A 57,671-nucleotide genomic window follows, 5' to 3' on the forward strand; every position below is an offset into this window, starting at 1 on the left:
GATAACCGATAACCGATAACCGATAACCGATAACCGATAACCGATAACCGATAACCGATAACCGATATTACCTCAAGTCCTTAATCGCAAACTTGTCCATATCATCGTAGTCAAGGTTCTCCCCTGCCATACCCCAGATAAATGTATAATTGGAAGTGCCTGCTCCCGAGTGCATTGACCAGGCAGGAGAGATCACCGCTTGTTCATTGTGCATCCACAAATGTCTGCTTTCTTGTGGTTGTCCCATAAAATGACATACGGCCTGCTCCTCAGGTAGGTCAAAGTAAAAATACACCTCCATACGGCGATCGTGTACATGTCCAGGCATAGTGTTCCACACGCTGCCATTTTTCAACTCTGTCATGCCCATTTGTAGTTGACAAGTGAGAATAGTACTGTTGACCAGTAGTTTATGTATGGTGCGATGATTGGAAGCTTCCCTGCTTCCCAGTTCAACGGTAGGACAGTTATCCTTGGTAACTTTCTGGACAGGGTACTTTTGATGGGCTGGAGTAGAGTTGATATAGAACTTGGCAGGATTCTTAGGATCAAGGCTCTTGAAGAGCACTTGCTCATTTCCCTTGCCAATATATAAGGCCTCTTTATGCCCCATTTCTATCACCTGATCGTTGACCTCTATTACGCCGTCTCCTCCTACGTTAATAATGCCCATTTCTCTTCGCTCCAAAAAATAAGAAGACTTTAATGGATCGATCGCTTGAAGGGATAAGCTATCCTGTACAGGCATAGCCCCTCCAGCAATGTATCGATCATGGTGGGTATATGTCAGGTGAATTTGATCTTCTTCAAAGATTCGCTCAATAAGAAATTCCTTTCTCAACCGTTCCGTGTCATACGATTTTACGTCTTCCGGATGATTTCCATATCGGGTGTCGTATTTCATAATGTTTTAAGGTATTAAAGCAATCGATTGCATTTGTTTTTAAGTATATTATTGGGCTCTTTTAGTCTTGAATCGTTGTAATAATAGAGATAAATCTATGAATAGTCAAAATGTTTTCTTTTAAATTTTTGATTTTAATGCAATCGATTGTATTTTTCTATCGTTGAAGCGATAAGCGATAAGCGATAAGCGATAAGCGATAAGCGATAAGCGATAAGCGATAAGCGATAAGCGATAAATCATAGACAACTCAAAAAAATAACCACGATGAACTTTATTATCCACGATGACTTTATGTTGCAGACAGCGACTGCCCGTCGTTTGTATCATGAGTATGCGAAAGACCTGCCAATTATTGACTATCACTGTCATTTGTCTCCTCAGGAGTTGGCGGAAGATGGGAACTTTACTAACCTGACAAAAGTATGGTTGGAGGGGGATCATTATAAATGGAGGGCGATGCGTGCCAACGGCATTAAGGAAAACTATATTACAGGAGGGGCTAGTGATACAGAGAAATTTAATCACTGGGCCAAGACGGTTCCTTATACCCTGAGAAACCCTCTTTTTCACTGGACACATTTGGAGCTGAAACGTTATTTTGATGTCGAAGAATACCTGACACCTGATTCAGCTGCTAAAATCTACGCAGCTTGTAATGAGCGACTATTGCTTCCAGAGTATTCAGCAAGAAAACTTCCTTTGAGGATGGGGGTAGAGATGATTGGTACGACGGACGATCCCTTGGATGACCTTGCAGCCCACGCCCAATTGAGAGAGGAAGGGTATGAGGTACAGGTCCTTCCTACTTTTCGTCCGGATAATTTGCTGAAAATCGAGCAAACCGATTTTTTTCAGTCGTATGTGAGGCGTTTGGAAGAGGTTAGTGATTATGCCATCACTACAATAGGAGATCTGTGGACGGCAATGGAGCGTAGGATAGATTATTTCCATAAGATGGGGTGTCGATTATCGGATCACGGCCTGCCTCACTTATATGGAGAAGAAGTGGAGGAGCACGAGGCTGATCGTATTTTTCAAAAGGTATACCAGCAAGGAAAGAATTGCGAGGATTCAGAAGCACACAAGTTCAAAGCCTTTTTATTGGAGTGCCTCGGCAAAGCTTACCATCAAAGGGGGTGGACACAGCAGTTTCACCTAGGACCTATCAGAGATAATAATACCCGTTTATTACAACAGGCAGGAGGAGACTGCGGAGTAGACTCCATAGGGGATTTCCCTCAAGCGTTAGCCATGACAAAGTTCTTTGATAAGCTGGATCGGGAAAATCGTCTAGCGAAAACAATCATCTACAATCTAAATCCTGCCGATAACGAAGTGTTTGCTACTATGATTGGCAACTTTCAGGATGGGGAGATCGCCGGAAAGATACAATGGGGGTCTGGTTGGTGGTTTCTGGATCAGAAAGGTGGGATGGAAAGGCAGTTAAATACCTTGTCGCAGATGGGATTATTATCCCGTTTTGTCGGTATGCTTACCGATTCCCGTAGTTTTCTGTCTTATCCAAGACACGAATATTTCAGGAGAACACTTTGTAACCTCTTGGGAAAAGACATAGATGAAGGATTGCTTCCTAATGACCTCAACTGGATTGGTGGAATGGTAAAGGATATTTGCTATTACAATGCGAAAAACTACTTTGATTTCTCAAGTGCATTGACGGCACAGACCCAGGGTGGTTTTGTTCATAATGTTTAATAGGGCTTCGCCCGTTCATGATGTTTAGATGTTTGTGTTGTACAATAAATATATACACACGATTTTATGCAGCTTTCTGCTTTGCACTGTTTCTTGTTCGACTCCTTTTTGGAAAACAAAGGAGACACGGTCGCCTACAGTGATCCTTAAACTAGATGATTTATGGTATGAGGATGGATTGGTGCATCCCGGATGGGTACAGGTTTTCCAGTTTCTAAAAGAGGAAGAAGTACAGGGGACTATAGGGCTGGTGTGCAATTCTTTGGAAGAAGGAAGGGATGCCTATTTCCAATGGATCAAGGATCGTAAGTCAGAAGGGCATGAGGTTTGGCATCACGGGTACTGCCATTGTAAGCCTGTGGTGAAAGAGAAAGCGGAAAGGGAGTTTAGAGGGACAGACTATACCTATCAATACGAGCATTTGTCCAGAGCTAGTGAATTAGCAAAAGAGAAACTGGGGATTACGTTGAGAACTTTTGGAGCTCCTTACAATTCTACGAATGAGCATACGGCCAAGGCATTGGATAGCCTGCCCGAAATTAAGGTATGGTTGTACAAAGAAACGACAGTACCGACCAGCAAACAGGTCCTTAAACGTATTCCGGAAGTAAATATAGAGTATCCAGTGCATGTTCCTGACTTTTTGAAATTTAAGGAGGGGTATGAAAAATACCGTTCTGAGAAACTACTGGTAATTCAGGGGCATCCTCGTAGTTGGGTGGAGAATCCTGAAAGGTTTGAGGAGTTTAAGCGAATTGTTTTATTTCTAAAATCGGAGAAGGTACGGTTTACCACACCCTATGATTATCATATGGGCATGGAATAATAGGCTTGCTGAACTACTTTCAATCTAAGAGCTTGTTTGGAATACGCCTTCAGATAGAAAATTCCTCTAACCACTGTTCAAATTGACTCAAATTTTCGACAAATAGAACCACTATTATTCTCAAATTTGAATCAATTTGAACAGGTTATAGAAATTTTCTCTATCTAAATCAGTATTTCAAACAAGCTCTAATAACTTTACCGATCGCTCCGTTTTTTGTGTGCAAACTTGATAAAATGACAAAACAAAAATCTACAACCATACATGATATAGCCGATGCGTTGGGAATCAATAGCTCTACGGTATCTAGGGCCTTGAATGATCATCCCAAAGTATCGGAGAAGACAAAGAAAAAGGTGAGGGAAATGGCCACTCAGCTCAATTATCGTCCCAATGTACTAGCGTCCAATTTAAGAACTAGTCGCTCGGGAACCATAGGCGTGATCGTTCCCTTTATCTCTCGCTATTTCTTTTCTACTGTAATTGCGGGTATTGAAGAGGAGGCCCACAAGGCAGGGTATAATGTTTTGATTAGCCAATCCAAGGATCGTCTGGAACTAGAGAAGAAAAACATCAAGACAATGATGGATAGTCGGGTAGAGGGAATCTTGATCTCACCTGCCTTGGAAGGAACCGATGGCCAACATATACAGGAGGCATTGGATCACGGCGTACCGGTATTTTTCTTTGATCGTTACCATGAGGGCATAGAAACTACCAAGGTACTGATGAATGATAGAAGTACTGCCAAGGCACTGGGGCAACATCTATTGCAGGAAGGAGGAACGCATTTTTTATTACTGACAGGGCAGATGGATAGTAGTATCTATAGAGATAGAGCGGCAGGAATCAAGGATGCCTTGGAGAGTACAGGAAGAGATTGGGCTACTCAAGTGACCTCTCAAAAGATCCCCCTTACTGTAGAGGGAGGAATTGAGGCGGTAGAAAATAGTCTAAAGAAAGGGGAAGTCTTTGATGTGGTTTATGCCATGAATGACCTAGCAGCGATAGGGGCAGTACAGGCTTTATTAAAAGCCGGAAAGAAAATACCCGAGGACTATATGGTCGTAGGATTTAGTAATGAACCTACCTCGGAACTGATTCACCCTTCCATTACGACTGTCAACCAATCTGCCTGGACTATGGGCAAAACGGTAACCCGTAAGTTGGTAGAACAGCTAAAAGATAAAGAGCTATCGGTTGCTAGTGAAACGACCATTTTGAAAAGTGAGTTGGTGATACGCACCTCTTCCTCCAAAAGGAATTTGGAAAGGTAATAGAAATATTCTCTATCAATAGAACAATCCTGATCTTACATGATATGCGTGTGGGGTCGGGATTTTTTGTTTTTTATAGGAGTTAATATTGAAGCGGTGGCATTATGTATGTTTAGAGACCCCATTACATGGAATCTCTAAACTGTATATTATTCCGTAGATAGCGACAGGACTAACCTAAATCCTTACATATAAAACAAAAGCGAAAATGAATATTCGTTGGCTTTTATATTATCGTGTCGATACGAAAAAAAAACAACTAAACACCATGAACGAGCGAAGCTCAATTCAACAGCATGAACAAAAAGTACTTGATTTGAACTATTCCACCTCTATATAGAACTATTCTTCCCCCCTGAATCATTATTCTCCCCTAGTAGAACGAAATAACCACCTTTAATAAGGGTAGGTTTTACACCTTTGAAATGTTCTCTCGCTTCAACTATAGTCTTGAATCCAATAGAAGCGATGGGAGTTACTGATGAAATCATTTTTATAACACATGAATCATGAGACAATTTTTAAAAGATAAACTGGTGAGTAACCCCACTGGGGCTCGGTGGGTAGAGGTATTACTCGTCTCGTTTATTACTGCAATGATTTTATTTGTCATTTACCTCATCTGATCGCTTAACCCAGTGAGGAATTCTTTACTTAAGAACAATAAAAACACACATGAAAAAACTATTGCTACTATTAACCTTCATGGCATGTACCATGTCATGGCTGTACGCTCAGCAAGTACAGGTACAGGGAACGGTTACTTCCTCTGATGATCAAATGGGACTACCTGGTGTTAATGTATCGGTAAAGGGTACAACCAAAGGAACTGTCACTGATATGGATGGGAAGTTCTCCCTATATGTGGATAAAGGAGTGACACTAGTCGTAAGTTACATTGGTTACAAAACCAAGGAAGTGACTGTTGAAAATCAAAGTAACCTGGCCTTGACGTTAGAGGTGAACCCAGCACAACTTTCAGAAGTAGTGGTTGTGGGGTATGGTACACAAAAACGAAAAGACCTGACAGGAGCAGTATCTTCTATCGATGGAGGAGCCCTACAAGATATGTCTGTGCCTAGAATAGAGCAGGCGTTGGCCGGAAGGGCTGCCGGGGTGCAGATTTCGACTACAGATGCTTCTCCTGGTGCTGGGATGAATATCCGTATCAGGGGTGATAACTCGATTAATGCTAACAATGCTCCATTAGTGGTGATTGACGGCTTCATTGGAGGAGATTTGAGTACGTTGAATAACGCAGATATCGAGTCATTCCAGATCTTAAAGGATGCTTCGGCGACGGCAATCTATGGTTCTAGAGGGGCAAACGGGGTAATTATCGTAACGACCAAGACAGGTAGGGAAGGAAAGACAGAAGTAGCCCTTACGGCAGAATATGGGGTGCAGCAACTGTCCAAAAAGTTAGACCTAATGGATGCGGGAGAATATTGGGCCGTGAGAACAGCCAATGAGCAAGACATTGATCGAGATAGTTGGGAAGTAAGCAATGTGGATACGACTGGAGTAGGTACAGACTGGCAGGATGCGATCACGCAGGAAGCTGTGGTACAGCGTTATAACTTGAGAGTAACAGGAGGTGGAAGCAGTACAAGATACGCCGCTTTCTTTGACTACTTCGGACAGGACGGATTGGTGAAGGGCTCGGGTTATGACAAAGGAACTTTTAGATTAAACCTGGATCATGATGTAAGCAATAAGTTGACGGTAGGAACAAGAATGGTATATTATAATGCTTCCACGAACAATACCTTGGTCAATGGAGGATATGGTTCATTGGGTGGGCCAATTACCTTGAATGCCTTGCGTTTTCCTCCTATCATCCCAGTGATGAGCGAAGAGGGAGACTATAATATCTTCTTCAATAATTCTTCTCAGGTAGATAACCCGGTAAAAGTGGCTGACCTTAGAATGAAGGAGCAGCAAAGGGATTACCTGAGGGTGAGTGGATACTTGGAGTATGCCTTGATTCCTGACCTGAAGTACCGACTAAACGTAGGCTATTTGACGCAGAATCACAACGGGCAAGAGTACATATCTAAAGAACTACAAGCAGCATTAAATGAGGGGATTGCACGTATCGATAACTGGACTTCCAGCCGTTGGTTGGTAGAGAATACATTGTCGTATACAAAGACGTTAGGAGAAAAGCACAACCTCAATGCGCTGGTTGGATTCACTACCCAGTTGGACGAACGTTTTCGTAGTGGCTTGGCTGTTTCCGGATTCTCTACGGAAGTGTTGTCAGTCAATAATGTAGGTGTTGCAGAGAATGTTCTGGGCAGTTACTCGGAATTGACCGAGTCGAAACAAATGTCTGTACTGGGTAGATTGAATTACAGCTACGATGGAAAGTACTTGTTGACGATGACAGGACGTTCTGATGGTTCTTCTGTATTCGCTAAGAATAACAAATGGGCTTTCTTCCCTTCGGCATCCATAGGATGGAATATTAATGAGGAGGAGTTCTTGAAGTCAGTAGATCAAGTGAGTACGTTGAAACTGCGTGCTGGTTACGGTGAAAGTGGTAATCAGGCCATCCAGCCTTATCAATCCCTGGCAAGCTACGGAACCGGAATTATCTATACCAAAGGATCAACACAACTGAACAACGGTGTGGCTCCAGAGCGTTTATCTAACTCCAATCTGCGTTGGGAAACTACGGTACAAACCAACATTGGCTTGGATATGGGCTTCTATAACGAGCGCTTAACCGCAACGATGGACCTTTATCGTAAGGAAACTAATGACTTATTGTATGAAGCAAGATTAGCCCCTAACTCAGGATTTACTTCCCAGTTGCAAAACATAGGAAGTATCGAAAACAAGGGATTAGAATTGAGTCTTTCAGCTAGGTTAATAGAAAAGAAAGATTTTAGCTGGGATGTATCTGGTAACGTATCTTTTGTAAGAAACAAGATTCTTGATCTGGGAGCTGATTCGTTGGTGGTCATGGATATCTCTGGTGGAGCGATGGGAGGTGGATTCCGCGAAAATGGCGCCTTGGTGGTAGGACAGCCATTGGGACAGATCTATGGCTATGAGTATATCGGGATCTATCAGGATCAAGGAGAAGTAGATGCATTGCCAAGAGCAGGTGCAGCCCCTGGACGTCCGAAGTATGCAGACATCAATGGAGATGGAGAAGTGAATGCTGATGACCGTACGGTAATAGGTAACGCATTACCTGATTTCTACTATGGCTTGTCTACTAATTTGACGTACAAGAATATAGGATTAAATGTTGTGTTGAGAGGAGTGCAAGGGGTGCAGGTAGCAAACCTTGGAAAAGTAAACCTGCTTAGACCGGGCGGGTTGAATAATGGCTTGAGAGAAGTGATGGACTACTGGACACCAGAAAATGGTAGCAATGATATGATTGCCGTAGGCCAAACTTGGGATGAGATGTCTTCTCGTTTTGTAGAGGATGCGTCTTTCCTGAGAGTACAGAATATCTCCTTAAGCTATAATGTGCCATCTCAGTGGTTGGAGAAAGCAGGAGTAAAGTCATTGAGACTTTATGCCAATGCGGTGAACTGGTTTACATTCACAGACTACTCAGGGTATGACCCAGAGGTAAACTCCAGACAGAATGACGACTCCAATTATCAGAATAATGTGCAGAGAGGTATTGACAATGGTGCTTATCCGGCTGCAAAACAACTGATGTTTGGTCTGAACCTATCCTTTTAATCCTATAAAAACGTAACATGATGAAAAAAACAATCAAATATATAGTAGGTGCTGCGGTACTGGCACTATCCATGGGAGTGACTTCTTGTTCGGATTTTCTGGAGGAAGAACCACAAAGCTTGTTGGCCCCGGAGAACTTTCCGGCTTCGGCAGATGATGCTGACCTTATTTTGGGAGGTATGATGCAATTGATGGATGATTATTATCAGAGAGACTTTTTCTTGTCAGTCGCAGTGACGAGTGATGAGGTAGATGCGAAATACACTAGTGGAGACCGTTATGATATGGATCACTTTACTTATACGGCTTCCAATCAATATTTCAGAGATGTTTGGAGAGATGGCTATAAGGTGATCAGCAGCGCCAATACGATGATTAAGGATATCCCAGAAACCACTGAATGGGGAAAGCAATACCTGGCGGCAGCGAGGTTCTATAGAGCGATGAACTACTTTCACCTAGTAAGAATGTTTGGTCCAATTCCATTAAGAACGAAGCCAGTGGAAGCCCTGGAGCAAGCAAGTCAAGTGGATAAGGAGACGGAAGAGGGGATATATACCCAAATTGTGGAGGATCTTACGTATGCAGAACAATATCTACCCGTAAGTTGGGCCGGAGCAATTGATGATGGTAGACCAACCATGGGAGCAGCCAAGGTGCTGCTGTCAAAAGTGTATATCACCATGGCAGGGTATCCATTGAAACAAACCGCATACTATACCAAGGCAGCAGAGAAAGCCAAGGAGGTAATTAATGCAGGAACCTATAACCTGGTCAATGATTTTGGCGATTTGTTCAAGGTAGCAACGGAGAATGGGCCGGAACATATTTGGTCTATCCAATACTCTGACCCTAAGGATGGAGGTACGATGATGACGACACAATCAAGACCTTCCGGAGGAGGAATCAAGGAAGGAGGGTGGTATTTCTGGAATACTTCCGTAGCCTTCATGGATACCTTTGACGATATGGATGCGCGTAAGGCGGTGACTTTCTTGGCAGAGATCAAGCAGATGGTTGACGGAGAGGAACAGGTTATTACCTATATCGATTGGGGAGGAGGAGATCCATTGAAAACAAAGCCTTGTCTAGGAAAATATCAGGATTATGGAGAAGGAAGGTCTTTCAATGATGAAGGAAAACGTACAGGGTTGAACTTTCCAGTATTCCGTTTGGCAGAGGCCTACCTGATTTTGGCTGAAGCATCCAACGAAGCAAATGGTCCTTCAGCAGAGGCTTATGATGCCATCAACCGTTTGAGAACGCGTGCCGGTATGCCAGCTTTGTCTGGACTGGATCAGTCAGGATTGAGAGCAGCAATACAGCAAGAATGGTCTTTTGAGTTGGCACATGAAGCCAAGAGACGTTTTAACCTCCTACGTTGGGAGCGATTGGATGAGGTAATGTCTCAGGATGAGCACGGGAAAGTAGGCTATCAGCCTAGTATGAAGTACCTGCCTATTCCACAGGACGAGACAGACCTTTCAGGCATCGAATAGTTGAGTGCGATGCTGTTGTAATGCTTGGTTTATCGGTTATTGCTTATCGTTTATATTTTATAAGTGATAACCGATAAACGAGCAGATCGCTAGTGGTCTAAACACTAAGCTTTCTGATAGAAATAAAAGGACTACTTCCAAATGGATAAAGGAGGAAGGAAGAAGGAAGAAGGATAAAGGTATAGGAGTTTCTGGATAATAATCCTTCTTCCTTAATCCTTAAACTGTTTGAAAGTAGCACTCAGTTATAAATTTACTTAGTAATCAATCCACTAGTTTATAGTAACACTATCATAGAATAGAAAAGGCAGACACTATATGCCACGAAGAGTTTGCCTTTTCCTTTCGAATACACTCCATATAGCGCATCTGGGGAAAGATATTCGGTCAAGTACCGAATTCCTAAATGTAGCACCTTTCACGGTGTATTTATTACCAATGAACAACCTAAAAATGATTTCTAAATTATGGAGTAAAAACTTGTGGTTGGGCCAATGGTTCGCCCTGACTACACTACTATTTGTTGGAGCCCTTAAAGGGTATGCGGGAACAATCTATAACTGTAATACAGTAGCCGAAATTAGGACTGCGATGAGCAATGCAGGCCCCGGCGACGAGATAGTCATTGCCTCAGGAGTATATGAGGCATCGGGAGTTGCAGTATCGGGTAGTTCCGCCTATTTCTATGCCAATGCCAATGGAACAGCGGCTAATCCCATTATCATTAGAAGTGCCTCTTCTTCTTCCCCGGCTACCTTGAAGGGAAGTAATATCAGTAGCCTGACCGTACTGCGGATAGAAGGGGATCACTGGATTGTAAAGGATCTGAAAATTACCAATGGTCAAAAAGGGCTAATCTTTGATAACTCAAACTATAGCCAGGCCATTAATTGTGAAGTATATAATATCGGTTATGAAGCCATCCACGTTAGGGATGGATCTGATTATGTAACCATTGATGGTTGTAATGTACATGATACTGGTAAGTCCAATGCAGGATTTGGAGAAGGGATATACATTGGAACAGATAAGGGGTCATGGAGCAATTACGACCCATACGTAAATTATACGACGGTCAAGAACTCTATTATTGGACCGAATGTAGCGGCAGAAGCCTTCGATATTAAGGAGGGAACAAGTGAAACGGTGGTGGAGCACTGCCAAATCGATGCGGCAGGACTTTCAGGGTCCAATTATGCCGATTCATTTATTGACCTGAAAGGAGTGAGAACCTATATCCGATGCAATACATTCTACAGGAACAATGAATCCAACCTGACTAAGGGGATTGCAGCTATCGATAGGGGAGTTGCTTTGTCCAGCGATGAGCATGCCATTTACAACAATACATTCTATATGAACGGAGCTTCCAATAATATCGTAGAGGCTTATTCAGGAACCAATGATGTATATGCCTGGGACAATAGTCGAGTGCCATCAGGGGATCTGTATAGTAGTAGAATCGTGGACCAGTGTTGTCCTTCCTGGTTTACACCAACATCATCTTGTGGAGTGGCTCCAACGCAATATACCTTGTCCATTACCGCAACGAATGGTAGTGTGAGCAAAAGTCCGAACAAAGCTACTTACAGTGATGGAGAGCAAGTGACACTGACGGCTACACCGAATACGGGTTATCAGTTTGATGGATGGAGTGGTGCAGTAAGTGGAACCAACAATACCGTAACCCTTACCATGAATAGCAATAAGGCAGTAGTGGCCAACTTCTCTCAGGATACCTCTGGGTCGGGAGGTGGAGGCGGAACACCACCTTCTTCTGATATAACACTGGAGTATGAGGAAGGAGATGGTAACCCTGGTAGTAATAGTATGCGTCCTTATATCAATTTGGTAAATAATGGTAGCAGTGCTATTCCTTATAGTGAGCTGACGGTACGATACTGGTTTACGGTAGATGGAGCCGGATCACCTGTATTTAATGTAGACTACGCACCAATGGGTAAAAGTAACGTAAATGGAAGCTTTTCAGCAGTGTCAGGAGGTAGTACGGCAGATTATTATATGGAAGTATCCTTTACGGCCGGAGCAGGTAGCCTTGCTGCAGGAGGAGAGTCGGGACGCATCAAGCTTAGGGCAACCAAGAGCAACTGGGCGAATTATGACGAGACTAATGATTACTCCTACGATGCATCCAAAACATCGCTGACTCCCCATTCCTTGATTACTGTTTATCGTAATGGAACATTGGTGTGGGGTACAGAACCTTCTGCTAATAGTAGAATGGCAACGGTATCAACGGAGGTCTTGACCGTATATCCTAACCCATCCAGAGGAAAGATTTTATTGAGAGGGATTTCTGCAGGAGAAGAAGTGACCTTGGAGTTATTCGATTTTACGGGAAAGAAAGTGCAGGAAGTCAAAGCGATTTCTCAAATAGCCACGTTGGAAGTTGATCTGACTTCACATTCCAAAGGGATGTACTTGTTAGGCGTTCAGCAAGCAGGGAAACGTACCGTTTTTAAAATTTTTAAAGAGTAGAGTAATGTTGAGGCCGCTTGCGCGGCTGGTTGAGTAGCACTGTGTGCTGTTGAGTTGTGCTTCGCACGTTGAGAATGAGTAATACGGAAAATGCTCAACGGAGCAACGCTCCACTCAACAGCACACAGTGCTACTCAACCAGCTGCGTAAGCAGCCTCAACTAAAGCCATCTTCTCTTATTCACATAGATTAAAAGTATTATTGAAACCGAATAAAAAGCAGTGCTATTTTTTGTGCTTTTTTCAAAACAGTTAGTGAAATGATGAAAAAGATAAGTCTGTTGATTGTGCTTGCAGCCTTATGGGGAATGCAGGTAATGGGACAATCTTCCTTGCGTTTAACAGAAGGATGGCAATTTGTAAAAGGAGATTTGGGAGGTGTTTGGGAGGCGGTTCGTCCTGTAAAACCGGGGAGCCCTCAAGCAGTTCCTGTATGGGAAGATATTGCACTTCCACATTCGTATAATGGAGAAGATGCTGTAAATCCGGAGGTTCATTACTATCAGGGAGCTGCTTGGTACCGTACTTACCTTTCTATTGATAACCCTTATCAGGATGGCCGAACGTTATTGCACTTTGAGGGAAGTGGACAACAAACGGAAGTATATGTGTATACTAAGAAAGTGGGGGAGCATATAGGAGGGTATGATGAGTGGGAGGTTGATATTACGGAGGCCGTACAGCAGTTCAAAGCCTCTGAAAATGCACAAGTCTACGGAGGGAAAATACCTGTGCTCGTACGCTGCTCCAATGCCCGAGATATTAATATGATTCCGTCAGATTTATCGGACTTTACGATTTATGGAGGGTTGTATCGCTATGTTAACCTACGTTACCTCCCTTCAACCTATGTAGATCAATTGACCTTAAGAACAGAAGTTGACAAAAAGGGTAAAAAAGGACAAATACACATTTCAGGTATACTTAAAAGGTACGGAAAGCAAGCATCATCGCTGAGCGTAAAGCTATTTACTCCTCAAGGAAAGTTGGTTTGGGAAGGAGAGGAAGAAATAGCTCAGGATGAAAAACAATTTGAGATGGCCAATATCCCATTATCAAAACCTACTTTATGGTCAACGGAATCTCCTGAACTATATACTTGTGAGGTGACCTTATCCGTCAATCAGGAACAACAACATCTGAAAGAATACGTAGGTTTTCGTCATGTAGAGTTTAAGAAAAAAGGACCCTTTTACCTGAATGGAGAACGCTTGTTGTTGAGAGGAACACACCGCCATGAGGACCATGCTGTGGTAGGACCCGCCATGACAGAAGAGATGATGCGACAAGAGATGCTAATGATGAAAGCAATGGGGGTGAACTTTATTCGTCTAGGGCATTATCAACAGTCCTCGATTATTCTGGACCTTTGCGACCGCCTGGGGATTCTGGTATGGGAAGAGATTCCTTGGTGCCGAGGAGGATTGGGGGGAGAGGAATACAAAGAGCAAGCCAGGCGTATGCTGAAAAATATGATTGCCCAACATAGAAACCACACCTCGGTGATTATTTGGGGACTGGGTAATGAGAATGATTGGCCGGGAGATTTCTCTACGTTCGATAAAGAGAAAATAAGAACCTTTATGAAGGAGTTGAATGACCTGTCCCACACCTTGGACCCCGACCGTAAAACAGCCATTCGACGTTGTGATTTTTGCAAAGATATCGTAGACGTTTATTCTCCTTCTATTTGGGCAGGGTGGTATAGAGGTCGATACACCAATTACCAGCAAGTATCTAAGGAGGAAATGGAGGAAGTAGATCACTTCTTGCACGTAGAATGGGGAGCAAGCAATCATGCGCGTCGCCATTCTGAAGTACCGGATGAAGGCATCGAAGGAGTGACGTCTATGGGAGCCGATGAACGGGAGGGAGATGCCTCCATGTATGGAGGAGAGGCAAGGGTTTCCAAAGACAGTGACTGGACCGAGACGTATGCGTGTAATCTTATAGATTGGCACTTGAAGGAACAAGAAAAAATGCCTTGGTTGACGGGAACTGCCTACTGGCCTTTCAAGGATTTTGCGACGCCTATTCGTCCAGAAAATCCAGTGCCTTATGTCAACCAAAAAGGGGTGATTGAAAGGGACTTTACCAAGAAGGAAGCTTATTATGTTTTCCAGTCGTATTGGACAGAGAAGCCTATGGTTCATATCTACGGACATACCTGGCCGGAAAGATGGGGAAAAGAGGGAGAGAAGAAATTGATCAAGGTGTATTCTAATTGTACCAAGGCGGAGTTATTTGTCAATGGTAAAAGTGTAGGCATGCGTAAGCGCAACAGCCAGGATTTTCCAGCAGCAGGACTACGTTGGAGAACAGTGTTGCAGGAAGGGGAAAACCATGTAAAAGTGATTGCCTATAAAGGAAAACAAAAAGTAGAGGATGAAATTATCTTCAACTATCAGACAACCTCATGGGGTAAACCAGCACGTTTGGAACTGTCGCATATTAAAACAGAAGGAACACAGGAGTGGATAGAAGTCAAAGCCTATGATGCGAATGGCGTACGTTGTCTGGACGCCAAGAATGTGGTAAACTTCTCTGCGGTGGGAGATGGTACATTATTGGTTGATAGGGGAACTTCCATTGGGACAAGTAAAATACAGTTGTACAATGGTAGAGCCATGGTGACTTTAAGAAATGAAGGAAAAATGACGGTTGCGGTAACCTCAGAAGGATTGCCTTCAGCTTTCTTAGAACTAGAGAAAAAGCGTGCTCCCTTTTACTTGGGGGCCTTGGATGATGCGGTAGAGCATTATCGACAAGTACTTTCTGAAGAAGCAAAACAAGGGGCAATTCCTAGGAGTATCAAAGAAGATGGAACATTGGAAGGGGTAAAATCCAAGGACTGGACCAGTGGCTTTTATCCGGGAGTATTATGGCAACTGTACGAGCATTCCCAAGAAGATGCCTATAAGGAAGCGGCAGAACGATGGACGGCTTTGGTGGAAGACCAGCAATGGAATGGACGAACCCATGATATGGGATTCAAGGTGTATTGTAGCTTTGGTCAGGGATATCGTCTAACACAAAATAAAGCCTATAAGGATATTATTTTGCAGAGTGCAGCAACACTGTCTACCCGTTTTAAACCAAAGGCAGGAATCTTGCGTTCGTGGGATCATAATAAGGATAAATGGCAATGTCCGGTGATTATTGACAATATGATGAACCTGGAATTGCTGATGGAAGCAGCAAAATGGACAGGGAATACGGAGTGGAGTACGATTGCCAATAGCCATGCCCAAACCACCATGAAGAATCATTTCAGGGAGGATTATAGTACGTGGCATGTGGTGGATTATGATACTTTAAGTGGCCAGACCATTAAGAAAAATACGCATCAAGGATATTCAGATGCTTCTGCTTGGGCCAGAGGACAAGCGTGGGGACTTTATGGGTATACGATGATGTACCGAGAGACGGGGCATATTCCTTATTTGGAGCAAGCGGAGAAAATAGCGGCCTATTTATTAACCCACCCTAATTTACCGGAAGACAAGGTGCCTTATTGGGATTTTGATGCGCCTGATTTATCTAAAGCTCCTCGGGATGTGTCGGCTGCAGCAGTGATGGCATCAGCTTTTCTGGATCTGGGTCAACTAAAAGGAGAAGACGAAGGGGTACGTTACAAAGCCATTGGGACGGAGCTATTGGAAACCCTTTCCGGGCCAGCTTATCGAACGAAAAATTCTCCTTACTTCTTGTTGGAGCATTCTACGGGGTCATTGCCCCATGATTCAGAAATCGACGTTCCTTTGATCTATGCAGATTATTATTATCTGGAAGGACTATTAAAACTGAAAAAGATTCATCAGGAACTGTAAATGGATTTTATAAGGTGTTTTTTTTACATTTAAAAATAAAAAATTTACTTTAATGAAGAATAGGTGCTTTCCCAGTAGGGGGAAGTACCTTATGATTACACTTTTTAATAATTCAAAGACCTAACGATTATCTAGGTTTAACTGATCCAATACTATGCCCTTTAGAGCAACTGTAACGCATCTATTTTTACTGCTACTATTTTTTTATTTTTCAAATGAGATTTATGCTCAGGAGAAAGAGCTGTCGTTTCGTCACTATGGAGTGGAAAAAGGACTGACGCAAAATACGGTGTTTTCGGTATTGCAGGATCAGAAGGGTTATATATGGATAGGAACCAGAAATGGATTGAACAGGTATGATACCCACAGGTTTCATCAGTATCGTACCGCAGTAGGAGATTCTACAGCACTGAGAAATAATGCTATTCATGCATTAGCATCGACGGATGCTGCATTGTGGGTGGGGACTCAACAAGGACTATATACTTATGATTATGGGAAAGATCAACTGAGTTATATTGCCTTTCCACAAGGGAAATCTTACAAGGTGAATGCATTATTATCCGATACACAGGGACAATTGTGGGTAGGGACTCCAGAGGGATTGTTCCTTTATCACTCCTTGACAGGTAAGTGGATTTCTGTAGCATCAGGTGAGCAGCAAGCATTTTTGTCTTCAGAAATTACCGCCTTGGGAATGTCTGCCCATCAGCAGGCATTATGGGTAGCAGGTCCAGAGGGGATAGGTGTATTGAATCTGGGAAATCAATCGTACGCCTTACAAAAGTTGTCTTTGAGAAAAGGAAAACAGGCGGTTGAGCTCTCCAAAGCAATCTCTTCCATTTACGTGATCAATGAGGATGCGATTTGGATTACTAGCAGAGGGGAAGGCGTACTCAAGATGACTGCAAAAGGAGAAATCATACAGCAGTTGAGTATGGAGCGACAGACTTTATTGCATGATGATGTGCGTGCTTTGGAGCAGGATGAACAAGGCAGGTTGTGGATAGGAACATTCAAGGGGATTACGGTCTATGACCCAACGACCGAAGAGACGTTTCATATACAGCATGACCCGGATGATGAGAACAGTTTATCCGGCAATTCTATCTATTCCCTTTACCGTGATCAAAAAGGGTCGATGTGGGTAGGTACCTACCATCAGGGGATCAATTTTATGGATGAAAGCAATCGTAATTTTCAACATTATACCTGTTCCCGTTTGAGAAATAGTGTGAGTCATTGGGTAGTGAGTGCTTTGGAGGAAGATCCACAAGGAAGCCTCTGGGTAGGTACAGAGGGGGGAGGATTAAACTATTTTGACCGCAAGACAAAGCAATTTACGCACTGGAAGAAAAGTGATACCCCTTATGGGTTGAGTGCCGATAATGTAAAGGGATTATTACTGGATCAGGAAGGGGATTTATGGATAGGAACTTATAAAGGAGGATTGAATATCAAGCAATCGACTACGGGAAAATTCTTAAATCATAAAAATAGTACACAACCGATTTTTTCCTTCCCCCACGTTTATGCTTTTGAGGAAGATAAACGACAGCAACAAGTATGGGTAGGCACATATGGACAGGGTGTTTTTCAGGTAGATAAGCATACGCTGGAAATCTTGAAACAATGGGTGCCTGATGCATCCAATACATTGCCATCGGATGAGATTCGTGCGCTTTTACAAGATGAAAAAGGTCGTTTATGGATTGGTTCAGAAAAGGGTTTGTCGGTCAAGGCCGGTGCTACATGGGTAAGTTTTGCAGGGGAGATTCAAACGGCAGTGTATTGTTTGTTTGAGGATCAGCAGCATAGAGTGTGGGTAGGAACTTATGGGGAAGGGCTATTTTGTTTCGATCAAAACTTTAAAAAGCTATATCATTTTCATGAAGAAAATGGGCTGCAGGGTGGACGTGTGATGGGCATTATGCCAGGAGAAAAGGGACTTTGGCTTACCACTAACAAAGGGTTGAGTATACTGGAGGAGACTTCAGGAACCTTCAAGGATTACGGGGTGGCAGAAGGACTATTGGGAGAAACCATGGGGTATAATTCCTATTTGAGAACCAAGGATGGAGAACTGTTCTTTGGTGGAGGATGGGGCTTGACTTCTTTTGATCCAAAGACGATGGCCCATAATGATTTCTCACCACCAGTAGTCTTTACGGATTTTAGGCTATTCAATAAATCGTTGCAGGTAGATGAAGAGGGACTTTTGAAGCAGCATATTTCGGAAACACATGAAGTCGTTTTGGATTACGATCAAAATGTTATTGCGGTAGAGTTTGCCGCCTTGAACTATGTACAGCCTGAGAAAAACCAGTATGCATTTAAGTTGGAAGGGTTTGAGGAAGATTGGGTGTATACCAATACGCCTATAGCCACCTACACCAACCTAGATCCGGGAGTATATCACTTGATGGTGAAGGCTTCCAATAACGATAACCTTTGGAATAAGCGTCCTTTGGAACTTCGCATAGAAGTACTTCCGCCACTTTGGAAACGTTGGTGGGCATTCCTGATATATGGCGCAATCATCTTATTGGCACTGTACTTACTGGCTAAGTTGGTTCGTACACGTACACATTTGATACATGATTTGCATATGGAGCATATGGAAATGGAAAAAAGGGATGAGTTGTATCAGGCCAAGATGCAGTTTTTCACCAATATATCACATGAAATACGTACTCCTCTAACCATGATTACGGCACCATTGGAACAAGCCTTGAGAATGGCCCAGAGGGATCAGCCTCTTTTGGAGAAATTGACACTGGTGAACAAGCATACGGAACGCTTACTGCAATTGATCAACCAATTGTTGGATTTCCGCAAACAGGAAACCGGACATATGAAACTGAGAAGGGGGGTAGGGAACTTTGTTCGTTTTGTGGAAGAAATTACCATTACGTTTAGGGAGCAGGCTTTGCTAAAGGAGGTCAACTTATCCTTTGAAACGGAGGCTACAGAAATGCCTTTGATTTATGATAGAGGTCAAATGGAGAAAGTGTTGTATAACTTACTTTCAAATGCGCTGAAATACACCTCGAAACATGGACAGATCAAGGTCGCTCTCCAAACCAAAGAGGCCTCTGATACTTTCCCACAGGGAGCGCTTGTGCTGAGGATACAAGACAATGGTATAGGAATTCCAGAAGACTATTTATCTGATATCTTTGATCGTTATTATCGAATTGGTGAAAGTATGCAGGTGAATGGAACAGGGATTGGGTTGGCCTTGGCCAAGGGTATTGTGGAGTTGCATGGAGGAATGATTGAGGCAGAAAGTACGATGAAAACGGAAGGACAAGAAGGATGTACGACCTTTACCATTCAGTTGCCTTTGGGAGAGGAACATATTTCAGAAGAGGAGTTACTGGATACTTTTGATGAGCCTTCTACCTCATGGAGTAGATTCTTGGTGGAGAAAGAAAATAGTATTGAAGAAGATATCCTTTCTGATAGAGTAGTTACTGCAGAAAAGCATCATACGATTCTTTTGGTGGAGGATAATCAAGAAATTCGTCGCTATATGTCGACACTCCTTCAAGAAACGTATCATGTGTTGCAAGCTCCTAATGGACAAGTTGGCTGGGAGTTGGCACAGCGACATCTGCCTGATTTGGTAATCAGTGACGTAATGATGCCTGTGATGGACGGTATTCACCTTTGCAAGATGATCAAAACTACGGTAGACACCAGCCATATTCCAGTGATTTTACTGACGGCTCGAACTGGGCTGGTCCATCAGTTGACCGGATTGGAAACAGGGGCTGATGACTATATTACCAAGCCTTTTGAGGTGAAGATATTATTGGCCAGAGTGAATAATATGATTGCCTCCAGAGCGATTCTCAGGGATAAGTTTTCAACCCAGCCTTATCAGGTAGCCGAAAACTTCGCCAAAAGCTCGGCGGATAAAGTATTTATGGAAAAAGTGATGAAAGTACTGGAAGAGTATATGGCTGACCCTGATTTCAATGTGGCGCGACTAGTCGAAGAAATGGGAATGAGTAAGCCTGTTCTTTACAGAAAGATCAAAGCATTGACGGACTTATCCATTATCGATTTTATGAAGTCCATACGGTTAAAGAAAGCGGCTTACCTATTGCAGCATACCGACAAGCAAATTGCAGAAATAGCCTATGAAGTAGGGTATTCTGATCCTAAGTATTTCACAAAATCATTTAAGCAAGCTTACGATACTCCTCCATCAGAGTACCGTAAGGCTGACCTCGTAGAGACGCCTTACTAAGGCGCCTGAATAGGTTGAACATCATATGCCTAGTGGTCTAAACACTAAGTGTTCTGATAGAAATAAAGGTACTACTTCCAAATGGATAAAGGAGGAAGGAAGAAGGATAAAGGATTACCGTCCATAGGTTCCTATTCCTTTATTCTTCTTCCTTAAACCCCTTAAAAGTAGCTCTTAACTATAAGTTTACTTGGCGTTAACTTGGTATTTATTATTTAGTAATTATAGTAATGCAATCGATTGTATTTTAAAAGATAAATAAGATGAAGAATAAGAAAGTATTTGTAGTCACGGGAGGAAGCGGTGTGCTAGGGATGGAAATATGTCGACACCTTTGTAAACAGGGACATGATGTGGCCCTGCTGTCAAAAGATGAAGAGAAATTAAAAGAAGCAGTAGTACAGCTAAAAGAAATAACCAATGGCAAGGTGATGGGCGTCACCGCAAATGTCTTGGACAAATATAGCCTACTGCAGGCCAAAGCGCTTATTGATGAAGAACTAGGAAGCTGTGAGGTATTGATCAATGCGGCAGGAGGAAACCATCCTGATGGTACCGCAGCGACTCCTTACTTACAGGAAGAAGACTTGGATAGTGAGGTCAAGACTTTTTATGATATGACGACCGAAGGCCTTCGCTTTGTCTCAGACCTTAATTTTCTGGGGACGTTGCTTCCCGTACAGGTTTTTACCAAGGACATGATAGGCGTGGAGGGATGCTCTGTATTGAATGTGTCTTCTATGAGTGCCTTTTCTCCACTCACGAAGATACCAGCATACAGTGCCGCCAAGGCAAGTATCAACAACTTCACGCAGTGGTTGGCTGTGTATCTTTCCAGGGTGAATATACGAGTGAATGCGATTGCTCCGGGCTTCTTCCTGACAGATCAAAATAGGACGTTACTTACCAATCAGGAAGGCGGGCTAACTGATCGTGGAGAACAGATTATAGCCCATACCCCTATGCAGCGTTTTGGTCGTCCGGAAGATCTGATCGGAGTAGTGGATTGGTTATGCGGTGATCAGGCAGCCTTTGTGACAGGAGTGGTGGTTCCCGTGGATGGAGGGTTTAGTGCTTATAGTGGCGTTTAATTGAAGCTTAATATTTACCCAAAAAAATATAAAAACAATGTTAGAAAAAACATGGAGATGGTATGGTCCCAAGGACTTTGTCACCTTGGATCAAGTAGCGCAGGCAGGGGCAACAGGTGTCGTTACTGCCCTGCATCACTTACCCAATGGAGTAGTATGGAGTAAAGAAGAAATCATGAACCGTAAGCAAGAGGTTGAAGCAGCCAATTTACATTGGTCTGTCGTGGAAAGTGTACCGGTACATGAGGAAATCAAGCTTCGAAAAGGAGATTACCAAAATAAAATTGAGGCGTTCAAGCAAACCCTAAAAAATTTGGGGGAATGTGGTATTGATACCGTGTGCTACAATTTTATGCCGGTACTGGATTGGACTCGTACAGACCTGAACTTTGAACTGCCGAACAAGGCAACCGCTTTACGCTTTGACCGTCAGGCATTAGTAGTTTTTGATGTATTTCTATTGCAACGTTCGGGTGCTGAAAAGGACTATACACCTGCCTTGATCCAAGAGGCTCAAGAGTATTATGAAAAGATGACCTCTCAAGAGAAGGATTTATTGGTTAATACTATTTTGGCAGGGTTGCCTGGTGCGGAAGAAAACTATAGCCTAGCTGATTTTAGACTAAAACTGCAGGAGTATGCCGAAGTAACAGAGGAAGTCCTTCGAGCTAATTTGATTGCTTTTTTGCAAGAGGTAGTACCTGTAGCCCAAGAAGCTGGAGTGAAGCTAGCGATTCACCCGGATGACCCTCCCTTTAGTTTGTTTGGGCTACCTCGTATCGTGAGTACAGAAAGCGATTTGGAGCACCTTCTCAGTGCAGTCGATTATGAGGCTAATGGATGGACCTTATGCACAGGTTCTTTAGGAGCCAGAAAAGAAAATGATGTCTTGCGGATGTTAGAACGCTTCAGCCATCGAATACACTTTGTGCACTTGAGAAATGTCGCAATAGAAGAGGATGGAAGCTTTTATGAGGCGAATCATTTGGAAGGGCAGGTAAATATGTATGAGGTTATTCAGGCTTTACTGAAAGAGCAGTCGCAGAGGAAAGGAGAGCGCAGTACCCGTATGCCGATGCGCCCCGACCACGGGCACCGCATGTTGGATGACTTACATAAAACCGTTAACCCAGGCTATTCGGCCATCGGACGATTAAAAGGGTTAGCAGAGCTTCGAGGGGTAGAATTTGCCATCTTGAATAGTATCAAAGAGGAGGTAGCGGATGCTCAGGTAGTCTAGTTGGTTTATCGGTTATGGTTTATCGTTTAAAAAAATGTTGAAAAACTACCCGTAGGTTATTGTATGTCGTTTAGGGTTAAAATAACTGAACTGGTCCAAGAGTTCAAATTCCGAAGGAGGTACGAGTAAGGAATTGCTCTTGGACCAAGCGGTTTACTACCTTGATCAAGGTTTATAGGTACTGCTTTTGAACTAGTGGACTAAACGTTAAATAACCTGGTAGTTTACTGCTATTTAGCTCTAAGAGCGTTTCGCCTTGCTCGTGCCTCGCTGGCTACACTGAACTCTTAGAGCAGATGTCTTTTTTGTATAAGGAAACTTAGCATTTAGTCCACTAGTGGAGAAAAGTTTATCGGTTATAGTTTATCGTTTAGGGTTAAGATAATTTTCTTAACCGATAACCGATAACCGATAACCGATAACCGATAACCGATAACCGATAACCATTGCATGGCGCCCGATAACCGATCATTAAAAATTAATCATTGAAAATTAAAAATTAAAACCCCCGTGATTAATAGAAAGCACATATACAGATCAGGAATCATCCTACTGCTCGGACTCTTCACTTGTAGTCCTGAGCATACGTTGGTTGATCTCTCGTCTATGGAAAAACAAACCTTTGGAGCAGTAGAAGCATATGCTTATCAGGATATTATTCCTACAGCGTCCGAAGCCCATAGCATACCGATTTTTACAAATGGAGAAGGAGATACGATTCCTTATCAGCAATCTACAGATCGTTTGCTGCTTGCTTCCAAGGGAATGAAAAAAGTATACTTGTCGTGGACTGAGAAGTTACCCATATTCCAATCGTCTACTAATATACATTTAGGGAAAATACAGGGAGATACTACGGTGAGCTTACAGACAGAGAAACGTCCGGAAGCATTGATCAAACCCGTACGTCCCATGTATTATCAGGCAGAAGGGCCCATGTGGGAAAACGATGTGATCGCTTTCAGGACCTATTGGGATCAACGGAACGGCTTCGATATTTTTGGAAAGCGCACCTCTTCCATGATTTTGGACCAGGTAGGGAAGGAAGAAAACTACCACGAGTTACAATCCTGGGGAATGGACATCCTAAAGGTAGGCAACTCCCTGGGAGCTGGGGCAATAGGTATCAAGATAGGCGAAGAGGTCTTCCGATTGGGAGATACCGCCGAAGAGCAATTCAGGGTATTGCATGAAGGTCCGCTTTATTCCTCCTTTGAGCTGCTTTATAAGGGATGGCAGGTGAAAGACCGTACGTATAATGTAAGCAGGGTAATCAGCATCTATAAAGGACTTTCAGGATACATCTCATCCATTACCGTTGATGGGCTACAAGGAGATGAAAGTTTGGTCACAGGTATGGTGAACCTGCATAACAAAGAATTCTTTCAAAAGACCATCAACGATCAAGAAGTTCTGTATACTTTCGATGCCCAGGCTGAGATGGATAAGTATTTGGGGATGGCAGTATCGGCACCTGCCACTCAGGTAGTAGCGGTCGGAAACATCGAAGCGCTGACATCCGAAATCTCAGATTCCTGGTATATGGAACTACGTTTTCCCAAGGAGCAGCAGCCAATCACCTATACCTTTTGGGCAGACTGGGAATTGCGAGAAGGAGGCGTAAAAGACAAGATTAGTTTTGAGGGGTTGCTTACCACACAGTTGGAAGAGATGCCTTAAGATTATTTATGGGGTTAATCAAGGTTCAATACATAACCGTCAGACTGCTAAATGACTTTGTTGAATCGTTGAATTTCAATACTTCGTATTGAGTTGAATTGAGCTTCGCTCGTTGATTTGAGTTGAACTGTTGATTGATTGTTATGTATCTTCATACAACAGTTTAACTCAAATCAACTCACCAAGGGTGAAATTCAACGAGCGAAGCTCAATTCAACGATTCAACAAAGCCAGCTTGTAGTCTGACGGTTATTTCTTTAACCTTGAGTAATCGTTTAAAAATAAAGTTGAGGATTGATAAATGGAATCAATGCCAACAAAACCGCCTGCTCATAATACTCCGTTCGTCCCAATATGCCTGCGGTCAAACTGCCTACAGCACCTCCTTTTTGCTTGGAGTTTAGTTCTCCGAATACCTTGTCATTGGCGTGCCCTAGTTCTACTCCCTGATAGATAAGCTCCGTGACTTTTGGAGGAAGATAAAAGTTGGCCGTTCGTGCCTGACTGCTACGGCCATGTCGATCCAGAATATACACCCAGGCAAAAGCACTCATCCCTTGGGGAGTCGCTTGAATACCTCCTTCTATACCCACAAAATAATCTCCTTCGGAGGCTGTTTCTTGTGCCCCTTTTGCTCGGTTGATAGCTCCGGTTAGTGTTTCTTCTTCACTCATCGGTTGGTCAGAGACCCCCGAAGGAATGGATAACCCTTCTGCTTCAAATACTTCTTCACTAAAAGCTTTTTGGAAAGTAGATAAACTTGCATTGACCTTGACCGGATTAAGGGAGGCGATAACAATTTTTTTCATGTGAACGTCTAAAAATAAAAGTTGATCAAACAAGCCCTAAGTTAAGCAGTAGTTTTGACTTTCTAATTCTCATACCTCCACTTCGTTGCTGTATTCAAAGAATCAAAGTGTATATGTAAGAAATAAGATAAGCGCTTAATGTTGCTTTTTCTAGAATAGAATAGGATTTTCATGGTAAATGATTTTACCTTTAAGTACTTGAATGCTGCAAGTGCTAAAACGAACAATTATTATCAAATACTATTCTCATGGCTAATAGACTATCCATAAGCATACTGCTAGGGCTTTTACTAGGGTCCTTTTCCCATCTGTATGCGCAACAACAAAATGAAAGAAGACTATCTATTCCAACCAATGAATCGAAGTCCTATTCGACCCTTCGAGGAGTGATTATTGGGATCTCAGACTATAAAGAAATTAATGACTTGCATTTTGCCGACAAGGATGCTCAAGCTATTTTCGAGTTACTGAAGCAAAGTGCGAAGACCGATACGGAAAATCTCAAGCTTTTTACAGACGAAGAAGCCACTAATAAGCAGCAGTTATTGATGGAGATTTATCATATGCTGAATCAATCTAAATCGGGAGATCGCTTTATCTTTTACTTTGCTGGACATGGAGATGTTCAAAACGTATTGGGCAAATCCAGAGGCTTTTTACTTTTGAATCAGGTGTCTACTGATACAGACTATTTTGTGGGGGATGCGCTGCACCTTAAGGATCTACAGGAGTTATTAGGGATGGCTACGGCCAATGGAGTAGAGGTAGTGATTATCACCGATGCTTGTCGTTCGGGTAAGCTAATCAGCTCAGAGGAAAATACACAAGCTACTTTACAGGTACTGCAACAGCGATGGGGCAATATGATTAAGATTGTTTCTTGTGAAGCGCATGAGCTTTCTCAGGAATCTGAAAAATGGGGTGGAGGACATGGTGTTTTCACTCATTACTTACTAAAAGGAATTAGTGAACAGGCGAATGATAGGAATAGTGATGAGAAGATTAGTCTAAGGGAGTTGAGAAGGTATCTGGAAGATGAAGTAGCGATGGCTACCCATGATGCACAGAATCCACGCATCGTAGCGGATAATTTAAATACTCCTCTTTTGGATGGGATTGCGCTCAAAAAAAGAACGGAGGATACCAAGGAAGCAACTTCATCCATTCCGTTTGAGGGAGTGGAAATAGTCAACAGTAGAGGGATTATCCCACCTCCTCAGAAACCACAATCAAGGTTGTCTACGATATATTTTAAGGCATTAGAAGATGCCGCCCACGAAAAGCGATTGATTTTTGATGCGCAAAAACACGCTGAGTCAGCTCAGGAGCATTACTTAACGCTTTCTGAAAAAGACTTTGGGGATATCTCCAATACTGATGAGTTTGTGGTTGCGGCTCATCCACAAGGAAATAAGGTATATACCACAGGAGAGGATAAGGTGATACGAATGTGGGAAGAAAGTGCTCAAGGATTGCATCTCCTGAAAAAGGCTGGCGTATCAAGTGCATTGATCACGGATATGATCGTGAGTGAGGAACAGCAACGCCTGTATGCTGTGGACTATTCAGGGAAGTTAATAGTCATGGATGCGAATACACTGGAACAAGAAGGAGCGGTCTCTTTGGGAATTGGTAAAGTGTATTCCATATCGTTATCTGCCGATGGGAATATGCTGTATATCGGCAGTGATGAAGGTGTTTTTACATTACCCTTACAGGAAGAAACCTTCAATAAAAATAAACTACTTTCTTTGGGCTTTACGGAAGGGAGCATCTCTTATGTAAAGGTGGTAGGACAAACGCTTTTAGCAGTAACTGAAGATCAGTACCTGCACTTCTTTGACCTTAGTACCAATATCCATAGCAATAGTATTCTACTTCCTGATAAAGTGAGTAGCCTGGAAGTTAGTGTAGATCAAAAGTACTTGTTTATTGGATATGAGAACTCTCTGCTAGAGTACTGCCACTTGAAACGCCAGCAAATTTTCAAAGGAGAAAATCTAGGGATAGGAAAAATCAATGCCATTAAGGTGGGTGCTTTTTCAAGGCTATTAATTGTTTCTGGAGAGGAACATAAAACGGTGGTGTTTGACTGGAAGAAACCAGCCCAAAAAGAATACCTGATTACTCCCCAAACGATTTCTGGAAGTGCCTTTATCCAGGATTATTCAAAATTGGTGTTGGTGACGTATGCCTGGAAAGATAATCCCTCCAAAATTATAGCACATCCCATGGATTATACATTCATGCTGCCGAAATATGCGAATCAGATTTATGAGAAATACCTTTCCACTAATGAACCGCAGGCATTCAAGGAGGAGATGAAATCTCAATATTTTCAGTTATTGAATAATTATGCACAATCTGTATTAACTCCTTTGACTTCCGGAACGGAAAGCTATCCGGCACTGGAGGAAATCAAGCAAGCACAGCAATGTCTTAATACGGCAAAAGTTCTTTACAGAGGAGTTCCTTTTATTACCCAAAAAGTGGAACGAGATATTATGCTGTTAACGATTTATGAAACGCTGGTCAGTAATGATCTGAGTAAGGTGATTCGTTCTGTAAGTACCGCCAAAACATTGATCAAGATTCATCCGGATGCGGGGTATCCTCATAACCTATTGAACTTGCTTTACAATAAGATCAATGAGCTGGAAAAGGCGAAGAAAAGTGCAAAAACAGCCATGGAGAAGGTACCTAATTGGACGGAACCCATTGTTAACCTGGGGAAGACCTATTTGTTGGAAGGAGACTATGTGCATGCCATTGAACAGTTTAATGCGGCGATTGCCTTGAAGCCTGAGGTAGCCAAAAGTCATTTAAACTTGGCCATGGTGTATCTCAAACTGGGAGATACGGAACGGGCAGAGGAAAACTTCTTATTGGCGATAGAAAAGGATTCCCTCAATCCCATGATCTATGCTCATTATGCTGGTTTGGCATTAGGGTTGAAACGTTATAAGGACACGGAGCATTTACTGGACAAATGTCGCTTACTAAATGCAAATGAATTGGTATTGAATAGGTTGGAAGCTCAATTGTTAATCGATAAGTTCTGTCATTTGAGAAGGGATCCTACCTATTTGCGTAGTGCATATGATCTGTTACAGGAGAATATTAAGAATAACCCCAAAGATTATCAAGACTATAAGTTGGTGTATGATATGGTACAGCAAATAGCGGATATTCCGGAAGCCAGGGATTTCCTGATTTCCCAAACGGATATGAATGATTTGCAGGGGGCTGTTCTAAGTCTCTTGAACTATAATGCTTACGCTGCCCATGAAGCGAACCCTTATGACCCTACTTTATTGGTGTCTAAAACGTATGCTCGTCATTTGTTCTCTGTATACTCTGGATTGGACCGTCCGGCACCTGAAATGATGGTGGAGGAGTTAAAGAATAAACATTTTAATGGAAAGAGTACGGACTATTTTGTAGGGTGGTATTACCATCAGATCAATGAGGTAGAGCAAGCAGAAAGCTATTATCAAAAAGCATTGACGATCAATCCTGAACTACTTCCAGCTTATCTCGGGTTATGGGATTTGTATCAGTCGAATAAGCCTCAGCAATTGGAAATATTATACCAACAATATAAGGAAGGGTTTATGTATGCTCCTGTCGTAGCGTATCGCTATGCCCTTTACACAGAGGATCTCGAATACATGAAAAAGTTGCGACAAGAGTTTCCGGGGTATTATCCTGTGCAAGTATACTTGGAGAATAATTACTTCATAAAAACAAAGCAGGGACACAGTTACAATGAGCAATGGCAGATGGAAAGAAAAGACTTCTTTACACCGGAGTACATTAAAGTACAAAGAGAAGGGAAATATGGTTTACTCACCTTAAAAGGAGAGTTGATTTTGGACACGAAGTACAGTAGTATGGACCTTATTCAGGGAGAAGTAGTGACCACTACCGAGGAGGATTCTACCCCTTATGTACAACCAATTGGTAGGAAAAAGGTGACACTATACAGCAAGGATCAGTCGCTTCCTATTAAAACAAGTTTTATGGCAGTTAGTGTTGTAAATGATTCGATGGTATGGGCCAGTGGAAACAATGGAATGATTGCCCGTACTACAGATGGGGGAGAGAATTGGTATGCCAATCGTATGGAGGAAATCCACGCATTTCAGTTTAGTGATATTATTGCCTTCTCAGAAGACCAGGCCTTGGTAGTTTCGGCTACTAACCCTGCCAGGATATATAAAACAGAAGATGGCGGACTGAGTTGGAAAATATGCTACGAAAACACCTCTGGAGAAGTGTTTTTAAACGGGATAATATTTTGGAATGAAAGGGAAGGATTTGTATACGGAGATCCTGTCGATGGACAGTTCTTATTACTGAAAACCACCGATGGAGGCGCCACCTGGAACCAAATACAAACAGCTCCCAAAGCCTTAGCAGGAGATATTGGGTTTGCTGGGACAGGGAATAACATAACGGTTCAGGGAGAAACTATTTGGATGGTTGCAGGTGGAACGCAAGGAAGTATTTTCCACTCCGAAGACCAAGGGGCTACCTGGTCAAGATATGCATTGCCAAAAGTAGCCGACAACTTTCATAAAGTGGCGTTGTATAGTATTGAGTATGCTGATGATCAAAATGCGATCGTTACAGGGATTGCTAAGGGACAACAACCGGGTACTCGTCAGCAATATAGTTTTAAGACCGGTGATGGAGGAGAATCTTGGAAAGAAATGAAGGCTGGAGAGGTTACGGATCTATATTATCAGATCACAACAATCAAAGATAAAAGAATGATGATCGCTGCTGGGATGAAAGGAATAGACTATTCTACCGATCAAGGAAAAACCTGGACCAAGTTGAATCAGAAATACTATTATACATTTGAGATAGCCCCTTCTGGAAAATATGGATGGGTTTTGGGTAAGAATGGAAGAATTCAGAAGTTGATTTTTTCCGAGAAAGAGGAAGCTTTGTTAGGGAACTGATGAGGGGTTTACGTAGAGGACTATTATTTTCGTTAACTATTAGCAAAAACTATTAAAGATTTATATTTGATGAGACTCCTTTTTTTTATTTCTCTTTCCTTCCTCAGTGTACACTTTTCTTTTTCCCAAAGTTCGGTCAATATGCAGCGTGAGTTTGAACAGCGTTTTTTGGAGGATGTAGGTGATGCTCGTGTCGTATTTCTTGGTGAAATAATGCATTCCGAGGGGAATATCTTCGAGCATAAACAAAAATTGATAGAACTTCTTTATCAAGAAAAAGGATTTAATAAGATTGCTTTTGAAAGTAGCTTTTATGCTTTTAACCGCAAGGCAGAACATGATTCCTTGTACCGTAATTACCTGAACCGGGCGATTTTTCCGATATGGACACAGGCAAAAGAATTTCAGCCTACTTTATCCTGGCTAGAAACTCATCGTGATGTTAATGTTACTGGTTTTGATGCGCAAATGACATCGGGAACACCTTCTGATTACTTGACAGAACGATGGAAAGGATATATCCCTCAACAGCAAGAAATCTCCTGGGAACAGGTGGGAGAGATCATTAGTCAGCTTGATGATTTGTCTGTAGGATATTACAGTAAAACGATTGATTATTTTAGTAAGGAAAAAAGAAAAACGTTTGAGCAACTTTATGAGGCTACTATGACGCTTTCTGATCAGGGAGAAGAGGCTTATGTCAAGCAAGAGATTCTGAGTGCCAAAGCGATGTTTGATTGGTATCGAACAGAGAAAATTTACCTAAAGAATGCGGAGACCTGGATAGCTAAAGATGGTAATGGACGAGATCTTCAAATGGCGAAAAATCTTCTTTTTTATCTGGAGCAAAATCCTGACGCCAAAGTGATTTGCTGGGGGGCCTCGGGGCATTTTGCCAAAGGGTTTCAAGCAGTAAAACAGGAAGAACTGAACGCTTTTATTCCTATGGGAGAAACGGTCGTTAAGGCATTGGGTGCTGAGGCGGTACGCAGCTATGCCTATACGACCGGAAAAGGGGAGTATAAGCGTTGGTTTGAAATGTATTCGGAAGAGGTTCCTACCCCTCCCTCCAATAGCTTGGAAGGACGGTTGTTGTCAGAAGGTACTTCTACCACTTTTATACCTTTAAAAGATAGTGTGTTTGTATCTACCAATATGGAATTTACTCCTGTAGAAGGAAATTGGTCAGAGGTGTTTGACGGCATGGTTTATATGGACTCTATTATCGGAGCTACTTCTAAGTCGGGTGTGGATGAAACATCGGATAGCATTCCAAAAACAACCGTTTCCTACCATTTAAAAGAAGAAGCTTCTATGCAGTATAAAAGGAAGTTTACGCAGGTTAAAAGCAGGGAGGGAGTGACTTACAAGGGACAGGTGCAAAATACCACGACTAAGGAACCGATCCCTTTTGCTTTAATTAAGCTACAGGGCACAGATCAGGGGACCGTTTGTGATGCGGAAGGAAAGTTTACAATTACAGCCAAGACGACAGATTCTATCGAGGTATCTTCCGCCTCTTATGAAACAGGAGTATTTGGGTTGAAAAAGACGGATTCCTTAGTCTTAAAACTTCAGGAAAAAGTGCTGGAGATGGAAGCCTTGACGATCAGGAGTAAGCCAATGACGCCAAAACAGTTGTTGAAGCGTTATCATAAAAGTCGTAAGAAAAATCATTATGCAGAGCCACACAATGTCGATTACCATTACCGATTTAGGCTTTTTGAGGAAGATAGTTTGATGGGAGACCATGAGTATGTGTTGACCCGTTATGTAGATCGAAAATTAATTGAACGGAATGAGCCCGAAATTCTAAAAGAACAGCGTATTCATAAAGCATTAGTGGTGGAAGATAGTACAAAGTTGTTTAACTACTTAGTATATGGCCATTGGTCAAGGAGTAAAGGGTTGTATAATCCCGCTTTTGGTTGGCATAGTGTCTTGTCTAAGATATTTGTAAAGTCCTATGATTATGAGGTGGAAACAGGAGTAGGGAAGGATAGCCCATATTATATTCTACATTTCCATAGCAATAGGAACTTGGATGAGGCAGGAATTCAACGAGATTCATCAGAGTACTTTGGAAAGGCGTATTTGTGTAAGGAAACCCTTGCGCTTAAAAGGTATACTACCGTGCTTTATAAAGTGTTGCTTGATGGGAGGAAATTATTTACAGCCCTTGATTATTATTATCAAAAAAATGAACATGGAAAGCATATTATGACACATTATACGGTGTCCATGCAATACGGGAAGTATCAGTTAGAGGGAAAGTATCAGCTGTTATCTCAAAATATAGAGGAGGTGCAGCGCATTGATAAGGATAATTGCTCTCCGAATAGTTATCTGCTGTTAAGAAAACTGGATAGCGTACCGTATCGGGAAGCGTTTTGGGAAGCGTTTGATGGGGATTATCATTCTAGGGTAGGTAATTAAATAGAGTAGTATGCTTAAGCAGACTTTAAGAAGGGTTACTTTATTTGAAGTGAGTTGACTCTTCCGTACTTTCAACAAAAATCTTTATTTCTATCAGAAAACTTTGTGTTTAGACCACTAGTGGACTAAACGTTAAATAAACTGATAGTTTACTGCTATTTAGCTCTAAGAGCGTTTCGCCTTGCTCGTGCCTCGCAGGCTACACTGAACTCTTAGAGCAGATGTCTTTTTTTTTATAAGGAAACTTAGCAATTGGTCCACTAGGAATAAGAAGAAACAACTAAACACTATGAACGAGCGAAGCTCAATTAAACATCATGAACAAAAAGATGGCTTGGAAGAAAGGTTTCCCTTTTCTCCCAAGCCATTTTAGTTTATTGCTTGATCATTTTCAGTGTTTGACTGAGGTCTGTAGAGAGAATTCTACCAAGGTATAATCCTTTCTGTAAATGATTCATTGGCAATTGGACGGTGTTTTGTCCTTCTTGAGCCGTACCACTCCAGGTCTGTACGCGTTGGCCTTTGAGGTCAAAGACTTCTATCGTAACGACTTGTGATGTCTGCACCTGGAAGCTTACATGTACCATTTCGTTGAATGGAGTAGGGTAAGCGGTGACTTCAGCTACTGGAGCTTTGAAGGTCAGGCGGGAAGAAGAGCTGCTCCATCCGTTGTCATACCATCCTTCGCTGTCACGGTAAAGGTCACCGGTTTGCTTGCCGCTACCATCGTGGAAGAGTAGGTTGGCTGCGGTAGCTCCTTCGATAGTGTACTGATACCATCCGTTCCCTTCTGAGGCCATGTCGATACCAGGCCAAGTGCTGGCAGCAATTCCAGCCGGAGCAACATTCCAGTAGTGGATCTTGGCTCCTGCCCAGTCTGCTGGTTTCTTGAAGTGGATAGTCAGTCCAGTGACGATAGGTTCGCTATCATACCATTGCCCGTTTTTGTACCAGCCATCCTTGTCTCTCATCAGGTCGGCAGTTTTTGTTCCGGCATTGTTGTGGAACAATAGGTTAACTGCAGTCACATTATTCGGGAAGGTATAAGAGTACCATCCGTTTGCTTCTAGTTGCATACTTACACCTGGCCAGGTGGTACTGCTAATACTGCCTGCAGGTACTGCGTTCCAGAAGTGGATGAATGGATTGCTGTAATCCTTGAAGTATACCGTAAATCCTCCTTGGACAGCTTCTACCGTAAATACTTGGGTACTAATGGCTGAAGTATTTCCTGCATCGTCCTGTGCAAAAGCTTTGACCGTATAGGTTCCCTCTGTATCGAAGGTAAGCGATACGTTACCTTCCCCACTGTTGGAAGCAGTTGTTGGTGTACTGCCATCCGTAGTATAGTAGATCGTAGGACTACTGTCGACATTATCTGTCGCTGATAGGTCTACCGTTACTGTTCCGGCATAGGTGCCTTCATCTGGTGTGCCTGAAAGTACAGGAGCGGTTTCATCAGGACCGATACTTACCCATTGGCCATTCTCATAGCCTTCATCTCCACAAGTATTCAGGTCTGCAGTTTGTCCGCTACCATTATTGGTGAAGATTACCTTGGCACATGTCCCTCCAGTAATGGTATACTTTTTCCATCCTGCACCTACTTCAAAGGCATCTTCCATCACTACTCCCGGCCAAGCTACAGGATTGGCTTCTGTGACGGTAGCGCCATCGGTTACATCCCAGTAATAGAGATGAGAGTACCCTTTGGCATATACGGTAAAGGATTTGATTGCATCAAAGGTAAAGTCGGCCGTAACTTCTTCAGAGGTACCTACTTCGTTGATCGCAATTGCCCTAACGGTTACTGTGCTTCCTGCACTTCCAGATACTTGGAAACTTCCAGTATAGGCAGTGCTACTGCTCGTTGGTATCGTACCATCTGTGGTATAGTAGATGACGCCGTTTTGTGTGGCTGAGATACTGACCGTTCCGCTGCCTGTGTCAAAGTTGGCGCCCTCAGGAGAAATGCTTACTTCAGGAACTTGTGGTCCAGGGCAATCACCAGGACAGTTATCATACCATTGTCCATCACGATACCATCCTGTACCTGTACGTGTCAGGTCATCCGTTTGTGTTCCTCCATTATCATTAAAGATAATACCAGAAGATAGGGCATTGATAGATGCATGATACCATCCGTTACCGATATCCGTCATGGCTACGCCAGGCCATACTGAGTTGGCTACACTACCTTCAGGTAGGGCATCGAAGTGGTGCATATAAGCGGTATTCCAACCGGCAGGTTTATAGTAATAGATATCCATGGCCGGGATCGCTCCAATGGTATAAGCCATTTCAGCATAAGCTTGCTTGCCGCTGCTATTGATGGCTACCACTCTAACGGTAGCACTTTCCGTTAAGGTAAAGCTACCGGCATAGGTATCCCAACCTGTAAGATCTTCCGTGCTTAGTTGTGTATCGGTCGTATAGTATACCGATGGATTTGTATCCGTCTTGTCCGTTACAGAGATGGTTACCTCAATAGGGTCCGGACTGTAAGACGTATTTGGACTGATAGTGATTCTTGGTCTTCCATCTCCGTTGTACTGAGGGTTATACAATAGGACAATGCCCTCGCTATCTGCGGTAAAGCTAACGGAACCATTGTCTACAATATCCATTGCTCCTGTATAGTGGTCGATGATCGTATCCCCATCAGAGAAGTAGTTCCCTACATTGAAGGTTACGTTTCCACTAGCACCAATAGCTACAATGACACGGTCGGCATAGTCTTCCGTTTCGTAATCCCTTACAAACGTATAAGGACTTGTTCCAATCTGTTGGTGTGATCCTGCACCTACGGCAGGGTGATCACGACGGAAAGTTCCTAGCTTTTTCCATACCTCGTGTTGTGCCGTATTGAAGTTCCCCCAGTTCATGTCTGAACGCGTGTTTTGCTCAGCATCAGACCAGCTACCTTCCGGTCTTCCTGACTCATCTCCGTAGAAGATCTGAATACCACCCGGAAGAAGAAGGAAACCAGGACCAGCAGCCTGCAGTGACCCTCTGTTAAACAAAGGAGGAACGTCATGAGACGATAGGTAACTTAAGGAGTTCCATGTTGGGTCCTCATTAATGCTCGCATATTCAGAGAATAGAGACTCTAAAGAAGAAGCGTCTCTGCTGCTTACCCTTGCATCGTTTTTCAGGTTGAAGTTGATCACAGAGTTGAATCCTCCATCCGTATGGTATTCAGACTTGTTTTTACCGTGTCCCCATACTTCGGCTGTCATCCAGAAATCAAGGTCATCCAGTTTCTTATTTGGATTTTCGGTTTTCCAGTCTTGCAGCGCTTGTACCGCATATTGTTTCAGGCGATTCCAACGCTCCAACTCTACGTGCTTGGCAGTATCTACACGGAAGCCATCAATACCGTATTTTCTAACCCAGTCGGTCAACCAGAAAATCATATAGTTGGAAACTACTCTTGGCAATCCTGTTGTTTGGAAGAAGTTGTCCAGTTCTGCCGTTTTCTCAGCTAAAGTTCCCTCTTGTGTCCACTTATTGACTAGAATAGGAGGGATGCCTACCGTAGAAACATCTTCAGTTTTCAGGTCAGGCAAGAAGCCTACACAGTTATCAATACCACCTCCTGAAGTACAATCATCATAACCGGTAATATCAGGATGTCTCATCCAGTCCGTTCCCCAGTAGTTGCTCAACCACGTACCTCCACTGTTATAATCCACAAACAAATCATGGTAAGAGTGCCAGCTTTCAGCTCCAGAAGGACTCCATCCTTTCCAGCCTGCATCCAGACTACCATAGTTGTACTCTTCCATATCGTGCATAGTGACATAGCCTGTATGGTTCATCACCACATCCACGATGATACGAATACCTCTGCTGTGGGCTTCATCAATGAATTCCTGGAAATCGGCCTCGGTACCCATGTTCTTGTCCAGTTCACTCCAGTCCAGGGCATAGTAACCGTGGTAACCATAGTGACGGAAAGAGCCATCGGAGCTACCGCCTACCCATCCGTGCATTTGCTCTACCGGAGAGGTAATCCAGATTGCATTGACACCAATGCTCTCGAAGTAGCCTTCTCTTAGTTTAGCGGTCATCCCTTTCAGGTCACCACCGTGGAACTCTCCTGCGGAAGAGTCGTCCGTATAGTCATTGCCATTACCGTCTTTTCCTCTTCCATAAGCATTGTTGTTGGAAGGGTCTCCATCGTAGAAACGGTCGGTCATGGTAAAGTATACAGTGGCATTATCCCACGTGAAGTAATCATTATTGCCTACTGGAATAATCACCTCTTCATTCTTGGTAAAGGTATAAGAAGCAACTACCGAGCTATCATCTGTATCACAAACAGTAATCGCTTTTACGGTAGTGGTCTCCGAAAGCGTAATACTTCCTGTGTACGGTGTACTACTAGCCGTTGGTGTACTGCCATCTGTGGTATAGTAGATAGAGCAGCCGGAAGTATTGCTTAATGTAAAGGAAATACTAGTGTCAAAATTTCCTCCCTCTACCGAGAATACAGGTGTATCCGCTATAGGCTGTACCTCATTTAATGTATACTGCTCGCTGATGATGTCGGAGCTGTTGCTGCTGTTAAATGCTCGTGCTTTTAGTAACGTAGTAGCCGTTAAAGTGATCGGTCCACTGTATACTAGATCGCTTGTCGTAGGGTCGCTACCATCCGTGGTATAATAGGTTGTAGCACCTGCTGAGGCCGTAAGGGTTACCGCAATGGAAGTATCAAAAGCAGTTCCTGCTGGTGATACCGCCAAGGTGACAGTTTCCTCTGCAGGACAGTCGCCTGGACAAGAAGTTGTCACTGTTCCTTCATCATACCATGCGGTTCCTGTGATAATAATATCGTCACTTTGGTTACCAGCATTGTCATGGAAAACAAAATTGGCGGATGAGGCCCCGCTCATTTCAAGGGAATACCAGGTAGCAGTACCTTCTACAGGTGTGAGTGCTGTTCCTGGCCATTCAGTATCTGCCAGCGCATTGGTAGGGGATACGTCCCAGTAATGGGCATAAACTGCACTCCATGTGGCAGGTTTCTTAACGTATACCGTCATTACCGGAGGTTCCTCTCCTATATAGTACGTTTGCTCATTGCTTCCTGTCGCGCCTTGGGAGTCAATAGCAATAGCTTTGACTGTGGTAGTCGCTGTAAGGTTAATAGGGCTGCTGTAAACACTGGAAGCAGCAGTTGGTGTACTTCCATCCAGTGTGTAATAGATAGGAAGGTTGCTGTCGGCATCATCGGTCACACTCAAGGTAACATCCAAAGGAGTAGCGGACTGCAGGATTGCAGGGCTAATGCTTACCACAGGAGGTTTATTGACTCCTACACCTTTATCCCAGATCGCATAGTTTGGACCACTAGCTTGCAGTACCCATCCACTGCCTGGAGACCAGTTGCCTCCACCAATTTTCATGGCTACTTTATTGTCAATAATAGCGGCATAACCTCCACCATCGGCTTGTTGGATGGCTACAGTACTGCTATGTGTTAATCCATTCGCCTTTCTCAGTTGTACCATTTCGGCAATCTCATCGTACACCCCATAGTCAAAAAGGTGAGAGTAGAATACCACAGGAGTACCCGGGTGCGTAAGGATATACGCATACCCTTGAAGGATTTGTGTATTGCTCGTAGGGTCATTTGGATATTGGTTACCCGGATGATCTTCTGCACGAGCAGGCTCTGTATCATGGTTTTCCAAGAAGGTGATGGCTTTCTGAGGCCAGATGCCCATCACGCCCGGCAACTGCCCACTGCCGTTACGGGCAAGTACACCATAGTTCCCATTTACAGCATCATGTAATTTATATTTTAGGGCAAAGTCAAAAGCAGTAGAACTACCTTGTGTGCCATCGATCCAGTCAACAATCTCTTGGGCATCACTTCTCCACATTTCTCCAATAGAGATAAATGGACTCGTGGCATCGTTATATTCCTTAAAATACCCCGTAGCAAACCCATGTACATAGTCATAACGCCATCCAGCATAGCCTACATCAGAAATCAACCAGTTCATCCAGTTCTTGATCTCCGTTCTTACGCGGCTATCAGCGTGGTTAATGTCTCTGGCTGCACTATAAGGTGTTCCTGTATCCGGACTACCGCAGGCACTACCTTGCTCTGGGCTATTTGGGTCAGTATTGACCTCATCGTCAGAGGTAATGGCCCAACATCCCATGGTAGGCTCTGTGAAATCGGACCAACCGGTAGTTCCTACTCGGTGGTTGATCACAATATCTCCGATCACCTTGATGTTCTTGGTGTTGAAAGAGGAGATCATACTTCTAAGTTCTGCCTCTGTACCGTAGTTGGAGTTCAGGTCATACCATTTTCGGGGAAGATAACCTGCACGGTCGCCCGCATCGGAAGAAGGAGGGAGCCATATACCGTCAAATCCGGCATTGTCGATGGCGTCTACTTTAGTGGATAGGTTGTTCCACCAGTTCTTGGTCGTAGTGTTGGCGGAGTTCCAATGGAAGCCTTGTAAGAGGACTTCCGAGCCATCAGCGCTTTGCGCATACAGCGAATGGGACAGGCCTATTAAAAATAGGCCGATAATCCATTGTAATGTGTGTCTCAAATAGTTCATTGTTGATGATTATGTTTCCGATAGGAATAATTGTAATAATACCTATTCCTTGCCCTGATGACAGGAAAAGGAAGTAGATAAAATCCCCCCTTTGTAAAGCGTATGGGATGGTAAGTGTGATTGTTATAAGATAGTGTCATATTGACATTTACAATATTCCTAAAAGAATAGGGGGCGTTCGTGTCAGTTCTTGAAAAGGAAGGGATAGTATCGATCTATTAAGCGTTATTTTTTTGATTGATACTATTAAGTGGTTGTTTATTAATACCTTATATGGTTATCAATAATTAGGGTAATTCATGAAGTGAGACGTATATTTTCTTATTTAAGTGTTGATGATACGTTAATGTATGATTTATAAGTGTCGATGATACGTAATAGGGTAGTCGATTGAAAAAGGTTTGCGGGCGCCCGATAACCGATCTTTGAACTAAAAAAATAGTTGAAAATATTTTTAAACTAAATTCTTAGTTCTATATTGCAGCATCTCAAAAATTAAAAACGATAGCGCCATGAAAAAACTGACGACAGCCGAGGAGCAAGTGATGCAAGTGTTGTGGAAGCTGGAGAAAGCTTTTGTAAAGGAGGTGATAGAGGAACTAGAGGAGCCGAAGCCTGCTTACAATACCGTCTCTACCATTATCCGAATTCTGGAGCAAAAAGGTTTTGTGGGGTATGAAACGGTAGGACGTTCCCATAAATACCATCCTTTGATCGACAAGGATACCTATAGCAATCAATTCTTGAAGAACTTTATAGGCAGCTACTTTAGTGGTTCCTTCGAGAAGATGCTTTCCTTTTTCATGGAGAAAAATGACATCGACCTCAAAGAAATGGAGGAGTTGATGAAAAACAATAAATAGACAGTGAGGAATGAACAGTGAGCAGTGAGCAGTAGTTTTAACTTTTCACTGTCTACTGTTCATTGTTCACTGCTAACTGCTAACTGTTCACTGTTATGTTGTACTTATTAAAAGCAACCCTACTAACGGGCTTGTGCCTGATCCCTTATACTCTTTTTTTTAGAAAGGAGACGTTTTTTCAACGCAATCGTTACTATCTATTGTGTACTGTTTTATTGAGCCTGGTGGCTCCTTTATTAGATTTCTCTGGACTCTTGACAGAACAACAGGGCTTGACGGAACGTATCAATTGGGAACGATGGCAAACAATGTTGCTGGCCCCTATGGAAATGGGAGCAGAAGAAGCCGAAAGCAATAGGTTAGGGATTGTGCTATGGGGAGCGTATGGATTGGGAGTAATGGTAAGTCTGTGGATATTCCTTCAAAGAATAGTAGGTGTCTTCCGTTATGTGTTAGGTGAAAAGGTAGAATGGCAAGAAGGCATAGGGGTGATTCATACCGAAGGGAAGGTTCCGACTTCTTCTTTTGGACCGTATCTCTTTTGGGATAATACAGCCTCTCTGAGTACTGAGGAAGCCGACAAGATTTATCGACATGAGCGCAAGCATATCAAAGATGGACATACCTATGATTTGCTTTTGGTAGCGTTGGTGCATTGCGTTTTTTGGTTTAATCCTATGCTCTATTTCCTTAAAAAAGAACTAAGAACTATTCATGAATATATAGCAGACCGTGAAGTGGTGAAGCGAGAGGATATGGACTCCTATCGCCAACTGCTGATCCGAAGCCTGTTCGACAGTCTGGGCCTGACTGTTGCGCACACATTTAATCAATCTCAAACTCAAAATCGTTTAAACATGATGAAAAAAGAAAGAACTGCTTTCGTGGCGAATTGGAAAATGTTGTTAGTATTGCCGGTATTGATTGGAGCCATGTTGATAAATGCTTGTACTTCCGATACTTTAGAGTCAGTAGAGGATGACACTGTTTATGATGTGGTAGATAATGGATATGAATCGGTACCTGAAGGGGGCTTACAAGTTTTCTATAAGGCTATTGGAGAAACCATGAAATATCCAGAACAAGCAAAGAAAGAAGGTATAGAAGGAAAAGTATATATAGGCTTCGTGGTGGAAAAAGATGGATCTCTTTCTAACTTTAAGGTACTTAGAGGAATCGGAGCAGGCTGTGATGATGAATCTATAAGAACATTGAAAGCGGTCAATATGAAGTGGAAACCGGGTACGGTAGATGGAGAAGTGGTACGGAGTAGAAGAGTTTTACCTATTGCCTTTAAGTTACAATAACGTTTAGAGCCCTTGAGTTTGAGAAGGTAGCCGTGGAGAACAGACACGGTTATTTTTTCAGGCTTGTTAACTAATTTTTTAGTTGATTTAGGTTAGGGGATAATTGATAATTGGGGTTGGATATTTAAGTGTCATAAATATTCCCCCTCAACTCCGCCTAGGGTTAATTAAGGTTGAATAAATAACCAACACACTTCTTACGCAAAGAGATGGGTTGATTAAGTTTGAATAATTAACCGACACACTTCTTACGCGAAGAGATGGGTTGAAACCCACCTCTATGTGATGTCATCCCTTCGGGATTATACCTTAAAACCCTGAAAGGGTGGCATCACATAGGGGCGGATTTCAATCCGTCACTATACGAAATATGACGGATAAATATTCAACCTTAATTATCCCATCATTATACGAAACATGGCGGTTACTGATTGAACTTCACCTTCTATTATTTTTCTTCAAGTTATTTTATTCATTCACTGCTATATTCTCTCACTCTCCTTCCTTATACTGTATCCTCACTTAAAGCTGTTATAATTATGCCACAATCCCTCGTCAAAAACTATATCCATTTGGTTTTTAGTACTAAACATAGAGAGGCTCTGATACTTCCTGAGTTTGAAGTAGAAATATACGATTATCTAGGAGGGCTGTGTAATCAATTTGATAGTCCAGTATTGAAGGTGGGAGGGTACGTAGATCATATCCATATTTTGTGCAACCTATCCAAAAATATTAAAATGGCTGATTTGGCAAGACTTGTCAAAGGGAATTCTTCCAAATGGATTAAGTCGCTGGGACCTAAATTTGAATACTTCTACTGGCAAGAGGGGTATGGGGCTTTTTCTGTCACACCTTATGATGCCGATAAGGTAGTTCGATATATTGAAAATCAAAAATCTCATCATGAAGGGGTGACTTTTCAGGATGAGTTTCGCCGTATACTTCGAAAATATGAGGTGAAATATGATGAACGGTATATTTGGGATTAAATCATTAGGATGAATCAGATTAATGATGGCTTGATTAAGAATAATTAATCGACAGACTTCTTACGAGAAGAGATGGGTTGAAGACTTACCGTTCCTACCCACCTCTATGTGATGCCACCCCTTCGGGGTTATTTATCAAAACCCTGAAAGGGTGACATCACATAGGGGCGGATTTCAATCCGTCACTATACGGAACATGACGATTATTTATTCCAATTTAATCACCCCATCCCTATCCAGAACATAACACTTAAATACCCAATCTCAATTTATCCTCCCAATTGAACTTGCGATTAAGCCCCAAACAACCCTACCTTCACAAAAAAATAAACTAAACGAACCATGAACATCAATACCAGCATTACCTTGCCCAACGGCCTGACGTTGAAAAACCGTATCGTAAAAGCAGCGATGACCGAGCGCCTAAGCAATTCGGATTATGGCCCTAATGAAAAACATCTGCAACTGTACCGCACCTGGTCTGAGGGGGGAGCAGGATTGATGATCACAGGGAATGTGATGGTGGATCATCGCTATATGGAGTCGGCAGGAAATGTGGCCATAGAAGATGAGCGTCATTTGGAGGTTCTAAAGCAGTGGGCAGCAATAGGACAGGAGAAAGGACAGCACATCTGGCCACAGTTGAACCACTCCGGAAGGCAGACGAGTATCTTGGTGAACAGAAAACCAGTATCGGCTTCGGATGTGCATCTAAAGAAATTAGGCTTGTTTGCCAAGCCCCGACCAATGAGTCTCCAGGAAGTGGAGGAGCTGGTGAAGCGTTTTGGGACAACAGCCAAGGTTTGTCAAAAAGCAGGGTTCACGGGTGTACAGATTCATGCTGCTCATGGGTACTTGCTCAGTCAGTTCTTGAGTCCTTTGACGAACCAAAGAACCGATCGCTACGGAGGAACCCTGGAGAATAGGGCAAGGTTGCTACTAGAGGTGATTCGGGAGGTACGCCAAGCTTGTGGTCCCGCATTTGGGATTTCTGTAAAGATCAATTCAGCAGATTTTCAACGAGGAGGCTTTACGGAAGAAGAATCTCTACAAGTGATTCAGATGCTGAACCAGGAAGGCGTTGACCTGCTGGAGGTATCAGGAGGGACGTATGAGCGAGTCGCTTTCTTTGAGGAAGGTCTACGCACTTCTACCTTGCAGCGAGAGGCATTCTTCCTTGAGTTTGCAAAAAAGGCAAAAGCCATTGCTAGCATGCCCTTAATGTTGACGGGAGGTTTCCGTACCCTTGCTTTTGCCAATAAGGTACTGTCAGAAGGAGAGGTAGATGTCATAGGAGTGGCAAGACCTTATTTGTTGTATGAAAACTTTCCCAAGAAATGGCTTCAGGGTAAAGAAGAGGAAGCGCAAACAGAAAATACAAAGGTGGCTTTTTCAGCCTTGCAGGATAACGCCATCGCAGGCTATTATAATAAGCAAATAGAACTGCTCTCCAAGGGGAAACCATTAAACCTCCGCTACTCTCCTCTAAGAGCTGCTTTTCATTTAATAAAGCATGAGTTGGTGAAGGGGATGAGGAAAAAATAGTAGGATATCATTAGCACAGAGCATCACTACCATAGGACATCGCTAGCATAGGGGGGGATTAGCATAAGGGGTCACTAGCACAGGGCACCGCTAGCACAGGGCACCGCCCTGTGTAAAGTGGTTACTGGTCAAGGAGTTCAGATTTTATCGGCATCTGCCGTACCCAAAAGGCAGTGAAGTATCACAGTTGACTCCCAAATATTATTTTGTAATAATTCAAGTTGTGATTAAATTAAAAGAAGAATTGATGAAGGGGGTATAAAAGCAATGTTTTTGTATTTCCAATTATTTCAGGGTAAAGGCCATTAGTGGCTTTTATTAAATTGTTGTTGTGTTTCACGAAACAATAGAAAGAATGCAAAATAAATATATCTGGATAGTAATTGAATTCGCTACAATCATTGGTGGGACTTTTATAACCGTGTTAAACGGGATGGATTCAAGGTCAACTAACCTTGATACAGCTTTTGGCGCAAGTCTAATAGTGCTAGGAATAATGATTAGACTCTGGAGAAGGGAGTTTTTGAATTCTAAAAAAATATAGTAATTCCTTTTTTGGAGACTAATGTCAGTTGAAGAATCAATCAATTTAGATATAAAAAAAGCGAAAACAGAACACAGTGTAAAAATGCATTGAAAAGCATTTTACACTAAAAGTTGTAGTGTATTAAATAATAGGTAATGAAACAGGTAATATTTGTGATCAGCTTTTTACTATTTAAAAGTTACTCTGTGATAGGGCAAATAAATCAGGAGATTTATAATAGCCAGAAGCTGTCAATAAGAGAGTCCCCTTTTTCCTCTGCTCAAACAATGTATGCTAAGTTGGAAATGCAGAAAAAATATAGGGTTCAGTATGAAAGTGAATTGCAAAAAATAATTACGTCTAACCCAAGTGATACAATTATTTTAGTTGAAAAATACGATGAAACCTGTATAGATTGCCCTGCTGATGACATTCAAATTTTTGTCAAAAATAAGTTGATCTCATATCAAAAAGATGTTTCTCAGAAACGCTATACCAAAGCATATGAGATTTTAACTAAAAATTTAATGGATTCTACAGGTTACTATCACTTAGATATTATTGTATTAAAAAAAGAAATAAGTGAAGGGAGTGAGTGGAATACAAATCCTAAGAAATACGGAAGTGATGATTGTTTTGGTGGTGATAAAATTATCTATACTGTCTTATATCCTAAGAGAAAAACAGAATCAATGTATATAAAGTGTTGGGAATTAGATTTAACTCAAAATTAAAAACACTCCACAACACTAGTTATTGTTAACTCCTTGTAAACACGCCAACGTAACTGATGATAGCTGCAGCGTTATGCTCAAAAAAAAAATTAAAGACAAAGAATGAAACAACACAATTATCTTATTCTATTAGTATTAATATTTCTGTATTCAGGCTGTACAAAAGAAAAAATAAATCCTTCTACTAATGAAATGATACAAAACGATAAAGGTTGGTATTCCTATCAATACAAAAGACATGATCTCGGAGAGGAAGCTGAGTTTAAATCGGGTAGCCCATATATCATACTTGGTGCATATGGAAGTGGGTTTAAAATAAAGGAAGATGGGACATGCCATATCAGTTATTCAGATGGAAATAATCATATAGAAGAAGACTTAGTAACCAGAAATTGGGAAATGAATGGGAATAATGAAATATTATTTATCAGTCAAACCTCTGAAGATATTAAAGCAACAATTGTAGAAATAACAAATGAAACCTTATGGATTCAATATGAGCAATCAGGAGATAACTGGGAATACAAATTGAGAAGAATAGAATAAACGGCAGTGTATCAGTCGTAAGGCTGGTGTTCTAAATTGTAGTGCCAGACGAAAAATCTAAAAGCATCCCAATGTATTTTAATTACTTTGGAAAATGAGAGGCTCTTTCGAACAAGTCTACTACATCGATGCCTGACGGTACAAAACAATCTTTCAATTCTTTGTGTCAATTATTTTCCTACATAATGAAGCGACTCAGGAATTGTATTCTGATAAGAAGGGAGGTTGTCTGTAGAGAAATCACATAGAGGTGGGTAGGGATGGTAAGTCTTCATCCATCTCTTCACGTAAGAAGTATGTCGGTTAATTATTCAACTTTAATATCCTTAGTAGTGGGCTTCTAACCCATCGTCTACGAAGAAATAGTGTTGATGTTTTCTGAAGATGGGATCACTAGTACAGGGTATCGCTAGACCGCTCTGCGTAACATAAGTAGCGAATATTGCTCAAGGAGTTCAGATTTTATCGGTACCAACAGTATCCAAAAGATAGCGAAGTATCACAGTTGACTCCCAAATATTATTTTGTAATAATTCAAGTTGTTATTAAATTAAAAGAAGAATTGATGAAATGGGTATAAAAGCAATGTTCTTTTATTTCCAATTATTTCAGGGTAAAGGCCATTAGTGGCTTTTATTAGAGCTTGTTTGGAATCCAGATTTTGAGAATAAAACTTCTATAAATTGACTGATAAAGTTCTGATTTGAGCCTAATAGTGGTTCTATTTGGGGATAATCAGGACTTTATCAGTCAAAATTAGAGGAATTTTATTCCAAAAGATGTGGTTCTAAACAAGCTCTTAAATTGTTGGCGGTCATTAAAATCAATTAAACACTCTATGAAGAAAATGAAAATATTATGGAGAGTACTGTTAGCAATAGCTTTGAGTTCGTGTACAAATAGTAATACGAATGAGAAATACGATTCTACGACCTTCTTTTTAACAGATAATTACAAAGTTGTAAAGGTTGATGAAGGTTTAAAAATGGCCTATCTAGATTTAAATCCTACAGGAGAAAAAATCATATTACTTTTACATGGAGAACCGAATTATTCATTGGTATATCGTAATATCGCTCCAAATTTATGCAAAAAGGGTTATCGTGTTATTGTTCCAGATTTAATAGGTTTTGGAAACTCATCTAAACCTCAAAATTTTAATTTAATTACCTACTCGAACCACACTAAATGGCTCACTGAGTTTATAAGCAAATTAGGACTTAAAAACATCCATCTTTTTGCTCATGACTGGGGCGCTATGATTTCATTGCGGATAATTGCAGAAAAGCCACAACTATTTGATAAAGTGGCAATCTCATATGGCTTTTTATTTGATGGGACAGAGAAACTGCCTGAAAGTTTCCTTGGATTTAGACAATATGCTAAATCGGATAGTAGCTTTTCTGCTGGTAATATTATGGATTGGGGTACTTATTCAAAAATCCCTGATTCAATCAAAAAAAAGTATGATGAACCTTTTAAAAATCCGTCAGATAATTATGCAGTAAGAAAATTCCCTTGGCTAATACCTGATAACCCAAATGACAAAGAAGGCCTTATAAATAAAAGACTTACAAGAAAGTTAAGAACTTATGAAAAACCATTTATAACAATTTGGGGTAATCACGAAGATTCACTTTGGGAAGGAAAGGATTCGTTACTCCAAAACCTTATTCCTGGTGCCAATAAGCAAGAACATTTTATCTTAGAATCAAATCATTTTATTCAAGAGGATCAACCACAGAGACTTACAAATATTTTACTAAACTTTTTTAATAAAAAATAAGGTATGAAGTAAAGAAAAAGTCTATTGCTAATTGTATCCAAGTATTAAAAACACACCCTTATTGAAGCTACGGGAGTTTCTATAGGGAAAATAGAAAGACTCTAAAAACACACACAACATTAGCTAAAAGTATTGAAATACTTTTTAATATCAACGTTATGTCTATCCAACAAAATCAACTAAGGAATTAAAAATATGAGTCAATATGCTCGATTCGGACAGCGGTTAGCTAGTCACGTAGGAGATTTAATTATCGTCAATTTAATTTTACTCCCAACAATAGTAATTGTCAATATGCGTGACCTCAACTTCAATTATAGCCTTATACAACTCATAGTATGGTGTGCTTACTCAACGTACTTTAACGCTTCAGACGAAAGAGGTACATATGGGAAGAAATTGATGGGGTTAAAAGTAGAACATTTAGATGGTACAAAATTGACTTATCTCGAATCCTTTGTCAGGTTTATTTTGGGCTTTGCAGTGTTTGGCTTTCTAGTGGGAATTATACCTATCCTTTTCACTAATAAAAAACAAGGTTTTCATGATCTGATACTGAGCTCAGTCGTAAGAGTAAAAGCTAATCAATAATTCATTCATATAAAGAAACATAACATTAGCTATCATCAATTCCCTACGAAAACACTAATGCAACTTATGATAGCCATGGCGTTATCCTTATTATAAACCACTAATAACCAATATGGATTTTTAGTTTAACGTATGCATTTAGTTATATTGAAATTCAAAATAAAATAATGAAATATTACATCTACTTATCACTACTTGTCGGATCGATTTTAGTGGTAAATCAACATACAATTGCACAAGCAAGTGACTCCCAAACAGAGCAATTTCAAAATCGAATAGTGGATTCCATATTTTCTGAAACTTTAAATGAAAGCCGTGACTTTTGGGTAAGATTACCAGATAATTACAAGCCAGGTAATGATGAAAAATATGCTGTGATTTATCTAATGGATGGATTTTCACTAGAAAGTACTTTGGAAGCTGTTTATAGCAACTATTGGGGGCATTACCTACCACATATGATACTTGTTGGGATTTCTAATCGCAGTAACCGAACAAGAGATTTAACTACTTCGCAGGTAAAAATGAGACGTGGTAGTGCAATGGACAGTGAAACTGGAGGTGCAGAAACCTTTACTAAATTTATGGAGGAGGAACTCATCCCATACATTGATAGTAAGTATCCAACCATGGCTTATCGTACCTTAATTGGGCACTCTTATGCCGGTTTGTTTACTATAAATATGTTGGTTAATCATAAACATCTCTTTCAAAACTATATAGCCATAGATCCAAGTTTAGATTGGGACGACCAAAAACTATTGAAGGAGGCAAAAGAAAAGCTGAGTAAAGAAAGTTATGAAGGCAAATCCCTTTATGTGTCTTTGGCAGCAGAGCAGCTACATATGTGGAATGAAGAAATAACCATGGAGAATATTATGGATGACTCTTCAGAATTTACTTTGTTTGCGCGTTCAATCATTGAGTTTTCAAATTATGCTAAATCTCAAAAACAGAATGGATTAAATTTTTCATGGAAGGTTTATCATGAAGATTTACATGGTACAGTTCCGTTGCCATCAATAAGAGATGGGCTGATATTTCTTTTTGAATGGTATCAGTTTAAATCTCCGCAAAAATATAATAATCCAGAGACCCCTTTAGAAGAATTGGTTTCGCTCTTGAAGAAGCAGGAACAAATCTATACCGAACAATTTGGTGTTCCCACTGCACCCATGATAGACGAAATGTTAAATGGCTATGGCTACATGAATATGCAAATGGGACAACCTGAGAAGGCGTTCATGTTTTTTGAAATGAATATTAAGTATAATCCAACAAGTGCAAATGCTTATGATTCGATGGCTGAGTATTATGAATCTCAAAACGACAAAGAGAATGCCTTAAAATACTTAAACAAGGCCTACGAAATAAGTGGTGACGATTACTATAAAGAAAGAATTGAAGCACTAAATAAAAAATAATCAAAGGCTAACCATGTGTCATACGTAATGGCGGGCAAAGTAGGGATTTTAGGGTTCGTGGCTCGTATCAATACTATCTCGGTTTAATAGTGACGAACTCCAAAATTTGCCTCTACACATATACTCAACGTTACACTCAATTTACAAAACTTGAAAAAGCTACTCATAATCATACCAATTTGTATTTTCTCAATTCTTGTAAACGGACAGGAGAATAAGTTTGAACTTGATTCAATCAACGGAGTTTATATCCCCAATGATTTGGAAGACTGTTTTGTACAGATAAATGCTTTTTGGAGCGACTCCACTAAGCAACAAGTGACTGAATGGACAGAAGATGAATTTGTAGGTAAGGCGCATATGGGTTTTGGTACGTGGATGCGAAACAATTGGAGACTTTGGGGTGGTTCTAGACTTTCAAAATATTTCAATGATATGGGAATCTATCATCCAGACGATATGTCAGGAATCATACTGATTTCTTATCATCGTTATCTAAATGATACTGATATACAGTTCAAGAAGCAGGTGAAGTATTATCAAGTCTATTGGAAAAAAGCCAAGAGGGAGCAAAAGAAATTTCAGAAAGAAGAATTCAAGGAGTTTAGCGTTGGTGATACCGTTGAGTTCAGCTATGATTATGAGTTTATCAGCGAAAATCAAGAAAAGGGATATATGCAAGAATCATGTGTGGCAACAGCGGTGATTAAAGCTAAGAACAAGAAACAATTACAACTTTTAGTGCAACTCTTGGATGCGTGTGACCCTGATGGTATTATTATTTCAAGCAATAATATTTATGACGAATCTGGTAAACTGATTGAAGAAGATAAACAAACGATCATGAAGACAGGTGAAGAACATTGGACAAGCTATAATCTGTGGTACTAAAATAAAAAAGTTATATTAATGGGCTGAATGCAGCCTGCCCCAATTCTAATAGCATCAACTAATGGAAATAGTAATCCGACATCTATTAATTTTAACGACCATTTTTTTGCTGAATTGTTCAAATCGAAATAATCAAGATAAATTGACAGATCAAGATTTAAATAGACTTTTTAAGAATCATCATATTCCAAGTGATTATGTGAAATTGAGGAACTTTGAATACTCATTAGCGTCACAATCTGATTACTATTCGGATGGTTTTGAACTTTTGTTTGATGAGAATGATACCATGTTGAAAAGTTATTCAACGGATAAGTCTTTTTTAGACTCATTTATCATTTTTGCTCAAGCTGATGGAACAGGTTCTTTATATGCATATTGGTTGAGTAGCAAGGAGCTGACACAAAATACGCCAATTGTAATCTTTGGTAGTGAAGGAGGAGTATACGTCGTGGCAGAAAACTTTAACGATCTATTGAAAATACTCACTTTGGATTCTGAGCCAATGGTTGACCACGATGAAGTATCATATTATAAAGATACTGCTGATTATAATCCTAGTAAGAATAGACCTGAATATCTTAATTGGCTGAAAAAAGAGTTTAAAATAGACCCAATAGAAAATACTGATGAAATAGTCTTAATTGCTCAAGAAAAATATCAAAAGGCTTTAAAAACTTGGGTAAACAAGTTTACTGAAATTTGAATGGCTATATCAAGCGACCTACAAGAAGGAGTATACAAAACCAACAATAAGTAATGCTAGAGGCTGAAGAATTTTGTCCTAAAGACAAAAAAGAATGGAGAACATGGTTGAAAATGAACCATAAGAAAAAAGATTCCGTCTGGTTGATTTTTTACAAGAAACAATCACCAAAATATAACCTGAGCTGGAGTGAATCCGTGGATCAAGCCCTTTGTTTTGGGTGGATCGATAGTACGAAAAGAGCTATAGATCAGGAGTCTTTTAAACAATACTTCAGCAAGCGAAAGCCCAAAAGTAATTGGTCAAAAGTAAACAAGGACAAAGTAGAAAACTTGATTGCCCAAGGACTAATGGAAGAAGCTGGATACAAAAGTATTGAAGTGGCCAAGGAAAATGGTTCCTGGACATTTCTGGACAGTGTCGAAAACTTAGAAATTCCCATAGACCTAAAACAGGCATTGGAGAGCCATAAAGGTTCAGGGGAGTTCTTTGAAAGTCTCAGTAAGTCTGATAAAAAGATATTATTATATTGGGTGATCTCCGCAAAAAGGAAAGAAACAAGACAAAAAAGGATCACTGAAATTGCAGAAAATGCAAGTAACCATTGCAAACCAAAGCAATTTAGATAGAAAAAGCCTGCAAGATTGGCTGAAGGGCTGATTACTTTTTGTACTGATAACCCCAAAAACATTGAAAAACAAACCACTCTACGTAGAAACCACCATCACCTGTAACTTGGATGAGCTGTGGGCTGCTACCCAAGATCCTTCAAGGCATCAAGAATGGGATTTGCGCTTTTCTGAAATAGACTATCTTCCCAAAGACGATCCTGCCTCACCTCAGCAGTTTCGCTATGCCACCCGTATGGGGTTCGGAATGACGGTCGAGGGAAAGGGAGAGAGTGTCGCGACCAAGACCAATAATCATGGGGTGAGTACTTCGGTACTGAAATTCTCTTCTGACAGCCTTATCTCCATTATAAAAGAAGGCTCAGGCTACTGGAAGTATATTCCTGAGGGGAAGTCGATCAGGTTTCTGACGGGCTATGACTACCAAACCCGATGGGGGATTTTGGGTAGCGCAGTGGACCGATGGATCTTCAGGCCCATGATGCGATGGGCCACTGCCTGGAGCTTTGACTGTCTAAAAAATCATATGGAGAAAGGGATTCATCCCCGTCAAGCGATCACTGCGCAGGTATCGGTGCTGCTGATTCATATTCTACTGGGAATCGTTTGGGTATATCAAGGGTTAGTGCCTAAACTGGCTTTTCCGGATACTGGAGAATTGGATATACTAAGGGCATCAGGGGTATTCCCAGGGTATGAAGAAACGGTTTTGTTGGTCGTGGGCATAGCAGAAATGGCCTTTGGTGTTGGGTTTTGGTGGACGTTTAAAAAAGGTATACATGTTTTGAATATCCTTGGGCTGACATTCTTGGCTGTTGGGGCTCTTTTTAGTGATATGATGGTCTTTGTACAGCCCTTCAATCCATTCGCATTAAATATTTCCATGATGGGCTTATCCATCATCGCTTTATTACATATTGATTCTTTACCAAAAGCATCCAATTGCATTACAAATCCAAAACAATGAACTCCATCTATCAACAAGCGTTAGGAACTGATTTTGAAAAGCTACATCCTAAAATTCAAGAACGTTTCGGTTTCAATAGTAGTGATCAAATAGCCTCTATCGGAAAAGGGATTATGCATCACGTATGGTATGGCCCAGTATATACCCTTCCTTTTCTGTATCTCGGTACCTGGCGAAATATCATGTTTCCGCAGAAGGGAAAGAATATCCCTTTCAGTATTGAGAATTTTGCTTATCAGGATACGTTCGGTAGGGAGACCGTTACGTGGATTCGTACCTATCAGTTTCCCAATCGGGAAAGACGTTTCGATGCCACTATGGTATATAGCCAGAAAAGGGGAAGAATTGTAGACTACCTGGGAACACACCAACATCTTGCAGTGGATATTGAAATGAGCGTCGCAGGGAATGGAGGGATTCGTATCCGCTCAGGGGAACAGCGATTTTATGAAGGGATGCTAGGATTTAAGTTTCCTATGCTATTTTCAGGAGAAGCAGAGGTCTGTGAATGGTATGATGATCAGGAAGGTAAGTTCAAGATCTCCGTGGTGGTAAGCAATAAGGTTTGGGGCCGTCTCTTTGGGTATGAAGGCTCCTTTGATGTGGAGTATATTTCGGTGAAGTCCAAGAGAGATATTCCTCAGAATGTATTGCCGTTGAGAGAGGAAATTAGGGAATAAAGAGAGGCTATAATGCAGATGGTTACTTAGATTTTATCATAGAGTATAACTGGCATTACAATGCCTATACACCTTTACTTTTTTTGTCTAATCCTGATGGAGAGCAATTATATCAATTGGTGGCAGAGAATGAGTTTGTTGGGTGTTAAGATTTGGCTTATTTATTAAGGTTGAATATTTAACCGTCATACTGCTAGTTCGCTTTGTTGAGTGGCACTGCGTGCCGTTGAGTGGAGCTTTGCTCCGTTGAGTAGCCCTTCGGGCTGTTGAGAAAGAGTAGTACTGCAAAATCTCAACAGCCCGAAGGGCTACTCAACGGAGCAAAGCTCCACTCAACCAGCGGCGTAAGCCGCCTCAACTGTCGGTTAATTATTCAACCTTAATTAACCCTAGGCGGAGAAGGAGAGAACTATTGTGTCGCTTAATAAAAGAAAGGATAAAGGAAAAGAAGCTATAAATTAAGTGTTTTCCTTCATCCTTCATCCTTCATCCTTCATCCTTCCCCCGATAATTACTGCAACTTCTTCAATAAAAGCTCTGCCGCAGCTTCAGAAGAGGCAGGGTTTTGTCCCGTGATTAATAGTCCATCTTCTACGGTGTAAGGAGCCCAGTCATCGCCCTTGGAGTATTCACCCCCATTGCGCTGTAGCATATCCTCTACCAGGAATGGAACCACATCTGTCAGTTGTACGGCGTCCTCTTCGGTATTGGAGAAGCCGGTCACTTTTTTTCCGTGCACTAGAGGAGCTCCATCGGTTCCTTTGGTATGTTTAAAGATTACTGGAGCATGACAAACGGCTGCCACAGGCTTGTTGCTCGCATAGAATTTCTCAATCAACCCAATAGAGTGTGGGTCTTCTGCCAAGTCCCACAATGGACCGTGTCCTCCTGGATAAAATACAGCATCGAAATCATCAGCATTTATGTGGGCCAACTTCTCTGTATTGGCTAATTTTTGTTGTAATGCTTCATCCTGATTAAAACGTTTAGTCGCTTCCGTTTGGAAATCCTCTGTCTCACTTTTAGGATCAATAGGCGGTTGCCCTCCTTCTGGAGAGACTAAGGTGATGTTTACTCCTTTATCGGCCAGGTAATAGTAAGGAGCAGCAAACTCCTCTACCCAAAAGCCGGTCTTTTCTCCTGTATTTCCTAGTTTATCGTGGCTGGTTAACACAAATAAAACGTTCATATTTCTTTGTTAAGGTTAAAGGTTATTCTAAAATCAATTCTCTCAAATAACATCAACGATTCGTTTTCTGTTTGTAAAGAACCTATAGAGTTTGATGATTTTTGTATAAGTAGAATTGATAACGTGTTATAGTATTATGATTCTGAGAGCCATAGTACGGGGTGTTGCTTGGTTGTGGGCGTATTCGAAAGTAGTTAATGGATGATAATAGCGTATTTTATGTTATGCATAGACAGATTGTTTCAACATAAAAAAGTATACGATGAAAAAGGTCTTCTTTATACTATCATTATGGTTAACAGTGATAAGTTGTCAATCCTCTAAAAAAGAGACGTCCATAAAAATAGAGCAATCAGTCACTCCCTTAGAAAAAGTAACGACCGATCAAGCTTTCTTTAATGCAGAGGGTAGAGAGGTGACTCCCGAAACCTATCCTACCGATGAAACTTCTAGACAAATGCTTAAAGTCCAAACAGCGGTCGGGGTCAATGAATTTCTTCACAAGCGTGAACTAACGCCTACCGATGAGCAACCCGTGGTGAGAATGAATCGAGATACTTATTACTCAACCGCTGTTGTTGATGTTTCTGAAGGAGCGTCAGTGACTATTCCTGAAGTTCCGGAAGGAAAGTATGTATCCGTACAGTCCGTAACAGAAGACCACCGAATTCAAGCAATGAAGTATGGGCCTGGAACATTCGATTTGGCTACTCATGTAGGGACTCATCTCTACCTTGTAATTAGGTTGGATGCCACATTAACAGAAGAAGAAGTCAAGGAGATCCAAGATCAAATGTCGATTCAGGCAAATGCTGATAAAAAATTTGAAGCAAGTCCCGTCAACGAAGAATCGTTTACAAAAGTAGAAGAAGAACTTAAAGCAAAACAACCCGGAATAGTCAAAAGGGATGGACCAAGGGCTTTGGAAGGGATGTTTACCGATCCCAATGATGCCTCCAATGAACTGTTTACAGAAGAAAAATATCAAGTGGGCGCTGCCATAGGTTGGGGCGGTGCGCAAATGAAGGATAATATCTATGAGGTATCGGGTAATTACGCTACTGATAGCTGTTATCAATTGACATTTGAGGACCCCGGAAACGAAGCATTTTGGTCTATTACAGTTTATGACAAGAATGGCTTTATGTTTAGTGACCTGGCAAATTATAGCTCGAATACCGCTCAAGCCAACGAAGACGGCACATATACTATAAGCTTTGGTTGTGGAGATGATGCTCCCAACAATTTAGCGATAGAGAACCCAACCAATTATTTTAATATTGCGATTCGTCACTATAAACCTTCCTCTAAAGTGATGGAAGAAGATTACCGCCTTCTGCCGATGATGAAATCAATAAAATAAATAGTCTTTTGGTTTACAGCTTAATTAAATGATAGCCAATATATAATTCCGTAGACAGCGATAGGATTAACCTGAAGGCTTATAGTTAAGTCCTACTTTTAAGGGGTTTAAGGAAGAAGGATAAAGGATAAAGGATAACTATCTATAGGTTTCTATTCCTTCCTCCTTCCTCCTTTATCCATTTGGATTCTCCTTTTCAGTTGTTTGAAGTCTTTTTTTACGAACACAAAGACTTTTTCTGAGGTTGTTATTATAGTAGTTAAGATTGAAGCTGTCGCATAATAAGGTTTACGGCTTATTGGTTGTTGTTAAACGATAACCAATAAGCGATAAGCGTATACAATGCCGCAGACAGCGACAGAATTAACCTTAAATAGTAGTTGCTATACTAATGAGAATACCTTATGAAAAAGCCTTTTGCTTTGCTTTCTGAGTACTTACAAATTGCCTTGGGCATCTTTTTGGCCAGTTTTGGGTTAAAGGCCTTCCTGCTTCCCAACGGATTTCTGGATGGAGGGGTGACAGGGATTGCCATCCTGTTAAGTAAACTAACTCCTTACGGCATATCTTTTTGGTTATTGATTATCAGTGTTCCCTTTCTGTTACTGGGCTGGTTTTCTATTGCCAGAAGGGTGGTGGTCAAGTCAGTTATTTCCATTGTAGCCTTAGCGATTATGATTCACTACGAGAACTTTGAGGCGATGACGGAAGATCGTTTGCTGATCTCCATTTTTGGGGGACTTTTTCTGGGGGCAGGTATTGGATTGACCATTAAGAATGGAGCTGTACTGGATGGGTCAGAGATCTTGGGGGTAGTGATCAATGATCGTTTTGGGATCAGTATCGGAAAAGTTATTCTATTGTTTAATATTATTCTCTTCTCGATTACCGCTATGGTATTCTCTAAGGAGCAGGCCATGTATTCCATTATTACCTACCTGGTGACCGGCAAGGTAGTCGATTTGATGATTGAGGGGTTTGAGGATTATATAGGGTTAATGATTTTCTCCAAGGATGTTGCAGTGCTTAAAGAGGTCATCGTTGAACGTATGGGAGCAGGGTTGACGGTTTACCAGAATGTAGAAGGGTATGGACACTCAGGAAAGAAAGAGGGACAACAGGTAATTCATACTGTCATTAACCGTATCGATATCCGAAGGCTTTCCAAGGTGATTGATGAAGTAGATGAGAAAGCTGTGGTGATTGAGTTTGATATCAATAATATCAAGGGTGGAGTATTAAGAAAATATTTAGGCTCGTAGGGACGCGCCACTGGCGCGTCCGTACGGGTACATCAAATGATGTACCATTTATATCAAAAAAAATAGGCGAAACAGCTTATTTTTAAGGAATTAATTCTAGCTTGTTGAAACAAGTTTCAGCAAGCTAGAATGCTATAAGAAAATACTCCTAAGGCCTATGTCAGGGCCTTTTTTTATTTTAATTCTATAGATTCACTTCCCTTACTTTTCAATCCCTATATGTAAGAATCACCCCTTTACTTTTCAGTCATTAACAAAAAAATATATATTACATGTAAACATTTTACTATTAATTATGTTCCTTTGTCAAACAGTTTATGATTTTGCAAACAAGG

33 protein-coding genes and 1 pseudogene are annotated in these 57,671 nt (G+C 41.4%); 29 read left to right on the plus strand and 5 right to left on the minus strand.

Features of this window, described 5'->3' with window-relative positions; translation table 11 throughout:
• Positions 1-67 precede the first annotated feature (67 nt).
• Entirely contained in the window at positions 68-904 is an 837-nt protein-coding gene (gene kduI, locus ABD985_RS03425) for a 5-dehydro-4-deoxy-D-glucuronate isomerase (RefSeq protein ID WP_345369211.1), read from the minus strand.
• A 267-nt stretch (positions 905-1,171) separates the two neighbouring features.
• Here kduI and uxaC point away from each other — a divergent pair, with 267 nt between their 5' ends.
• The 11 genes from uxaC (at position 1,172) to ABD985_RS03480 (ending at position 24,533) form a co-directional block, all read left to right on the plus strand.
• A complete protein-coding gene (uxaC, locus tag ABD985_RS03430; RefSeq protein ID WP_345369212.1) occupies positions 1,172-2,623 on the plus strand; it encodes a glucuronate isomerase in 1,452 nt (483 codons plus the stop codon).
• Between the two features lie 28 nt (positions 2,624-2,651).
• Positions 2,652-3,449 carry a DUF2334 domain-containing protein gene (locus tag ABD985_RS03435; RefSeq protein ID WP_345369214.1) on the plus strand — a complete coding sequence of 266 codons (798 nt, stop codon included), beginning with the start codon at positions 2,652-2,654 and terminating at the stop codon, positions 3,447-3,449.
• 236 nt (positions 3,450-3,685) lie between these two features.
• Positions 3,686-4,726 carry a LacI family DNA-binding transcriptional regulator gene (locus tag ABD985_RS03440; RefSeq protein ID WP_345369216.1) on the plus strand — a complete coding sequence of 347 codons (1,041 nt, stop codon included), beginning with the start codon at positions 3,686-3,688 and terminating at the stop codon, positions 4,724-4,726.
• 675 nt (positions 4,727-5,401) lie between these two features.
• Positions 5,402-8,437: a SusC/RagA family TonB-linked outer membrane protein gene (locus ABD985_RS03445; protein ID WP_345369217.1), complete on the plus strand. Its 3,036-nt coding sequence runs from the start codon at positions 5,402-5,404 to the stop codon at positions 8,435-8,437.
• Positions 8,438-8,454: 17 nt separating this feature from the next.
• Positions 8,455-9,936: a RagB/SusD family nutrient uptake outer membrane protein gene (locus ABD985_RS03450; RefSeq protein WP_345369219.1), complete on the plus strand. Its 1,482-nt coding sequence runs from the start codon at positions 8,455-8,457 to the stop codon at positions 9,934-9,936.
• A gap of 438 nt (positions 9,937-10,374) precedes the next feature.
• The gene (locus ABD985_RS03455) at positions 10,375-12,435 is read left to right on the plus strand and encodes a cellulose binding domain-containing protein (RefSeq protein WP_345369221.1); all 2,061 of its coding nucleotides are present in this window, start codon (positions 10,375-10,377) and stop codon (positions 12,433-12,435) included.
• Positions 12,436-12,694: 259 nt separating this feature from the next.
• The gene (locus ABD985_RS03460; protein ID WP_345369223.1) at positions 12,695-16,264 is read left to right on the plus strand and encodes a glycoside hydrolase family 2 TIM barrel-domain containing protein; all 3,570 of its coding nucleotides are present in this window, start codon (positions 12,695-12,697) and stop codon (positions 16,262-16,264) included.
• 154 nt (positions 16,265-16,418) lie between these two features.
• A complete protein-coding gene (locus ABD985_RS03465; protein WP_345369225.1) occupies positions 16,419-20,522 on the plus strand; it encodes a two-component regulator propeller domain-containing protein in 4,104 nt (1,367 codons plus the stop codon).
• A 263-nt stretch (positions 20,523-20,785) separates the two neighbouring features.
• Complete coding sequence (locus tag ABD985_RS03470) at positions 20,786-21,613, plus strand: SDR family oxidoreductase (RefSeq protein WP_345369227.1); 828 nt, start codon at positions 20,786-20,788, stop codon at positions 21,611-21,613.
• A gap of 37 nt (positions 21,614-21,650) precedes the next feature.
• Positions 21,651-22,853, plus strand: coding sequence for a mannonate dehydratase (gene uxuA / locus ABD985_RS03475; protein WP_345369229.1), 1,203 nt, complete (start codon positions 21,651-21,653; stop codon positions 22,851-22,853).
• Positions 22,854-23,459: 606 nt separating this feature from the next.
• Positions 23,460-24,533 carry a DUF4861 family protein gene (locus ABD985_RS03480; RefSeq protein ID WP_345369232.1) on the plus strand — a complete coding sequence of 358 codons (1,074 nt, stop codon included), beginning with the start codon at positions 23,460-23,462 and terminating at the stop codon, positions 24,531-24,533.
• A 275-nt stretch (positions 24,534-24,808) separates the two neighbouring features.
• On the opposite strand, the gene yjjX is transcribed toward ABD985_RS03480, so the two are convergent.
• Positions 24,809-25,342, minus strand: a complete 534-nt coding sequence (yjjX, locus tag ABD985_RS03485; protein WP_345369233.1) for an inosine/xanthosine triphosphatase — start codon at positions 25,340-25,342, stop codon at positions 24,809-24,811.
• 248 nt (positions 25,343-25,590) lie between these two features.
• Between yjjX and ABD985_RS03490 the strand changes: the two genes are divergently transcribed.
• Both ABD985_RS03490 and ABD985_RS03495 read left to right on the plus strand, forming a co-directional pair.
• A complete protein-coding gene (locus ABD985_RS03490) occupies positions 25,591-30,312 on the plus strand; it encodes a caspase family protein (RefSeq protein ID WP_345369234.1) in 4,722 nt (1,573 codons plus the stop codon).
• 69 nt (positions 30,313-30,381) lie between these two features.
• Complete coding sequence (locus ABD985_RS03495; RefSeq protein WP_345369236.1) at positions 30,382-32,748, plus strand: erythromycin esterase family protein; 2,367 nt, start codon at positions 30,382-30,384, stop codon at positions 32,746-32,748.
• Positions 32,749-33,122: 374 nt separating this feature from the next.
• Here the strand turns inward: ABD985_RS03495 and ABD985_RS03500 are convergent, their stop codons facing one another.
• A complete protein-coding gene (locus ABD985_RS03500) occupies positions 33,123-39,326 on the minus strand; it encodes a starch-binding protein (protein ID WP_345369237.1) in 6,204 nt (2,067 codons plus the stop codon).
• Positions 39,327-39,847: 521 nt separating this feature from the next.
• Between ABD985_RS03500 and ABD985_RS03505 the strand changes: the two genes are divergently transcribed.
• The 6 genes from ABD985_RS03505 to ABD985_RS03530 all read left to right on the plus strand — a co-directional run bounded on the left by ABD985_RS03505 (position 39,848) and on the right by ABD985_RS03530 (position 45,848).
• Positions 39,848-40,198, plus strand: a complete 351-nt coding sequence (locus ABD985_RS03505; RefSeq protein WP_345369238.1) for a BlaI/MecI/CopY family transcriptional regulator — start codon at positions 39,848-39,850, stop codon at positions 40,196-40,198.
• Between the two features lie 95 nt (positions 40,199-40,293).
• Positions 40,294-41,505: a TonB family protein gene (locus ABD985_RS03510; protein ID WP_345369240.1), complete on the plus strand. Its 1,212-nt coding sequence runs from the start codon at positions 40,294-40,296 to the stop codon at positions 41,503-41,505.
• 539 nt (positions 41,506-42,044) lie between these two features.
• On the plus strand, positions 42,045-42,497 hold the full coding sequence (gene tnpA, locus ABD985_RS03515; RefSeq protein WP_345369242.1) for an IS200/IS605 family transposase: 453 nt from the start codon (positions 42,045-42,047) through the stop codon (positions 42,495-42,497).
• Between the two features lie 342 nt (positions 42,498-42,839).
• The gene (locus ABD985_RS03520; RefSeq protein WP_345369244.1) at positions 42,840-44,042 is read left to right on the plus strand and encodes an NADH:flavin oxidoreductase/NADH oxidase family protein; all 1,203 of its coding nucleotides are present in this window, start codon (positions 42,840-42,842) and stop codon (positions 44,040-44,042) included.
• A 681-nt stretch (positions 44,043-44,723) separates the two neighbouring features.
• Positions 44,724-45,302: a hypothetical protein gene (locus ABD985_RS03525; RefSeq protein ID WP_345369246.1), complete on the plus strand. Its 579-nt coding sequence runs from the start codon at positions 44,724-44,726 to the stop codon at positions 45,300-45,302.
• A gap of 102 nt (positions 45,303-45,404) precedes the next feature.
• Positions 45,405-45,848 (plus strand): hypothetical protein, encoded by a 444-nt coding sequence (locus ABD985_RS03530; protein WP_345369248.1) that lies wholly within the window; start codon positions 45,405-45,407, stop codon positions 45,846-45,848.
• Positions 45,849-45,859: 11 nt separating this feature from the next.
• Here the strand turns inward: ABD985_RS03530 and ABD985_RS03535 are convergent.
• A pseudogene (locus ABD985_RS03535) lies at positions 45,860-46,015 on the minus strand (IS1 family transposase); the annotation flags it as partial.
• Positions 46,016-46,686: 671 nt separating this feature from the next.
• Here ABD985_RS03535 and ABD985_RS03540 point away from each other — a divergent pair.
• The 8 genes from ABD985_RS03540 to ABD985_RS03570 all read left to right on the plus strand — a co-directional run bounded on the left by ABD985_RS03540 (position 46,687) and on the right by ABD985_RS03570 (position 53,522).
• Complete coding sequence (locus tag ABD985_RS03540) at positions 46,687-47,634, plus strand: alpha/beta fold hydrolase (RefSeq protein ID WP_345369250.1); 948 nt, start codon at positions 46,687-46,689, stop codon at positions 47,632-47,634.
• 195 nt (positions 47,635-47,829) lie between these two features.
• Positions 47,830-48,225: an RDD family protein gene (locus ABD985_RS21275; RefSeq protein WP_425550431.1), complete on the plus strand. Its 396-nt coding sequence runs from the start codon at positions 47,830-47,832 to the stop codon at positions 48,223-48,225.
• Between the two features lie 167 nt (positions 48,226-48,392).
• Positions 48,393-49,649, plus strand: coding sequence for an alpha/beta hydrolase-fold protein (locus tag ABD985_RS03545; RefSeq protein ID WP_345369252.1), 1,257 nt, complete (start codon positions 48,393-48,395; stop codon positions 49,647-49,649).
• A gap of 150 nt (positions 49,650-49,799) precedes the next feature.
• Positions 49,800-50,540, plus strand: a complete 741-nt coding sequence (locus tag ABD985_RS03550) for a DUF6794 domain-containing protein (protein ID WP_345369254.1) — start codon at positions 49,800-49,802, stop codon at positions 50,538-50,540.
• A 61-nt stretch (positions 50,541-50,601) separates the two neighbouring features.
• Positions 50,602-51,246: a hypothetical protein gene (locus ABD985_RS03555; protein WP_345369256.1), complete on the plus strand. Its 645-nt coding sequence runs from the start codon at positions 50,602-50,604 to the stop codon at positions 51,244-51,246.
• A 53-nt stretch (positions 51,247-51,299) separates the two neighbouring features.
• Positions 51,300-51,875, plus strand: a complete 576-nt coding sequence (locus ABD985_RS03560) for a YdeI/OmpD-associated family protein (RefSeq protein WP_345369258.1) — start codon at positions 51,300-51,302, stop codon at positions 51,873-51,875.
• Positions 51,876-51,936: 61 nt separating this feature from the next.
• A complete protein-coding gene (locus ABD985_RS03565; protein WP_345369260.1) occupies positions 51,937-52,842 on the plus strand; it encodes a DoxX-like family protein in 906 nt (301 codons plus the stop codon).
• On the plus strand, positions 52,839-53,522 hold the full coding sequence (locus tag ABD985_RS03570) for a DUF4166 domain-containing protein (RefSeq protein ID WP_345369261.1): 684 nt from the start codon (positions 52,839-52,841) through the stop codon (positions 53,520-53,522). The genes ABD985_RS03565 and ABD985_RS03570 overlap by 4 nt, the downstream gene beginning before the upstream one ends.
• 511 nt (positions 53,523-54,033) lie before the next feature.
• On the opposite strand, the gene ABD985_RS03575 is transcribed toward ABD985_RS03570, so the two are convergent.
• Positions 54,034-54,711, minus strand: coding sequence for a type 1 glutamine amidotransferase domain-containing protein (locus ABD985_RS03575; protein WP_345369263.1), 678 nt, complete (start codon positions 54,709-54,711; stop codon positions 54,034-54,036).
• A 262-nt stretch (positions 54,712-54,973) separates the two neighbouring features.
• Here ABD985_RS03575 and ABD985_RS03580 point away from each other — a divergent pair, with 262 nt between their 5' ends.
• Together ABD985_RS03580 and ABD985_RS03585 are read left to right on the plus strand one after the other, a co-directional pair.
• Entirely contained in the window at positions 54,974-56,074 is a 1,101-nt protein-coding gene (locus tag ABD985_RS03580; RefSeq protein WP_345369265.1) for a DUF1254 domain-containing protein, read from the plus strand.
• Positions 56,075-56,478: 404 nt separating this feature from the next.
• Entirely contained in the window at positions 56,479-57,336 is an 858-nt protein-coding gene (locus ABD985_RS03585) for a YitT family protein (protein WP_345369267.1), read from the plus strand.
• The last annotated feature ends 335 nt before the right edge of the window (positions 57,337-57,671 follow it).

It is taken from the genome of Algivirga pacifica (assembly GCF_039543525.1).
Taxonomy (GTDB): Bacteria; Bacteroidota; Bacteroidia; order Cytophagales; family Flammeovirgaceae; genus Algivirga; species Algivirga pacifica.

What these genes read in the sequence shown, in the direction of transcription:
- kduI (WP_345369211.1), bottom strand. Translation starts at nt 904, where the DNA reads ATGAAATACGACACCCGATATGGAAATCATCCGGAAGACGTAAAATCG.
- uxaC (WP_345369212.1), top strand. Translation starts at nt 1,172, where the DNA reads ATGAACTTTATTATCCACGATGACTTTATGTTGCAGACAGCGACTGCC.
- ABD985_RS03435 (WP_345369214.1), top strand. Translation starts at nt 2,652, where the DNA reads ATGTTTGTGTTGTACAATAAATATATACACACGATTTTATGCAGCTTT.
- ABD985_RS03440 (WP_345369216.1), top strand. Translation starts at nt 3,686, where the DNA reads ATGACAAAACAAAAATCTACAACCATACATGATATAGCCGATGCGTTG.
- ABD985_RS03445 (WP_345369217.1), top strand. Translation starts at nt 5,402, where the DNA reads ATGAAAAAACTATTGCTACTATTAACCTTCATGGCATGTACCATGTCA.
- ABD985_RS03450 (WP_345369219.1), top strand. Translation starts at nt 8,455, where the DNA reads ATGATGAAAAAAACAATCAAATATATAGTAGGTGCTGCGGTACTGGCA.
- ABD985_RS03455 (WP_345369221.1), top strand. Translation starts at nt 10,375, where the DNA reads ATGAACAACCTAAAAATGATTTCTAAATTATGGAGTAAAAACTTGTGG.
- ABD985_RS03460 (WP_345369223.1), top strand. Translation starts at nt 12,695, where the DNA reads ATGATGAAAAAGATAAGTCTGTTGATTGTGCTTGCAGCCTTATGGGGA.
- ABD985_RS03465 (WP_345369225.1), top strand. Translation starts at nt 16,419, where the DNA reads ATGCCCTTTAGAGCAACTGTAACGCATCTATTTTTACTGCTACTATTT.
- ABD985_RS03470 (WP_345369227.1), top strand. Translation starts at nt 20,786, where the DNA reads ATGAAGAATAAGAAAGTATTTGTAGTCACGGGAGGAAGCGGTGTGCTA.
- uxuA (WP_345369229.1), top strand. Translation starts at nt 21,651, where the DNA reads ATGTTAGAAAAAACATGGAGATGGTATGGTCCCAAGGACTTTGTCACC.
- ABD985_RS03480 (WP_345369232.1), top strand. Translation starts at nt 23,460, where the DNA reads ATGGAAAAACAAACCTTTGGAGCAGTAGAAGCATATGCTTATCAGGAT.
- yjjX (WP_345369233.1), bottom strand. Translation starts at nt 25,342, where the DNA reads ATGAAAAAAATTGTTATCGCCTCCCTTAATCCGGTCAAGGTCAATGCA.
- ABD985_RS03490 (WP_345369234.1), top strand. Translation starts at nt 25,591, where the DNA reads ATGGCTAATAGACTATCCATAAGCATACTGCTAGGGCTTTTACTAGGG.
- ABD985_RS03495 (WP_345369236.1), top strand. Translation starts at nt 30,382, where the DNA reads ATGAGACTCCTTTTTTTTATTTCTCTTTCCTTCCTCAGTGTACACTTT.
- ABD985_RS03505 (WP_345369238.1), top strand. Translation starts at nt 39,848, where the DNA reads ATGAAAAAACTGACGACAGCCGAGGAGCAAGTGATGCAAGTGTTGTGG.
- ABD985_RS03510 (WP_345369240.1), top strand. Translation starts at nt 40,294, where the DNA reads ATGTTGTACTTATTAAAAGCAACCCTACTAACGGGCTTGTGCCTGATC.
- tnpA (WP_345369242.1), top strand. Translation starts at nt 42,045, where the DNA reads ATGCCACAATCCCTCGTCAAAAACTATATCCATTTGGTTTTTAGTACT.
- ABD985_RS03520 (WP_345369244.1), top strand. Translation starts at nt 42,840, where the DNA reads ATGAACATCAATACCAGCATTACCTTGCCCAACGGCCTGACGTTGAAA.
- ABD985_RS03525 (WP_345369246.1), top strand. Translation starts at nt 44,724, where the DNA reads ATGAAACAGGTAATATTTGTGATCAGCTTTTTACTATTTAAAAGTTAC.
- ABD985_RS03530 (WP_345369248.1), top strand. Translation starts at nt 45,405, where the DNA reads ATGAAACAACACAATTATCTTATTCTATTAGTATTAATATTTCTGTAT.
- ABD985_RS03540 (WP_345369250.1), top strand. Translation starts at nt 46,687, where the DNA reads ATGAAGAAAATGAAAATATTATGGAGAGTACTGTTAGCAATAGCTTTG.
- ABD985_RS21275 (WP_425550431.1), top strand. Translation starts at nt 47,830, where the DNA reads ATGAGTCAATATGCTCGATTCGGACAGCGGTTAGCTAGTCACGTAGGA.
- ABD985_RS03545 (WP_345369252.1), top strand. Translation starts at nt 48,393, where the DNA reads ATGAAATATTACATCTACTTATCACTACTTGTCGGATCGATTTTAGTG.
- ABD985_RS03555 (WP_345369256.1), top strand. Translation starts at nt 50,602, where the DNA reads ATGGAAATAGTAATCCGACATCTATTAATTTTAACGACCATTTTTTTG.
- ABD985_RS03560 (WP_345369258.1), top strand. Translation starts at nt 51,300, where the DNA reads ATGCTAGAGGCTGAAGAATTTTGTCCTAAAGACAAAAAAGAATGGAGA.
- ABD985_RS03570 (WP_345369261.1), top strand. Translation starts at nt 52,839, where the DNA reads ATGAACTCCATCTATCAACAAGCGTTAGGAACTGATTTTGAAAAGCTA.
- ABD985_RS03575 (WP_345369263.1), bottom strand. Translation starts at nt 54,711, where the DNA reads ATGAACGTTTTATTTGTGTTAACCAGCCACGATAAACTAGGAAATACA.
- ABD985_RS03580 (WP_345369265.1), top strand. Translation starts at nt 54,974, where the DNA reads ATGAAAAAGGTCTTCTTTATACTATCATTATGGTTAACAGTGATAAGT.
- ABD985_RS03585 (WP_345369267.1), top strand. Translation starts at nt 56,479, where the DNA reads ATGAAAAAGCCTTTTGCTTTGCTTTCTGAGTACTTACAAATTGCCTTG.